The organism is Hydrogenophaga sp. GW101-3F08, from assembly GCF_059424585.1.
Window position 1 is genome coordinate 1 of the sequence record NZ_JBWKZP010000006.1, and the last position, 55,991, is coordinate 55,991.

A 55,991-nucleotide genomic window follows, 5' to 3' on the forward strand; every position below is an offset into this window, starting at 1 on the left:
ACCACCGTCAGGCTGTCGCCGTCCAGGTCGGTGTCGTTGGCGTCCAGATCCACCACCGAGGTGAACGGCGTGTCTTCGGCAACGGTGATCGCGTCATCGACGGCCACCGGCGGGTCGTTCGCTGGGTTGACCGTGATCGACACCGTGGCGGTGCTGGTGCCGCCGTCGGCATCGGTGATGGTGTAGGTAAAGCTGTCCGTGCCGTTGAAGTTGACGTTGGGCGTGTAGGTGAAGCCGCCGTTGGCATTGACCACCACTGTGCCGTTGGCCGGATCGGTGTTGGCCGTCACCGTGAAGCTGTCACCATCGGGGTCGCTGTCAGTTCCATTGCCGTTGTTGGCAAACAGGTTACCGTTGACGGCCGTGTCTTCCCCCGTCGTGAAGGCGTCGTTCTGCGCTTCGGGCGGACGCATGAGGACGAAGTCAACCCGGTTGACCAGGTAGTCGTCAGCGACGCCGGCGTTGTTGGTGGGCACCGTGAAGACCATTCGGTCAAACGGAACCCCTCCAGCGTCCATCGTGAACGGTCCTTCTGTTGCGTCGTTGCCTGCGCCTACGCCCCGCGTCCAGGTTCCAACCAAAGTCCCACCCTGGTACAGATTCACCACCGCAGATTCGGTGGAGTTCTGCCAGGCAAGCCAGACATCCGCGCTGGTCACCTGCCCGTCGAAACTGATTTCCAGACGTTCAGCGAGTCCGCCCTGCTCACCGATCTCCCCTGGGTCCCCATTGACTTGAGCACCAGCCACCCCGAATCCTGGGGGCGTCCCCGTCAGCACGGCAACCGTTCCCGGCGTGCCGTCGAGGTTGTAGGCCGTCACCGTAAAACCCGAGCCGGTGCTTGTGACGTTGCTGCCCGTGATGGAGATCGTCGTGCCAAGCAAGCCCTGCCAGGCGCCAATGTCCAGGGCCTCCGTCTCGATCTGGCCGTCCTGGGCCTCGAGCACCCAATCGCCCCCCATCTCGGTCGCCCCGGTCGCATCGGTGGAAGCGGCCACATCGGCACCAGTCGCGTCGGACAAGCCCTGCATCAGCTCAACGCCGGCCTCCGTGGACGCCACGTCACAACCGTAGATCAGGATGTCCGCGTCTTCGCTCAGGGCCGCGGCGATCACATCCATTTCATCGCCGTAGTTGTTCGAGAGGGTGTCCGTGTTCAGCGTGCTGGACCCCAGAAAAACCTGCCCATCGCTCCCGTGGCTGACGATGTGGATGGCGTCGATGCCGGTACGGCCATCCAGAATCTCGGCGATCTGCTCAACACCGTCACGATCCGGGTCGAGCACATGGACCTCGCCAGGGTGCGTGTCCAGGTATTCCGTGATGTCCCCGGCCGCCGGATCCACAAAAATGACCTCCGTGCGCTCGGTCTCAACCGCCTCGACCATTTCGGTCTCGCCGGCCGCGGTCTCCACCCCATCGTCTGAAGGCTCGGCCTGCGTGGGGTCGTCCGACCCGGCATCGGCCGAATCGTCGGCTTCGACAGAAGCGCCCTCCACCTCGGTGGCGGTTTCGGTTTCGCCCGTGTCGGCATCCGCCTCGTCTGCAGCGGCCTCGGTCTCATCGGTCCCGGACACAGGCGCGGTCGCAGCCTCCACCTCGGGCAAGGGGGCCGCCTCATCAACACCCTGCTCTTCGGACACCACGACGGGTTCTGGCGCTGTGTCATCGGCTTCGAGCTGGTCCAGATCCTCATACAAGGGGTCGCTCTGACCTGCGCTGGACTCGCTTTGCGTCTCAACCAGGGTCGCGGGCAAGGCCGCGTCGAACACGATGCGCTGCTCCAGCGCCAGCTGCCCCGCATGGGCTCTGGCCGGCACCCGCCGGGCTTTGCGTCCCGGGGAGGTCTTGCGTCCGGTGGCGGCTGCGGTTTCCGCAGCGGCCACATAGGTTCCGAGGGTTTCGTTCCAGATCGACTTGTAAGTTTTGTTCATGCTCGCCTACAAACAGTTGCACCATGTAACTCTCGCTACATTTACAAGGTGTAACCAAAGTTCTATTGGCGAGCCTATCAAAAAAGAAACGCACTACAACATCTGGAGTTCGGCAAATCAGGAAATACAACCGTTTTTTCGTGATTTTCTACCAGTGATCGCCCTGTTTGTTGTGTTTTTGAGGCCTAAACAACTCAAGCCTGTAGCGCATCCTGCCTCACAGGAATGCCCCTGGTTCAGGTTTCATCTGGTGTCAACGAAAGCATTCCAGCCAGGAAATGGCCTCGGCATTTGATGCGGAAAAACAACGGTCAGCCGCTTCGATCCAGGGCAACCAGACTTGGGCCCGGTGCTCACGCGGGTTCAACAACACCGGCACCGGCCGCGGAATGCACAGGCCGAACAGGTGCTCGGTGTTGTGCGTCACCCCCGGCGCGTAGCGGTGCAGCCACTGCGGGTAGATCTCATAGACGTTCTCCAGCGCCCAGTCGGTGAGCGCGTGGCCCGGCGCACACGCATCCAGACCGGTTTCTTCCCGCACCTCCCGCACGGCCGTGGCCTCGAACGGCTCGTCCAGCGCGTCCTTGGAACCGGTCACCGACTGCCAGAACCCCGGCGCGTCGGCGCGTTCGATCAACAAAACCTCCAACGCCGGGGTGTGGATCACCACCAGCACGGACTGCGGAATCTTGAAAAAACGGGCTTCAACCATGGCGGCTTGGCATAAAAAAAGGGCGCTGAACCAGCGCCCTCATTCTGCGGCCTCCTCCGCGATCAGGCGGTCTTGGCCAGGTCCACGTTGCGCAGGCGGATGTGCAACTCGCGCAGCTGCTTCTCGTCCACAAGGCTGGGCGCCTGCGTCAGCAGACACTGGGCACGCTGGGTCTTGGGGAAGGCGATCACGTCGCGGATCGACTCGGCACCGGTCATCAGCGTGACGATGCGGTCCAGGCCGAAGGCCAGGCCGCCGTGCGGGGGCGCACCGTACTGCAGCGCGTCCAGCAGGAAGCCGAACTTCAGCTGGGCTTCTTCGGGTGTGATCTTGAGCGCGTCGAACACCTTCTGCTGCACCGCGGCGGTGTGGATACGCACCGAGCCACCACCAATTTCCCAGCCGTTGAGCACCATGTCGTAGCCCTTGGCGATGCACTTCTCTGGCGCGGTGACCATCCAATCCTCGTGGCCATCCTTCGGAGCGGTGAACGGGTGGTGCACGGCGGTCCAGCGGTCGGCCTCTTCGTCGTGCTCGAACATCGGGAAGTCCACCACCCACATCGGCGCCCAGCGGTCTTCGAACAGGCCGTTTTTCTTGCCCAGGGCGCTGTGGCCGATCTTCAGGCGCAGCGCGCCGATGGCGTCGTTCACCACCTTGGCCTTGTCGGCACCAAAGAAGATGATGTCGCCGTCCTGCGCGCCGGTGCGCTTGAGGATTTCGGCCACGGCCGCGTCGTGCAGGTTCTTCACGATCGGGCTCTGCAGGCCGTCGCGGCCCTTGGCCACTTCGTTGACCTTGATCCAGGCCAGGCCCTTGGCGCCGTAGATCTTGACGAACTCGGTGTAGGCGTCGATCTCGCTGCGGCTGATCTCGGCACCGCCACGCACGCACAGGGCGACCACACGGCCGTTCTTCATCGTGGCCGGAGCGCTGAAGACCTTGAAGTCCACATCGGCCATCACGTCGGTGAGCTCGGTGAATTCGAGCTTGACGCGCAGGTCGGGCTTGTCGGAGCCAAAGCGGTGCATGGCTTCGCTGTAGGCCATGACCGGGAACTCGCCCAGATCCACACCCAGCGTGTTCTGGAACACCGTCTTGATCATGCCCTGGAACATGTCGCGGATGTCTTCCTCGGTCAGGAACGAGGTTTCGATATCGATCTGCGTGAACTCGGGCTGGCGGTCGGCGCGCAGGTCCTCGTCGCGGAAGCACTTGGTGATCTGGTAGTAGCGGTCGAAGCCGGCCACCATCAGCAGCTGTTTGAACAGCTGGGGCGACTGCGGCAGCGCAAAGAAATGGCCGTCGTGCACGCGGCTGGGCACGAGGTAGTCGCGCGCGCCTTCGGGCGTGCTCTTGGTCAGCATCGGCGTTTCGATGTCGATGAACCCGTTGGCGTCCAGGAACTTGCGCACTTCCATGGCCACGCGGTAGCGCAGCATCAGGTTGTTCTGCATGTAGGGGCGGCGCAGATCGAGCACGCGGTGCGTGAGGCGCGTGGTTTCGCTCAGGTTGTCGTCGTCGAGCTGGAACGGCGGCGTGACCGAGGCATTGAGCACCTTGAGCTCGTGGCACAGGATTTCGATCTTGCCGCTTTTCAGGTTGTCGTTGGTCGTGCCCTCGGGGCGCGCGCGCACCAGACCAGTCACCTGCACGCAGAACTCGTTGCGCACGTCTTCGGCGGTCTTGAACATCTCGGCGCGGTCGGGGTCACAGACCACCTGCACAGAACCTTCGCGGTCGCGCAGGTCGATGAAGATCACGCCACCGTGGTCGCGGCGGCGGTTGACCCAGCCGCACAGCTGCACGGTCTGGCCCAGCAGGGCTTCGGTCACCAGACCGCAATAGTGGGAACGCATGGCCATGTCGGTACTTCTTTCAACAACAATTTCGCCGTCGTCGACGGCGGGAAAACATCAGGTGGGGTTCGGGGTGGCACCCGGGGTGGCCGCCTTGAACTGGGCGTTTCTCGGACCACCGGGCACGATCACCCCCATGGACACGATGTAGGTCAGGGCTTCGTCCACGCTCATCTGCAGCTCCACGCAGGCGCTCTTGCGCACCATCACGAAGTAGCCGCCGGTCGGGTTGGGCGTGGTGGGCACGAACACACTGTGGAACTCATCGCTTCCGGTGGCGCCACCGGGCTGGCTCTGCAACTGGCGCAGCACATCGCCAGCCGGCGTGCCGGTCAGGAAGGCGATGGTCCACATGCCCTCGTGCGGCCACTGCACCAGCAGCGCCTTGCGAAAGGCATTGCCCTTTTCGGAAAACAGGGTGTCGGAAATCTGCTTCACACCCGAGTAGATGGAGCGCACCACCGGAATGCGGTGCAGCAGCGCATGCCACCAGTTGATGAGCCGGTTGCCGATGATGTTCGAGGCCAGCGCGCCAATGGAGAGCACCACCACCACGGCGAAGATCACGCCCAGACCGGGGATGTGAAAGCCCAGCCACTGGTCGGGCTGCCAGGAGGCGGGCAGGATGTGCAGGGTCTGGTCGAGCGTGCTGACGACCCAGTCCAGCACCCACAGGGTGATGATCAGGGGCACCAGGACCAGCAGGCCGGCCAGGAGCCATTTGCGCAGGGACAACATGGCGCGCGGGGTTTCAGGTGGAGGTCGTCGGGGACGAACTGGCCACTGGCACCGCCGCGGCCGGTGCCGCCGGGCTGGCCGCTGCAGGGCTGGCGGTGGACTCGCTGGCGGGTTTGGCGGCGCCATCGGCCGCACCGGCGCCGTTTTCGGTACCGGCCACCGCGGGCGCGGTCGTTCCACCGTTGCCCCCCCGGAAGTCGGTCACGTACCAGCCCGAACCCTTGAGTTGGAAACCGGCCGCGGTGAGCTGTTTCTGGAAGCTGGCCTGGCCACAGGCCGGGCAGACGCTCAACGGATCGTCGGACATCTTCTGCAACACGTCCTTGGCATGGCCGCAGGACGCGCACTTGTAGGCATAAATCGGCATGGCGGAACCTGTTGGAAAACCGGGCCCGGACCGGCAATGGTCGTATCGCCGGCGGGTATCGGGCCCGACCCGGCGGGTGCTGGCCCGCAGGGGTTAATGAACAAAACCCGTCATTATAAATTGGGGGCTGTTCTCCCAGGCGCAAGCCCCGGGCGGAACCGGCGCCCGCCGACCACCGGCCGGCCCTACCAGAGCCGCACGCGCAGCAGCACCTGCATCACGATCAGGCCGATCAGGAAACCGATGCCGCCCCACATGATCGCCTGCAGCAGCCGGTTGGTGCGGCGCTGCTCGGTCAGCAAGGTGTCGAGTTCGCGCCGCAGCTCGTGCGGGCGGTGCTGCAGGAAGTCGTGCACCAGGCGGGGCAAGGCGGGCAGCAGCTTGGCGTAATGCGGCGCCTCGGCCTTGAGCTGCTCCAGCAGCTTTTTCGGGCCGACCTGCTCAATCATCCACTTTTCAAGGAAGGGCTTGGCGGTGTTCCACAGATCCAGCTCCGGGTCCAGGTCGCGGCCCAGACCTTCGATGTTGAGCAGGGTCTTCTGCAGCAGCACCAGCTGCGGCTGGATCTCCACATGGAAGCGCCGCGAGGTCTGGAACAGCCGCATCAGCACCATGCCCAGCGAAATCTCCTTCAACGGGCGGTCAAAATACGGTTCGCAGACCGCACGGATCGCGGATTCGAGCTCGTCCACCCGGGTTTCTGGGGGCACCCAGCCACTTTCGATGTGCAGCTCGGCCACCCGTTTGTAGTCGCGCCGGAAGAAGGCCGTGAAGTTCTGCGCCAGGTATTCCTTGTCGAACTCGGTCAGCGTGCCGACGATGCCAAAGTCGAGCGAGATGTAGCGCCCGAAGGTGGCCGGATCGACACTGACCTGGATATTGCCCGGGTGCATGTCGGCATGGAAAAAGCCGTCGCGAAACACCTGGGTGAAAAAGATCGTGACGCCGTCGCGCGCCAGCTTCGGGATGTCCACACCCCGGCGGCGCAGCTCGTCCACCTTGTTGATCGGCAGGCCGTGCATGCGCTCCATCACCATCACGTCGGTGTGGCAGTAGTCCCAGAGCATTTCGGGGATCAGCACCAGGTCCAGCCCCTGCATGTTGCGGCGCAACTGGGCCGCGTTGGAGGCTTCGCGCAACAGGTCCAGCTCGTCGTGCAGGTACTTGTCGAACTCGGCCACCACTTCGCGGGGCTTCAGGCGTTTGCCGTCGGCCGACAGCTTCTCGACCCAGCCCGCCATCATGCGCATCAGGCTGAGGTCTTTTTCGATCACCGCCAACATGTTCGGGCGCAGCACCTTCACCGCCACCTCGCGGCCACCGTGACGGCCGTCCCGCAGCGTGGCGAAGTGCACCTGGGCGATGGACGCGCTGGCCACCGGCGCCTGCTCGAAGTGTGTGAACACCGCGTCCAGCGGCTTGCCGAACGCGCGCTCGATGGCCGCGACCGCCACCGCGCTGGGAAAAGGCGGCACGCGGTCCTGCAGGCGGGCCAGTTCGTCGGCAATGTCGGGCGGCAGCAGATCGCGCCGCGTGGAGAGCACCTGACCGAACTTGACGAAGATGGGGCCCAGGCGCTCCAGCGCCTCTCGCAGACGCTGACCGGGCGGCGCGTTCAGATTGCGGCCGATGGAGACCAGGCGCGTCAGCAGACGCAGGCCAGGGTGCCGGAAGCTGGACAACACGAGCTCATCGAGCCCGTAGCGCAAGACCACCCAGACGATGAAGGCGCCGCGAAACAGGCGCGTCATGCCTGGTTTCCGCCACCACCCGGGGGGTTGCCGCCGCCGGCCGATGGCGCCGCCGTGGACGGCACCGCTGGCGTTTGCGCCGAGGACGATCGGGGCGGGAAGCCCACAGGCCAACGCGCCACAAAGGCCTTGACCGCCTGCGACGCGGCGCGTGCGAAGCGGCTGATCGTGTGCGCGGTGGCATCACCCACCACCCGCGAGAGGTCTTCTTCCACGTCCCAGCGCACGTTGTCCACCAGCCAGGCCACTTCAGCGGCGAGCTGCACGTCGCCCTGGATGTCCACGCCCGGCTTGTCGCCCGCTATCACACTCTGCGCCAGCGCAAATGGCGAGGTCTGGGTCAGGGTCACCGTGAGCTCGGCCTGCGCATCGGCAGCCGGGCGTTCCAGCAGGCCGGCGGGCGTGGCCGCGATCGTGAGGTGGAAGTCGCCCCATTGCATGCGCACCGGTTTGCCCTTCTGGCGCTTGAGGCGCTCCTGAGCCTGCGGCTCCTGCATCAACACATGGTTGAGGAACAGCACCAGCCGGTTCTGCAGCTCATCGACCACCCAGTCGGGAGGACGGATGCTGCCCAGCAGGGATTGCAGAAAGCCCATGGGAGATCGGCTGCCCGAGGCGGGGCCGGACGAAAAAACGGGGGGTGCATTTTTCATGACCCCCCGATTTTGACGGATAACGCGGGCCTCTCCCGCCACGGCCCCGTTATTGAAGGGCCTGCACCCCGGCCACCAGCCAGCCGCCCGGACCGCTCTTGGGCCGGGTGATGTTCCAGACCTCCCGGAAGGGGTTGGGGCCGGCGGAGACGTCTTCGCGAATCAGGCCGGAGAACTCCACGCTGGCCATGTATTCGTCGTCCAGCTCCTCGATGCCCAGCAACTGGGCGTCGAGCATGACCACTTCGGTCTTGTTCACGACGCTGCCACCGGCGCGCTCGCGCTCGGCGAGCTGGCCCTTGATCTGCTCCAGCATGCCGTCGGTCATCATGGCGCGCAGGCTGGGGATGTCCGAACGGTCCCAGGCGTCCTGCAGGCTGATGAAGTTGGCCTTGGAAGCCTTGAGGAAACCCTCGGCGTCAAACCCGGCCGGCACACCCCAGGACTGCGAGCCGGCAAGGGCCGATCCGATCATGGAGCCACCGTTGGAAGCCGGCGAGCCGACATCGGCCGGAGCGGAATGGCGCTCCCAGGGCCGGGCCGAAGCGTCATTGCCCACGTTTTTCGGGCTGTAACCACGTGGGGTGGTGGCCTGCCCCGATCCCCCCCCAGCCACCTGGTAGGCCATGCCCGAGGCGGAAGCCGCCGGCGCATGGCGGCGCATGAACAGGCGGACCACGGCAATCCCCAGCCCCACCACCAGGACCAGCAACAGCACCTGGGCGAAGCCTTCGCCCAGGCCCAGGGAGGATGCCAGCCAGGCCAGGCCGAGACCCGCCGCCAGCCCCCCCAGCATGGCCCCCCAGGGGCGCTTGGGCGTCGTGGCCGCGGCCGGACTGGTGGCCGGACGGGTGGTGGCGTTCTGAGCCGGTGCCTGCTGCGGGGTGCTCGTGGGTGCGGTGCTGCGCTGCGTCACATTGCCCGACTGTTTGCCAAACGACAAACCGCCGCCCATGCGTTTGGCCGAGGCGTCCTGCGCCCCGATCACCATGGCGCACACCAGAAGAATCGCCCACAACCTGCTCATTGTCCTGTCCCTTTATTGACGTCTAAAACACCGAATCAACACTTGATGCCCATGTGCAGGGCCACCACACCGGCGCTCAGGTTGTGCACGTCCACGTGCCCGAACCCCGCCGTCTTCATCATCTGTCGCAACTCTTCTTGCCCCGGGTGCATGCGGATGGACTCGGCAAGGTAGCGGTAGCTCTCCTCATCGTTGGCCACCAGCTTGCCCAGTTTGGGCAGGATGTTGAACGAATACCAGTCATAGGCCTTTTCCAGCGGCTTGGCCACCCGGGAAAACTCCAGCACCAGCAACTTGCCGCCCGGCTTCAAGGTGCGATGCATCTCGGCCAGCGCAAGTTCCTTGTGCGTCATGTTGCGCAGACCAAACGCCACCGACACGAAATCAAAGGAATTGCTGGCAAACGGCAATTGCTCGGCGTCGCACACCAGCGTGGGCAACACCACCCCCAGGTCGAGCAGGCGGTTGCGCCCCTCGCTCAACATCGCCTCGTTGATGTCGGTGTGCACCACGCGCCCCGTGGGGCCTACCTTTTTGGCGAACGCCAGCGACAGGTCGCCCGTGCCGCCAGCGATGTCGAGCACCTGATCGCCCGGCTGGGGGTTGGCCACGGTGAGCGTGTAGCGTTTCCAGACGCGGTGCAGGCCGGCCGACATGAGATCGTTCATCACGTCGTACTTGGGGGCCACCGAGTCGAACACGCTGCGCACGCGCTGCGCTTTTTCAGTTTCGTCGACCGACTTGAATCCGAAATGTGTGGTTGCCATGGTGTCCTCTTGTCCGCTCAGTGGCTGCCGCAGGCGTGCCCGGCCTTCTCGGGCATCGGGGCATCGCGGTCCACGCCGGCCGCCTGCAGGCGGGCGTTGTAGTCGGCCCAGAGCTCGTCCTGCTTCACCCCCAGGAAATACAGGTAATCCCAGGAAAAGATGCCGCTGTCGTGACCATCGGAAAAGGTGGGTTGCACCGCGTAGTTGCCCACCGGCTCCAGCGCCACGATGCCCACCTCGCGTTTGCCGGTCTGCAGCACCTCCTGGCCCGGGCCGTGGCCCTGCACCTCGGCCGACGGGGAATACACCCGCATCAGCTCGAAGGGAATGCGGAACTGGCTGCCGTCGGAAAAGCCGATCTCGAGCACGCGGGACTGGCTGTGCACCGTGATGTCCTGCGGGGTCGGGGTGTTCTTGTCGAGTCCTGCCATGGCTGTCTCCGGTTGGTTGGCGATGTTCAGACCAGCACGCGTTCGATGCCGCCCTGGTTGGCCTGGGCCACATAGTCGGGCAGCCAGTCCTTGCCCAGAATCTGGTTGGCCATCTCGACCACGATGTAGTCGGCCTCCAGCAGGCCGTTGTTCAGGTCGTCGGTGTAGCGACTGAGGCCCTGCAGGCAGCTCGGGCAGGAGGTCAGCATCTTGATGTTGTCCTTGGCACCCACGGTGCCGGCGGCGCGCAGCGCGGCTTCGCCCTTCTGGATCTCTTCTTCCTTGCGGAAGCGGATCTGGGTCGAGATGTCGGGCCGCGTCACGCCCAGCGTGCCGCTCTCGCCGCAGCAGCGTTTGCTTTCAACCACGTTGTCGCCCATCAGGCCCTTGACGGTCTTCATCGGGTCCTGCAGCTTCATGGGCGTGTGGCAGGGGTCGTGGTACAGGTAACCGCCCCCACCCTGTCCATTCGCGGCCGGCAGCGTGATGCCCTTCTCGAGCAGGTATTCGTGGATGTCGATGATGCGGCAGCCAGGGAAGATCTTCTCGAACTCGTAACCCTGCAACTGGTCGTAGCAGGTGCCGCAGCTCACCACCACGGTCTTGATGTCCAGGTAGTTCAGCGTGTTGGCCACGCGGTGGAACAGCACCCGGTTGTCGGTGATGATTTTTTCGGCCTTGTCGAACTGGCCCGAGCCGCGCTGCGGGTAACCACAGCACAAATAGCCCGGTGGCAGCACGGTCTGCACGCCCGCGTGCCAGAGCATGGCCTGCGTGGCCAGCCCCACTTGGCTGAACAGGCGCTCGGAGCCGCAGCCCGGGAAATAGAACACCGCTTCGGTCTCGGCCGTGGTGCCCACCGGGTTGCGGATGATGGGCACGTAGTCCTTGTCCTCGATGTCCAGCAAGGCGCGCGCGGTCTTCTTCGGCAGGCCGCCCGGCATCTTCTTGTTGATGAAGTGGATCACCTGCTCTTTGACCGGCGCCGGGCCGAGCGTGGCCGGCGGCGCGCTGGTCTGCTTGCGCGCGGCGAGCTTCAACACGTTGTTGGCCAGGCGCTGGGCCTTGAAGCCCACACCCACCATGGCCGAGCGCATGAACTTGATGGTCTCGGGGTTGGTCGCGTTCAGGAAGAACATGGCCGCGGCGTTGCCCGGGCGGAAGCTCTTCTGCCCCATCTTGCGCAACAGGTTGCGCATGTTCATGGTCACGTCGCCGAAGTCGATCTTCACCGGGCACGGCGAGAGGCATTTGTGGCAGACCGTGCAGTGGTCGGCCACGTCTTCAAACTCTTCCCAGTGTTTGATGCTGATGCCGCGGCGCGTCTGCTCTTCGTACAGGAAGGCCTCGACCAGCAGCGAGGTGGCCAGGATCTTGTTGCGCGGGCTGTAGAGCAGGTTGGCGCGCGGCACATGCGTGGCACACACGGGCTTGCACTTGCCGCAGCGCAGGCAGTCCTTGACCGAATCGGCGATGGCGCCAATGTCGCTCTGCTGCATGATCAGCGACTCGTGGCCCATCAGGCCGAAGCTGGGGGTGTAGGCGTTGGAAAGGTCGGCGCTGCGCAGGCTGGTGTCGGCGGCGAGGCCCTTCACGCCCGACAGGTCGCGAATCAGCTTGCCCTTGTTGAAGCGGCCTTCCGGGTCCACCTTGGCCTTGTACTCGGCGAAGGGGCGCAGCTCGTCGTCGGTCAAAAACTCCAGCTTGGTGATGCCGATGCCGTGTTCGCCCGAGATCACGCCGTCCAAGCTGCGCGCCAGCACCATGATGCGGCCCACCGCTTCGTGCGCGGTCTGCAGCATCTCGTAGTCATCGCTGTTGACCGGAATGTTGGTGTGCACGTTGCCATCACCCGCGTGCATGTGCAGCGCCACCCAGACCCGGCCCTTGAGCACGCGTTGGTGGATCGCCGTGCATTCGGCCAGGATCGGGCCGAACGCCGCACCGGTGAAGATGCCCTGCAAGGGCGCGCGGATCTGCGTCTTCCAGCTCGCGCGCAACGAATGGTCCTGCAGTCGCGGAAACAGCGTGTCCACGTCGCGCAGCCAGCCGGCCCAGAGCGAGCGCACTTCGCGCACCAGCGCCAGCGCCTGCTGCACGCGGTCTTCCAGCAGCTCGGCGCTGGGGATGTCGTTGGCGTCGTCGGTCTTGCCCAGCGGCAATTGGCCGCGGGTGAAGAAGGCCTCCAGCGCTTCGCACAGCTTGAGCTTGTTGCGCAGCGAGAGCTCGATGTTGATGCGCTCGATGCCCTCGGTGTACTCACCCATGCGCGGCAGCGGAATCACCACGTCTTCGTTCACCTTGAAGGCGTTGGTGTGTTTGCTGATGGCCGCGGTGCGCTTGCGGTCGAGCCAGAACTTCTTGCGCGCTTCGGCGCTGATGGCCACAAAGCCTTCACCGCTGCGGCCGTTGGCCAGGCGGATCACCTCGCTGGTGGCGCGGGCCACGGCGTCGGCGTCGTCGCCCACGATGTCGCCCACCAGCACCATCTTGGGCAAGGTGCCACGCTTGCTCTTGGTGGCGTAGCCCACGGCCTTCAGGTAGCGGTCGTCCAGGTGTTCCAGACCCGCCAAAATGGCGCCGCCGGGACGCTTCATCTCGGCGAACATGAAGTCCTTGATGTCCACGATGGACGGCACGCAGTCCTTGGGGTTGCCGAAGAACTCCAGGCACACGGTGCGCACGTGCTCGGGCATGCGGTGCACCAGCCAGCGCGCGCTGGTGATCAGGCCATCGCAGCCTTCTTTCTGGATGCCCGGCAGGCCGGCGAGGAACTTGTCGGTCACGTCCTTGCCCAGGCCTTCCTTGCGGAAGGTCGAGCCGGGGATCACCAGCTGTTCGGTGCGCACCGGCGTCTTGCCGTTGGCCTCGAAGTATTTGAGCTCGAAGGTGGCCACTTCGGCGTCGTGGATCTTGCCGCGGTTGTGGTCCAGGCGCGTGACTTCGAGCCACTGCGCCTGCGGCGTCACCATGCGCCAGCTCACCAGGTTGTCCAGCGCCGTGCCCCAGAGCACAGCCTTTTTGCCGCCGGCGTTCATGGCGATGTTGCCGCCCACGCACGAGGCTTCGGCCGAGGTCGGGTCCACCGCGAACACATGGCCGGCGCGCTCGGCCGCGTCGGCCACACGCTGGGTCACCACGCCCGCTTCGGTCCAGATCGTGGGCAGCGGTTCGGCGTGGCCAGGCACCGCCACGAACTCCACCTCGGTCATGGCTTCGAGCTTTTCGGTGTTGATCACCGCGCTCTTCCAGGTCAGCGGGATCGCGCCACCGGTGTAGCCGGTACCGCCGCCGCGCGGCACGATGGTCAGGCCGAGTTCGAAGCAGCCGCGCACCAGTTCGGCCATCTCGGCCTCGGTGTCGGGGGTCAGCACCACAAACGGGTATTCCACGCGCCAGTCGGTCGCATCGGTCACATGCGAGACACGCGAAAGACCGTCGAACTTGATGTTGTCCTTGGCCGTCAGCCGGCGCAACGCCTTGGTGGCGCGCTGACGCAAGGCGGCCATGTCCTCGAACGAACGGGCGAAGCTGTCGACCGCGGCCCGGGCGGCGGTGAGCAGTTCGGCCACCAGGGTGTCGCGCGCGGCATCGTCCTGTGGTGTGCGCCGCTTCTGCACCTCGCCCAGGCGGTGGTGCAAGGCATCCACCAGCGCGGCGCGGCGCTTGGGGTTGTCCAGCAGATCGTCCTGCAGATAGGGGTTGCGCTGCACCACCCAGATGTCGCCCAGCACCTCGTACAGCATGCGCGCGGAACGCCCGGTGCGGCGCTCGGTGCGCAACTCGTCCAGCAGTCCCCAGGCCCGCTCGCCCAACAACCGCAGCACGATTTCCCGGTCCGAAAAGGAGGTGTAGTTGTACGGAATCTCGCGCAGGCGTGGCGCGTCGTCGGCGGCGGTAACGAGGAGCGAAAGCGGCGTGGGAGCGTTCATTGTGTGGCAGTCGCCAGCATGACAGTACAGAACCTTAGATGGTACCGCAGCGCAACAAACACCCACCCTCCTCGTGGAAACCCCTGTTGTCATGCTCTGGAAACGCATGTGCAATGGTTTTGTCACACGGGACCGATACCCTGCGGCCTTCTGTACGTCCCAAAAGGAGCACTTGATGCACAAGCGATTCATTCCTCTCTCCGGCCTGCTGGCCCTCGCCACCCTTATGAGCGGTCCGGCCCACGCACAGACCGAAATCCAGTGGTGGCATTCCATGACCGGCGGCCTCAACGACTGGGTGATTGACCTCGCCAATGGCTTCAACGCCAGCCAGAAGGAATACAAGGTCGTGCCCACCTACAAGGGCACCTACGACGAAACCATGCCGGCCGCCGTGGCGGCCTTCCGCGCGGGCAATGCGCCGCACATCCTGCAGGTGTTTGAAGTGGGCACCGCCACGATGATGGCCGCCAAGGGCGCTGTGGTGCCTGTGGGCAAGGTGCTCACCGACGCGGGCTACAAGTTTGACCCCAAGGCCTATATCCCGGCCGTGGTGGGCTACTACACGGCTCCCAACGGCCAGATGCTGAGCTTCCCGTTCAACAGCTCGACCACCGTCTTCAACTACAACAAGGACCTTTTCAAGAAGGCTGGGCTGGACCCCAACCAGCCGCCCAAGACCTGGCCGGAGGTGGTACTCGCCGCCGCCAAGCTCAAGGCTTCGGGCGTGAGCTGCCCCTTCACAACCAGCTGGCAGGGCTGGACCCAGCTGGAGAGCTTCTCCACCTGGCACAACACCGAGTTCGCCTCCAAGGGCAACGGCTTTGGCGGCACCAGCGCCCGCCTGACCGTGAACAGCCCGCTGCATGTGCGCCACGTCGAGAACCTCTCCAACATGGCCAAGCAGGGCCTGTTCGTCTACCGTGGCCGCGGCAACAAGGCCGACGCGTCTTTCTACTCCGGCGAATGTGCGATGGCCACGGCCTCGTCGTCGACCTACGCGAGCATCAAGAAGAACGCCAAGTTCGACTTCGGCATCGCGCCCCTGCCCTACTACCCGGACGTGGCCGGTGCACCGCAAAACACCGTAATTGGCGGCGCGTCGCTGTGGGTGATGGGCGGCAAGAAGCCTGCGGAATACAAGGGCGTGGCGACCTTCTTCAACTACCTGACGAATGCCGAGATCCAGGCCAAGAGCCACCAGCGCACGGGTTACCTGCCCATCACCCTGGCGTCGTTCGCGCTGTCCGAGCAGTCGGGTTTCTACAAGCAGAATCCCGGGACCGACGTCGCCGTCAACCAGATGATCCGCAAGACCACGGACAAGTCGCGCGGCATCCGCCTGGGCAACTTCATCCAGGTGCGCGCCATCGAGGATGAAGAACTGGAGCAGGTCTGGGCTGGCAAGAAGTCGGCCAAGGAAGCCCTGGACGCCATCGTCAGCCGCGGCAACGAACAACTGGAACGCTTCGAGAAAGCCAACTGAGTTCGATCCGGGAGGTCTCGGCCGCTCTTGTCTTCGTCTTCTCGCCTCCCTCGCCCAGTTACCTGGGCGGGGGATTTTTGATGAAAAACCGTGGCTTCTGAAAAACGCGTCGTCTTCCGCTCGACCTGGCTGCCCTGGGTCCTGTTGGCTCCCCAGGTGGCGGTGATCGCCGTCTTCTTTTTCTGGCCGGCCGCCCAGGCGCTGCTGCAATCGTTTCAGCAATCCGACGCGTTCGGTCTGTCCACCGAGTGGGTGGGTCTGCAGAATTTCGCCAACCTGCTGGACGACCCCACCTACCTGGCTTCGTTCAAGATCACCGCCGTCTTCTCGGTGCTGGTCGCCAGTCTGGGCATCGGTATCTCGCTGCTGCTCGCGGTGTTCGCCGACCGGGTGGTCAAGGCCACGCTGATCTACCGCACGCTGCTGATCTGGCCCTACGCCGTGGCACCCGCCGTGGCCGGTGTGCTGTGGTTGTTCATGTTCGCGCCGTCCATCGGCATCGTCTCCCACGCGTTGCGCGGCCTGGGCTTCGAGTGGAATCACCTGCTCGACAGCGACCACGCCATGGCTTTGATCGTGATCGCCGCGGTCTGGAAACAGATTTCCTACAACTTTCTCTTCTTCCTGGCCGGTCTGCAAAGCATTCCCAAGTCGCTGATTGAAGCAGCGGCCATCGATGGCGCGCGGCCGTGGCGCCGCTTCTGGACCATCCAGTTCCCATTGCTGTCGCCCACCACCTTCTTCCTGTTCGTGATCAACGTGGTCTACGCCTTCTTCGACACCTTCGCCATCGTGGACGCGGCCACCGAGGGCGGGCCAGGGCGGGACACCGCCATCCTGGTCTACAAGGTCTACTACGACGGCTTCAAGGCCCTCGACCTCGGTGGCTCGGCCGCCCAGTCCGTGGTGCTGATGGTGATCGTCATCGTCTTGACGATCATCCAGTTCCGTTTCGTCGAGAAGAAAGTGCAGTACTGATGATGTGGTGTCACACGTCCCGACCCCGGCGCATGCGCTGTCAGCCGAACAGAGGCCACTGAATGGTCGAACGCAATCCCCTGCTGCGCGTGCTCTCGCACACGGTCCTGATCCTGGGCGTGTTCTTGGTCGCCTTCCCCCTGTACGTGACCTTTGTCGCTTCCACGCAGACCGCCTCCGAAATCCTGCAGGCACCGATGTCGATGTGGCCAGGAAGCCATCTGATCGAGAACTACACAGCGGCGCTGAAAGGCACCGGCATGGGTGCGGCGTCGAACGCCCCGGTGGGCCGGATGATGATGGTCAGCCTGATCACCGCGCTGGTCATCGCCATCGGCAAGATCGCCATCTCGCTGCTGTCGGCCTTTGCCATCGTGTATTTCCGCTTCCCGTTCCGCATGCTGTTCTTCTGGGCGATCTTCGTTACCCTGATGCTGCCGGTGGAGGTGCGCATCGGGCCGACCTACGCGGTGGTGGCCAGCCTCGGCATGCTCAACACCTACGCCGGCCTCACCGTGCCGCTGATCGCCTCGGCCACCGCCACCTTCCTGTTCCGCCAGTTCTTCCTGACCGTGCCCGACGAGCTGGTGGAGGCCGCGCGCATGGACGGCGCGGGCCCGATGCGCTTCTTCAAGGACGTGCTGCTGCCGCTGTCCACCACCTCGATCGCCGCGTTGTTCGTGATCCAGTTCATCTACGGCTGGAACCAGTACCTCTGGCCGCTGTTGGTGACGACCGAAGAGAGCATGTACCCGGTGGTGATCGGCATCAAACGCATGATCAGCGGCGGCGACGCGGCCACCGACTGGAACATCGTCATGGCCACCGCCGTGCTGGCCATGATCCCGCCCGCGCTGGTCGTCATGCTTATGCAGCGCTGGTTCGTCAAGGGCCTGGTGGACACCGAGAAATAAGCCCCGCTTCAACGAACAACAACAGAGATTCCCATGGCATCCATTTCCCTGCGCGACGTGGTCAAACGCTACCGCACCGGCAAGACCGAGTTGCAAGTGATTCACGGCGTGAACGCCGAGATCGCGGACCGCGAGTTCATCGTCATCGTCGGCCCTTCGGGCTGCGGCAAATCCACGCTGCTGCGCATGGTGGCCGGTCTGGAAGAGATCAGCGGCGGCGACATCCGCATTGGCGAGCGCGTGGTCAACACGCTAGAGCCGGCCGAGCGCGACATCGCCATGGTGTTCCAGAACTACGCGCTCTACCCGCACATGACGGTGTTCGACAACATGGCCTATGGCCTGAAGATCAAGAAGGTGCCGATCGCCGAGATCAAGCAGCGCGTGGACAAGGCCGCCGGCATCCTGGAGCTGGGCCATCTGCTGACGCGCAAGCCGCGCGAGCTCTCGGGTGGGCAGCGCCAGCGCGTGGCCATGGGCCGTGCCATCGTGCGCCAGCCTCAGGTGTTCCTGTTCGACGAACCGCTGTCCAACCTGGACGCCAAGCTGCGCGCCCAGACCCGGCTGGAGATCCAGAAACTGCACCGGGAACTCGGCATCACCTCGCTGTTCGTCACACACGACCAGGTGGAGGCCATGACGCTGGCGCAGCGCATGATCGTGATGAACGCCGGCAAGATGGAACAGTTCGGGACCCCCGAAGAGGTCTACACACGCCCGGCCACCACCTTCGTGGCCAGTTTCATCGGGTCCCCGCCCATGAACCTGCTTCAGCACGCGCCGGGCGGGCGACCCGGCAGCCTGCTGGGCATCCGCCCCGAACACATCGACATCGGCGACAACGGTTGGGCGCTCCAGGTGGAAACGGTGGAGCTGCTGGGGGCCGAACGCCTGGTGCACGCGCGCCTGGGCGACGAAATGCTCATCATCCGCACCCACGAAGACCAGGGTGCGCCGGCCATCGGCAGCACCATCCACGCCCGGCCGCGCGAAGACCGCATGCACTGGTTCGACGCACAGACCGGCCAGCGACAATCCGGGGCATGACGACACCCCACACACCGCCCCCCGACGCGAGCCGCCCCACGGCCCGGTCGCCCTGGCCCTACCCGCGCTGGATCGCCCACCGTGGCGCGGGCAAACACGCCCCCGAAAACACGCTCGCCGCCTTTCGCCTCGGTGCCTCCCACGGCTACCGCATGTTCGAATGCGATGCCAAGCTCAGCGCCGACGGCGTGGTGTTCCTGCTGCACGACGACACGCTGGACCGCACCACCAACGGTCACGGCATCGGCGGCGAGTTGCCCTGGGCCGCCCTCAGCCAGCTCGACGCCGGCAGCTGGCATTCGCGCCAGTTCGCGGGCGAGCCACTGGCAACGCTCGAAGCGGTGGCGCGCTTTTGCCAGGCCAACCACGCCTTGCTGAACATCGAGATCAAGCCCACCACCGGCCTGGAGTTCGACACCGGCCGCGCCGTGGCCCAGGCTGCGGCGCGGCTCTGGGGCCGGCCTGTGGGCGATGGCGCCACCGCTGCGCCCGCGCCTGGCGCGGTGCCACCGCTGCTCACCTCGTTCCAGCCCGAATCGCTCAAGGCGGCCCTGGAGGCCGCACCCGAGTTGCCACGGGGTCTGTTGCTGGAAACGCTGTGGAGCGGGTGGCTGGAGGCCGCGCTCGCACTGCGCTGCGAAGCCATCGTCTGCGACCAGGATCTGTGGGACGCCACCAGCGTGGCCCAGGCGCGCCGCGAGGGCCTGCGCACCCTGGCCTACACGGTCAACGACGAAGCTTCGGTTCAGCGACTGCTGGCGCTGGGGATCGACGGCATCATCACCGACCGGGTCGATCTGTTTTCACCCGCGGCCTGAGCCCCCGGACCGCCGCCACAGGCTCAGCGGCGGCGCAGCCACCAGGCCATGGAGCCTTGCGCCAGCACCAGCGCGGTGTAGGTGGCCATCTTGCCGTCGCGGCCAAAGTACAACAGCCCGGCCAGCAGCACCAGCGCACCCACCCCCATCAGCGCCCACAGACCCGCCCGGGCACCCCAGCCCGAAGTGCGCGCACCTCGCCTGAGCATCAAGATCCAGAGCATCACGGCCACGGCAAAGGCCGGCGCCAGCAGGCCGGCAATGTGCCCCAGCAGAGCGAGAAATGTCATGAAATGTCCGATGGGCCGTCAATAAGGGATCAATTTTATAATCGGACCATGTCTGTCTGGACGCTCGGCATCAACCACCACACGGCTCCGCTCGATTTGCGGGGCCGCTTTGCGTTCGCCCTCGACCAGATCCAGCCCGCGCTGCACGGCTACCGCCAGAGCCTGGCGCGCCAACCCGAAGCCACCCTGCTCTCCACCTGCAACCGCACCGAGCTGTACGGCGCGGGCGATCAGGCCGCGGTGGAACCCACCCTGGAGTGGCTGGCTCACACCGGCGGCGTGAGCACCGAGGTGCTGCGCGACCACGCCTACGTGCTGCGTGAAGACCAGGCGGCGCGCCACGCGTTTCGCGTGGCCAGTGGGCTCGACAGCATGGTGCTGGGCGAGCCCCAGATCCTGGGTCAGATGAAAGACGCGGTGCGCGCCGCCAACGACGCCGGCGCCCTGGGCACCACGCTGCACCAGCTGTTCCAGCGCTCGTTCGCGGTCGCCAAGCAGGTGCGAACCTCCACCGAGATCGGTGCGCACTCCATCAGCATGACCGCCGCCGCCGTGCGGCTGGCCTCCCAGCTGTTCGAGGACATCAAGGACATCCGCGTGCTGTTCGTCGGCGCCGGGGAAATGATCGAACTGGCGGCCACCCACTTCGCCGCCAAGACCCCGCGCAGCATGTCCATCGCCAACCGCACGCTGGAGCGCGGCGAAAAACTCGCGAGCCGCTTCGGTGCCGAGGTGATGCGCCTGGCCGAGGTGCCCGAGCGCCTGCACGAGTTCGATGCCGTCATCAGTTGCACCGCCAGCACCCTGCCCATCATCGGTCTGGGCGCGGTCGAGCGGGCGCTCAAAAAGCGCAAACACCGCCCCATGTTCATGGTCGATCTGGCCGTGCCGCGCGACATCGAGATCGAAGTCAAGGCCCTGGACGACGTCTACCTCTACACGGTGGACGATCTCGCCGCCGTGGTGCAGACCGGCAAGGACAACCGCCAGGCGGCCGTGGCCCAGGCCGAGGCCATCATCGACGCGGGTGTGTTGAGTTTCATGCACTGGATGGAGCAGCGTGACCCCGCTGGCGGCATGGTGCCCCTGATCCAGCAGATCCACGCCCAGGCCGATCAATGGCGCAGCGCCGAGATGGCGCGCGCGCGCAAGCTTCTGGCCCGGGGAGAACCGGTGGAAGCCGTGCTCGAAGCCCTCTCACGTGGCCTGACGCAAAAGATGCTGCACGGCACCCTGGCCGAGTTGCGATCGGGCGACGCCCACACGCGCGCAGCCACCGCGCAGACCGTCTCGCGCCTGTTCCTGCGCGAGGAAGCGCCGAAACCCACCCGGGATTCCTAGGGCCGCTGGCCCGCCCGCCGCGGTCGCGCGCCCCTGCCAGCCGCCGGCCCCCACCCTTTCCGCTGTCCGCGCCGGCAGCCCGCTCCGTTCCCCCTGCTCTCCTCCACGCATGAAACCTTTTGTCCGCGACACCCTGATGCGACAGCGCGCCCGACTGCACGAGCTCGACGCGCTGCTGGCCGCGCCCGACGTGGTGGACAACATGGAGCGCTTTCGCGCCCTGAGCCGTGAACACGCCGAGGTGGGCGCCATCGTGGCGGTGTTCAACCACTACCTGCAGCGTGAGGCCGATCGCGCCTCGGCCGAGGATCTGCTGCGCGACCCCGAGATGGCCGAGATGGCCCAGGAAGAAATCGCCGGTGCCAAGATCGAACTGGAACAACTCAACGCCGAGCTGCAGCAGTTGCTGGTGCCCAAAGACCCGGACGACGAACGCAACGCCTTTGTCGAAATCCGCGCTGGCACCGGTGGCGACGAGTCGGCCCTGTTCGCGGGCGATCTGGCGCGCCTGTACACCCGCTACGCCGATACCCAGGGCTGGAAAACCGAGATCGTGAGCGAGTCGCCCAGCGAACTGGGGGGCTACAAGGAAGTGGTGCTGCGTATCGCCGGCCACGGTGTCTACGGGCAGCTGCGCTTCGAGTCGGGTGGCCACCGCGTGCAACGCGTGCCGGTCACCGAAACGCAGGGACGCATCCACACCAGCGCTGCCACCGTGGCCGTGATGCCCGAACCCGACGAGACCGAGGCCGTCAAGCTCAACCCCAGCGAGCTGCGCATCGACACCTACCGCGCCAGCGGTGCGGGCGGACAGCACATCAACAAGACCGACTCGGCCGTGCGCGTCACCCACCTGCCCACCGGCATCACCGCCGAATGCCAGGACGGCCGCAGCCAGCACAGCAACAAGGCCAAGGCCCTGCAGGTGCTGACCGCGCGGCTGCAGGAAAAGGACCGCAGCGAACGCGCCGCCAAGGAAGCCGCCACGCGCAAAGGCCTGGTGGGCACGGGCGACCGCAGCGACCGCATCCGCACCTACAACTTCCCGCAGGGTCGCCTCACCGACCACCGCATCAACCTTACGCTCTACAAACTGCTGCAGGTGATGGAGGGCGACCTGGGCGACGTGATCCATGCCCTGCAGGTCGCGCGCGGCACCGAGCTGCTGGCCGAGCTGGAAGGGAAGGCATGACCCCCTGCGCCGCTTCGCGTCTTCCCCCCACAGGGAGGACGCACCCTGTGGCCCGGCGAAGCCGGTTCCACGGGTGCCCTGGAGGGCGCTTCCTCATTCCAGCACCATGGGCGCTCTTCGGCGACGATTGAAATGACGTTGACCGACGCCCTTCGACAGGCTGCGGCCGCCGGCCTGGACCGGCTGGACGCCCAGATGCTGCTGCTGTTGGCGCTGGGCCGTGACCTGAATCACCGCGCCTGGCTGCTGGCGCACGACACCGACCCCCTGCCCGCCGAAGCCGCCACGCGATACGCCGACCTGGTGCACCGGCGCCTGGCCGGCGAACCGGTGGCCTACCTGGCGGGTATCAAGGCGTTTTTCGGTCTCCATCTGCGGGTGGACCCGCGCGTGCTCGTCCCCAGGCCCGACACCGAAACCCTGGTGCAGTGGGCGCTGGACGCGTTGGCGCCACCGCCCGTCCAGGCCCGCTTTCTGGATCTCGGCACCGGCAGCGGCGCCATCGCGCTGGCGGTGAAAGCCCAGCGGCCCGACGTGGCCGTGACCGCCACCGACGCCAGCGCCGACGCCCTGGCCGTGGCCCGCGCCAACGCCGAACGCCTGGGGCTGGCGGTGGACTTTCACCAGGGCTCGTGGCTGGCAGCGGTGCCTGGGCAACGCTTCGACGTGATCACGAGCAACCCGCCCTACATCGCCGAGGGCGACCCGCACCTGCCCGCGCTGCGGCACGAACCCCTCAGCGCCCTGACCGCCGGTGCCGACGGACTCGACGACATGCGCACCATCATCGCGCACGCCCACCACGCCCTGCGCCCGGGGGGCTGGCTGCTGCTGGAACACGGCCACGACCAGGCGCAAGCCGTGCGCGGCCTGCTCGATCAGCAGGGCTTTGAGGCCGCGGTCAGTCGCACCGACCTTGCGGGCATTGAGCGCTGCAGCGGCGCCCGCTGGCCACAGCAGCGATAATTGGCGCTGTTTCCGGGTCGCAACGACCCGTCCCGATCAGGAGTATTTGCCATGAGCGACGCCCAGACCCGTATCGACCAACTGGTCAAGTCCAACGACATCGTGCTGTTCATGAAGGGCAACGCGAGCTTCCCCATGTGCGGCTTCTCAGGCCGCGCGATCCAGATCCTCAAGGCCTGCGGTGTCGACCCCAAAACGGTGAAAACCGTCAATGTGCTCGACGACGACGAGATCCGCCAGGGCATCAAGGAATACAGCAACTGGCCCACCATCCCGCAGCTGTACGTCAAGGGTGAGTTCATCGGCGGCTCCGACATCATGATGGAGATGTACGAGTCGGGTGAGCTGCAGCAGACCATCAACGGCCAGGCCTGAAGCCTCCCTCGGCCCAATCCGAGCCGCCTGCGGGCGGCTTGTCTTTTCCGGCACATGGCCCCGTGCCGGTGCGTCTTTTCGCACACCCCCAGCCGTTGCAAGCAACTGTGGGCTTTTTGCCGGGCTTTTCGGCATTGAGGTCGGGCACGTCTTGTGCTTGAATGAAAACGCCGCCGAACCCCCACAAGGAGAACCGCATGAGCTCACGCAGCCTGGTCGCTTCACCCTCCCTCGGACTGCCCATCGCCCGGATGCGCAGCGTGTTCAGCGCCGACGAGGTCGAGCGCAAGCTGGCCCACCTGCAGGCCAGCGGCAACGAACGCGAGTACGAAACCTTGCGCAACACCTACCAGCGCATGCTCGAGCGCGGCCCGCAGCGCTTCGCCGTCAAACCCTCGGGCGTGCCCGACATGGCTCCGCTGTACGACCTGCTGCCCAATTTTGGTGAGGTGCTCGACGACGTGAAGCGCCACGTCGCGCTCAGCCAGGACAGCCGCGACAGCCTGGAAGTCACCCCCATCCTGCTGCTCGGCCCGCCCGGCGTGGGCAAAACCCATTTCGCCAAACAGATCGCCGACCTGCTGGGCACGAGCATGAGCCTGGTCCCGATGAGCTCGATGACGGCCGGCTGGCTGCTCTCGGGCTCCTCGTCGCAATGGAAGGGCGCCAAGCCCGGCAAGGTGTTCGAGGCGCTGGTGGACGGCCAGTACGCCAACCCGGTGATCGTGGTCGACGAGATCGACAAGGCCAGCGCCGACGCGCAGTACGACCCGCTGGGCGCGCTCTACAGCCTGCTGGAGCACGACACCGCGCAGAACTTCGTGGACGAGTTCGCCGACGTGCCGATCGACGCCAGCCAGGTGATCTGGATCACCACCGCCAACGACGAGCGCGCGATTCCCGAGCCCATCCTCAACCGCATGAACGTGTTCGAGATTGCGGCGCCCTCACCCGAGGCGGCCCGCCGGATCGCTCACCACCTGTACCAGTCGATCCGTGGCGAACACGACTGGGGCCAGCGCTTCGAGCCCGAACCCGCCGACGATGTGCTGGACGCGCTGGCGACCCTGGCCCCGCGCGAAATGCGCCGGGCCCTCGTCACGGCGTTCGGCAATGCCCGGCTGGACGACCGCTACCGCGTTGAGGCGGACGACCTCCCCAGAGCGGGTGCTGGAAAGGCGCGCATCGGGTTTCTGCAGTAGACCCGTTTGCGCAGTGCGAACGGTTTTTCACACTTTCGGGAGCGGGCCTGGCGCAAGCTCCGGGAGGATCCAGTTGCGGGCCGCAGCGTACACCGCATTGGGGTATTCGGGCCGCCCCCGGCTGCCGTTGTAGCGCCCCAGCGCCATATAGGTGTCCCCGCGTTCGCGGTCCAGGTAGTGACGCAGGATCACACAGCCAAAACGCAGATTGGTCTGCATATTGAACAGGCGTGAGGCATCCCCATCGCCGATCAGCCGCGCCCAGAACGGCATGATCTGCATGTAGCCCCGCGCGCCCACACGGGAAATGGCGAATTTGCGGAACGCGCTCTCGACCTGGATCAGGCCGAGCACCAGGGTGGTGTCCAGCCCGGCGCGGCGCGTTTCGTACCAGACGGTCTGCAGGAATTCGATGCGGGTCTGGAAGTCCGGTTTGCGCTTCTTCAAGCGCTCGCTCATGACACCAAGCCAGCGCAGGTGGGCCAGGCGCTTTTCGGTGTCGGCAAACTCGGGCACCGGCGGCGCACTGCTGGCGATGGCGGCACTGAGCACCGAACGCACGGAGTCGGCCAGAGGCTCTTCCGCCTGGCGACCGGCCCATGCACTGCCCGGTGCCACCACCAGACCCAGGCTGCCCAGCCCCAGCGCGCCGGCGCTGGTCAACCAGTCGCGGCGTCGCAAGGTACCGTGGTCGAACCTGTTCACCGGACGCATCTCCCCACGGTCATGCGCCGATCCGGCCCTTCAGGAACCCCAGAATCTCGGCCACGGCCACCTTGGTCGCCGCGGCATCGCGGCGGTGCTGGTACTCGACCTGGCCTTCCTTGATGCCACGGTCGCCAATCGTCACGCGGTGTGGCACACCAATGAGTTCCCAGTCGGCAAACATAGCGCCCGGACGCTCGCCGCGATCATCCAGCAGCACGTCCACGCCGGCGGCCACCAGTTGTTCGTGCAGCTGTTCGGCGGCGGCCTTCACCTCGGGACTGCGGTCCATGCCGATGGGGCAGATCACCACCGTGAACGGCGCAATCGCGTCGGGCCAGATGATGCCGCGCTCGTCGTGGTTCTGTTCAATGGCGGCGGCCGGCAGTCGCGTGATGCCGATGCCGTAGCAGCCCATTTCGAAATGCGCGGGTTTGCCGTCTTCGCCAAGGAAGGTGGCGTTCATGGCCTGGCTGTATTTGCTGCCAAGGTAGAACACATGGCCCACCTCGATGCCACGTTCAATCGCCAACGCACCCTGTCCGTCGGGCGAGGCATCGCCTTCAACCACATTGCGCAGGTCGGCCACCTGATCGGGCTCGGGCAGGTCACGCCCCCAGTTCACGCCCGTCATGTGGAAATCGGGCTCGTTGGCACCGCAGATCCAGTCGGCCATCACCGCCACCTCGCGGTCCACCACCAGCTTCACCGGCAGCTTCAAGCCGATGGGCCCCAGGTAGCCCGGCTTGCAGCCGAAGTGGGCGTCGATCTCGGACACCGTGGCAAAGCGGAAACCGGCGCCCAACCCGGGCACCTTGCTCACCTTGACCTCGTTCATGTCGTGGTCGCCGCGCAGCAGCAGCAGCCACACCTGGCTCTTCACGATCTCGCCCGCCTCGTTGAGCGAGTCGGTGGCCAGCACGAGCGACTTCACGGTCGTGGCCAGCGGCACACCCAGCAGTTCGGCCACGCCGGCGCAGGTGCTCTTGCCCGGCGTGGGCGTCTTGGCCATGGCGTTGGCCGCCGCCGGGCGCGGGCCCGCGGGCGCCAGTGCTTCGGCCTTTTCCATGTTGGCCGCGTAGGCGCTGCCCGGGCAGTAGACGATGGCGTCCTCCCCGGTGGCGGCGATCACCTGGAACTCTTCGCTCAGGTCGCCACCGATGGCGCCGCTGTCGGCCGCCACGGCGCGGTAGCGCAAGCCGAAACGGTCAAAGATGCGGCGGTAAGCGGCGGCCATGACCTGGTAGCTGGCCTTGGCGGCGGCCTCGTCGCGGTCGAAGCTGTAGGCGTCTTTCATGATGAACTCGCGCCCGCGCATCAATCCAAACCGTGGACGGCGCTCGTCGCGGAACTTGGTCTGGATCTGGTAAAAATTCTTCGGCAGCTGCTTGTAGCTGCGCAACTCCTGGCGAGCGATGTCGGTCACCACCTCTTCGCTGGTGGGCTGCACCACGAAGTCGCGGTCGTGCCGGTCCTTGATGCGCAGCAACTCGGGCCCCATTTTCTCGAAGCGCCCGGTTTCCTGCCAGAGTTCGGCCGGCTGCACCACCGGCATGGTGAGTTCGACCGCGCCGGCGCGACTCATCTCCTCGCGCACGATGGCCTCCACTTTCTGGATCACCCGCAACCCCATGGGCATGTAGCTGTAGATGCCGGCGCCCAGTTTCTTGATCATGCCGGCACGCGTCATGAGTTGGTGGCTGACCACCTCGGCATCGGCCGGGGCTTCCTTGAGGGTGGAGATGAAAAACTGGGAGGCTTTCATGGAAACGGCTGCCTGAGGCAGGATGGGTCGGATCAAAAAAGGGGAATCGGCTGAACGTCCGGTCGATGCCAGGTTGTGCCCCGACATCGGGATTTACCCCTCCCTGCGCGTCAACAGGTGGGCAATCACTTCGCAAGCCGCAGAGGGCGATGCATAATCCAGACAGTTCAAAAAATTGGGGTTGATTATGCTTGACAGAGAAGGCTTCAGGCCCAATGTCGGCATCATTCTGCTCAACCAGAGAAACCAGGTGTTTTGGGGCAAGCGGATTCGCTCGCACTCCTGGCAGTTTCCGCAAGGTGGCATCGACCGGGGCGAAACGCCCGAACAGGCGATGTACCGCGAGCTGCACGAGGAAGTGGGCCTTCAGCCCGAACACGTGTGCATCGTTGCCCGGACACGGGACTGGTTGCGCTACGAGGTGCCGGACCGTTTCATTCGCCGCGACGCGCGCGGTCATTACAAAGGCCAGAAGCAGATCTGGTACCTGTTGCGCCTGGTGGCACAGGACTGGCATCTGAACCTGCGCGCCACCAGCCATCCCGAGTTTGACGCCTGGCGCTGGCATGACTACTGGGTGCCGCTGGACGTGGTGGTGGAGTTCAAACGGGGCGTGTACGAAATGGCACTGACCGAACTGGCCCGCTACCTGCCCAAGAACGACAACCGCAACCGCTATCTGCGGGGGGGCGTGCGCCACCGCACGATCGAAGAAATGTCTGCGTCGATGCCTTGTACCGGCGTACCCGCTGGGCTGGAGTTGCCCCCCGGCGCATGCTTCGACCCCGACCCACAGACCGACATGCGCCCACAGGGCGTCACACACAAATGAATCCGCTACCCAAGCCAGCGCGCCGCGGCGCGCTGGGCATCGTTCGCGCCTGTTGCATGGTGTTTGCCGCCTTGGCCTGCCCGGCCATGGCACAAAAGCCGTTCGCAGAAGCTCCGCAGGCCCTGACGGCGACCCCACCATCGTTCAATGTGCAACGCCTGCAGACCTTTGAGGCCTCACCCGGCTCGGCTTTGGTCTATGGCATCGACCCGGCCACCCTCGTCGTGGACAACCAGGGCGTGGTGCGGTATGTGCTGGTGGCCCGCAGCGCCAGCGGTGCGCTCAACGTCCTGTACGAAGGCATCCGGTGCCAGACGGCCGAGTTGATCACCTACGCGCGCTGGGACAACCGTTCGGCCTGGAACATTGACGAAGCCGCCGAGTGGCGCCCCCTGTCATCCTCCGGTTCGACCCGTCACGCGATGAGCCTGGCGCGCGCGGCGGTGTGCGACGGCCCCACCCCCAACGGTGATGCATCCAACATCCTTCGAACCTTGAAGCGCGGCAGCGCGCCTGAACGTTGAGATACAACGGCGCGCGCTCAACCGCGTGCCAGCACCAGGTTGTCGCGGTGGATCATTTCCGGTTCGGCGACATAGCCGAGCAGGCGCTCGAAGTCGCTGGAGGATTTGCGGCACAGGAGCCGTGCCTCTGAACTTGCGTAGTTCGCCAACCCGCGGGCGATTTCTGCCCCGGCCGGATCACGCACAGCGATCACATCCCCGCGCGAAAACTCGCCCTCCACGGCGGTCATGCCGATCGGCAGCAGGCTCTTGCCTTCCCCCATGATCTTGCCCGCCGCACCCGCGTCGACCGTGACGGCCCCCCGCAGTTGCAGGTGGTCGGCCATCCAGCGCTTTCTTGCCTGGTTCTTCGGTGTCTGAGCCAGCAGGCAGGTGCCAATGGCTTCACCCTCGCACAGGCGCTGCAGGACCTGAGGCTCACGCCCCCAGGCAATGACGGTGGAGGCGCCCGAACCCGCCGCCCGTTTGGCCGCCAGAATCTTGGTAATCATGCCGCCCTTGCCGATGCCCGAGCCCGCGCCGCCAGCCATGGCTTCGAGCTGGGCATCTCCCGCACGCGCGACATGCACAAACGTCGCGCTCGGATCACGACGCGGATCGGCGGTGTACAGCCCCCGTTGATCGGTCAGGATCACCAGCACATCGGCTTCCACCAGATTGGCCACCAGCGCGCCCAGCGTGTCGTTGTCGCCAAACTTGATTTCGTCGTTGACAACCGTATCGTTTTCGTTGATCACCGGCACCACGCCCAGCTGCAACAGCGTGAGCAGGGTCGAGCGGGCATTGAGGTAGCGCTCGCGGTCGGCCAGGTCGGCATGGGTGAGCAACACCTGCGCACTGCCCACGCCACATCCGCGCAACTTGGTCTCGTACATCTGCACCAGACCCATCTGCCCCACAGCCGCCGCCGCCTGCAGCTCATTGATTTCCTTGGGCCGCACCGTCCAGCCCAGGCGTTTCATGCCCTCGGCCACCGCGCCGCTGCTGACCATGATCAGCTCGCGCCCCTGCTGGACCAGCGAGGCGAGTTGTTCGCACCAGTGCCCAATCGCCTCTTCGTCCAGGCCCCGGCCTTCGTTGGTCACCAGGCTCGACCCGACCTTGACCACAATGCGGCGCGCGGTCTTCAGCACGCCGGCCTGGTCCACCACGCCATTTGGATTCGTCACCACATCGCCCATGGGATTGTTTGTCTTGTACAGAGGGTTTCTGCCCTGCGCGCAGCGCTCATCAGACGCCGCGCGGGTCGTCCACGAAACGCGGGTCCACATCCACCGGTTGCTGATGCGACTGGAATTCCTTGGACAGGTATTCGTAGACCGACTGCACCAGCCGCTCACAGCCTTCGCGGGTCAGGGCAGATATCTCGAACACCGGCCCTTTGTACTTCAGTCGCTTGACGATGTCCTTGACACGGGTTTCGCGCTCATCGGCGCTCACCATATCCAGCTTGTTGAGCACCAGCCAGCGCGGCTTGTCGTACAGCTTCTGGTCAAACTTCTTGAGCTCCGCCACGATGGCCTTGGCTTGCACCACGGGGTCCACACCTTCGTCGAACGGCGCCACATCGAGCATATGCAGCAGCAACCGGGTGCGCTGCAGGTGACGCAGAAACTGGTGCCCCAGCCCCGCGCCCTCCGAAGCACCTTCGATCAACCCCGGCACATCGGCCACCACAAAACTCTTCTCAGGCGCGACCCGCACCACGCCAAGATTGGGATACAGCGTGGTGAATGGGTAGTCGGCAATCTTCGGTCGGGCATTGGAAATGGCGGCGATCAGCGTGGACTTGCCCGCGTTGGGCATGCCCAGCAGGCCCACATCGGCCAACACCTTCAGCTCCAGCTTGAGCGTGCGCTTTTCCCCCGCCCAGCCAGGCGTCTTCTGACGCGGCGCGCGGTTGGTCGAGCTCTTGTAGTGCATGTTGCCGAAGCCGCCATCGCCACCCTTGGCGATGGTGATCTGCTCGCCAGGCTGCAGCAGCTCGTGCAGCACCTCGCCGGTTTCGGCATCCGCGATGATAGTGCCCACGGGCATCTTCAACACGATGTCGTCGCCCTTGACACCGAACATGTCTGAGCCTTTGCCATGCTCGCCACGATGAGCCTCGAAACGCCGCGTGTAGCGAAAGTCCACCAAAGTATTCAGGCTGGCATCCGCCACCGCGTACACGTGGCCGCCACGGCCACCGTCTCCACCATCGGGGCCGCCAAATTCTTTGTATTTCTCATGCCTGAACGAGGCGCAGCCATTGCCACCATCGCCCGCAGCGACTTCGATCGTGGCTTCGTCTACAAATTTCATGACATGTATTCTCAGGAAAAACCAACACAAAAGGCCCGCATAGGCGGGCCTTTTGCAATCAAGACATCACCCGTGCGTTGCTGCGCCGATTCAAGGAATCCGGCAGCGGCACAGCGCCCCGTCTCAGACGGGCGTGATGCTCACCACGTGGCGGTTCAGTTCGCCTTTGACGGCGAAAGTGACATGCCCGTCAGCCGTGGCAAACAGGGTGTGGTCCTTGCCCAGACCCACGTTCACCCCGGGGTGAAACTTCGTGCCCCGCTGACGAACGATGATCGAGCCTGCGCTGACCAGCTCACCACCGAACGCTTTCACGCCGAGCATCTTGGGCTTGGAATCGCGCCCGTTTCGCGTAGAGCCGCCGCCTTTTTTCTGTGCCATGTTGACTTACTCCTCAGGCTGCGATCGACGAAATCTGCAGTTCGGTGAAATTCTGACGGTGACCTTGACGCTTCTGGTAGTGCTTGCGACGGCGCATCTTGAAGATGCTGACCTTGTCGTGCCTGCCATGCGCCAACACCGTGACCGTGACCGTTGCGCCGGAAACCAAGGGAGTGCCAACCTTGATTTCGGTGCCGTTGCCGACAGCCAGAACCTGGTCAAACACGATCTCTTGGCCCACATCCGCAGCAATCTGTTCTACTTTAATTTTTTCGCCAGCAGCAACACGATACTGTTTGCCACCGGTTTTTATGACCGCGTACATATGAACCTCTTGTAAAAAATCCACGAATGGATATTCAGCAGACCAAATTCCGCTGAACCTCTAATTTTAGCACGACCAGAATACCGCATCAAGTCGCAGCAGTCCGCCGCCAGCTTCATGGAGTGCGCGCACCCTGAGCCGCCCACACCGGCTTTCTATAATCGCGGCCTGCGCCCCAGACACCCCTCCTCAGACCGCTCGCATCTTGACCTCCACCTCACACCCCACATCCTCCCCTCTGGATTTGATCCATCCAGACATGCAACGGGTCGATCAGGTGATCGGCGAACGACTGACCACCGAGGTTCCTCTGGTCCGCGAAGTGGCCCAATACATCATTTCAGCGGGCGGCAAACGTCTGCGCCCTGCGCTGCTCCTGCTGGTCAGCGGCGCATTGGGCAGTCAGAGCCCACACCGCCACGCCTTGGCGGCGGTTGTTGAATTCATCCACACCGCCACCCTGCTGCACGACGATGTGGTGGACGAGTCGACCTTGCGCCGCGGCCGGGAGACGGCCAATGAACGGTTCGGAAACGCCGCCAGCGTGCTGGTGGGCGACTTTTTGTATTCACGCGCCTTTCAGATGATGGTGGATGTCAACGACATGCGGGTGATGCAGGTGCTGTCCGACGCCACCAATGTGATCGCGGAAGGCGAGGTGCTGCAACTCATGAACATGCACGACACCTCGCTGGACGAAGCCGCCTACCTGCGTGTGATCCGCTCAAAAACCGCCAAGCTGTTCGAGGCCAGCGCCCGACTGGCCCCCATATTGATGGGCTCCGACCCGCACATTGAGGCCATCTGTGCTACCTACGGCCAAGCGCTGGGCACAGCCTTTCAGGTGATCGACGACGTGTTGGACTATGAAGGCAGCGCCGGCGAACTGGGCAAGAATCTGGGGGACGACCTGCGTGAAGGCAAGGTCACCCTGCCGATCATCTGCGCGCTGCGCACCGCCACTGAAGCAGAACGCGCCTTGATTCAACAGGCCATTCAGCATGGAGATCTCACCCATCTGGACGACATCCTCTCCATCATTGTGCGAACCGGGGCTCTCACATCGGCCCGCAACAGCGCCATGACCGAGGCGCAAAGGGCCATTGATGCAGCCCGTCAGCTTCCCGCCAATGCCTACACCGAGGCTTTGCTACAATTGGCGGCTGGACTGCTGGAGCGACGCTCCTAAAGAGTTCTTGGAGACCTTCACGGCCTCCAAAAAAGATTGGCCACCAAGGCCCATCGGGGTGTAGCTTAGCCTGGTAGAGCGCTACGTTCGGGACGTAGAGGCCGGAGGTTCGAATCCTCTCACCCCGACCAGATTTTTCCCATTTCGCGAAACCGCGGGCCCTGGGCGCCCCAAGGAGGGCATGCCCTACCGTTCCGCAACCTCCATACAACGCCAAATGCGCGCGGATGCGCATTTTCGACACAAGTTGCCTGAATAGTGGCGGCCAAGTCGTTGATTTACGTTAGATTACAGGTTTATGGCATCTGTCGACACGGTGATCCAAGAGACCCCTTCCATGGCCCTGCCCGGCCTTGGTCGTGCGCTGGTGTCGGCGGGAAAACTGGGGCAGAAGGCCGCCGAAGACCTGTACAAGAAAGCACAGAGCAGCCGTAGCAGTTTTATCGCAGAACTGATCGGCTCAGGCTCGGTTTCCGCAGCGGACTTGGCCCACACCATGTCCACGGCTTTCGCCGCCCCGCTGCTGGATATGGATGCCATTGACGTCGAGCGATTGCCCAAAGGTTTGCTGGATGCGCGAATCTGCGCTGACTACCGTATCGTCGTCCTGAGCAAGCGGAACAACCGCCTGATGGTGGCCACGGCCGACCCTGCAGACCAGCAAGCGGCCGAAAAGATCAAGTTCGCGACCCAGATGGGTGTGGACTGGGTGATCGCAGAGTACGACAAGCTCAGCAAACTGGTGGAAGTCCAGACCACCACCGCCAACGAAGCGATGGACAACATCATCGGAGGCAGCGATTTCGAGTTCGACGACATGGTCACCGATACGGTGGTGGCCGACGCAAACGACAAGGCTTCAGAGGTCGACGACGCGCCAGTCGTCAAATTTCTGCACAAAATGCTGCTCGACGCGTTCAACATGCGCGCCTCCGATCTGCATTTCGAGCCGTACGAACACAACTACCGGGTACGTTTTCGTGTCGATGGTGAGTTGCGGGAGATTGCCTCCCCTCCGATTGCGATCAAGGACAAGCTGGCTTCCCGTATCAAGGTGATCTCCCGCATGGACATCTCCGAAAAGCGGGTGCCCCAGGACGGGCGCATGAAGCTCAAGGTGGGGCCTGATCGGGTGATCGATTTTCGGGTCAGCACATTGCCGACGCTGTTCGGCGAGAAGATCGTGATCCGTATTCTGGACCCGAGCAGCGCCAAGGTAGGCATCGACGCGCTGGGCTATGAACCGGAGGAGAAGGCGCGGTTGATGAACGCCATCAGCCGGCCCTACGGCATGGTGCTCGTGACCGGACCCACCGGCTCGGGCAAGACGGTGTCGCTTTACACCTGCCTGAACATACTCAACAAACCGGGCATCAATATCTCGACGGCCGAGGACCCCTCCGAAATCAACCTGCCGGGCGTCAATCAGGTCAACGTCAACGAAAAGGCAGGGTTGACCTTTGCGGCGGCCCTCAAGGCATTCCTGCGCCAAGATCCCGACGTGATCATGGTTGGTGAGATTCGCGATCTGGAGACCGCTGACATCTCCATCAAGGCGGCTCAGACGGGCCACATGGTGCTCTCGACCCTCCACACCAACGATGCGCCGACCACGCTCACACGGATGATGAACATGGGCATTCCCACGTTCAACATCGCTTCCAGCGTGATCCTGATCACGGCACAACGTCTGGCGCGCAGGCTGTGCGCCACTTGCAAGGCACCGTTGGACGTTCCTCGCAAGGCTCTGATGGATGCCGGGTTCAAAAGCGAAGACTTGGACGGTACCTGGACGCCCTACAAACCGGTGGGTTGCTCAGCATGCAACAACGGCTACAAGGGGCGCGTCGGTATCTATCAGGTCATGCCAATTTCCGAAGAAATCCAGCGCATCATTTTGCGGGGCGGAAGCGCGCTGGACATTGCCAAGCAGGCCAGCGCCGAAGGTGTGCGCACCCTGCGCGAATCGGGACTGCTTAAGGTCAGACAAGGCATGACCTCGCTGGAAGAAGTTCTGAGCGTTACCAACGAATGAGTTCACGCTAGACACAGGAATCCGAAAACACCATGGCAACTGCTGCATCCAAAGGTATCAAGGACTTCGTCTTCGAGTGGGAAGGCAAGGACCGCAATGGCAAGACGGTTCGGGGCGAGACCCGGGCGGCCGGCGAGAACCAGGTGTTGGCGGCGCTGCGCCGGCAGGGGATCGTGCCAGGCAAGGTGAAAAAGCGGCGCACGTCTTCCGGCAAGAGAATCAAACCCAAGGACATCGCGATTTTCACGCGCCAGCTGGCCACCATGATGAAGGCCGGTGTACCCCTGCTGCAGGCCTTCGACATTGTCGGTCGCGGCAACCCCAACCCCAGCGTGACCAAGCTGCTCAACGACATCCGCAGCGACGTGGAAACGGGCACGTCGCTCAGCGCGGCCTTCCGCAAGAACCCGCTTTACTTCGACAGTCTCTATTGCAACCTCGTGGAAGCGGGTGAAGCGGCCGGTATTCTGGAAGAGTTGCTCGACCGTCTCGCGGTCTACATGGAGAAGACCGAGGCCATCAAGTCCAAGATCAAGTCGGCGTTGATGTACCCCATCTCGGTGATCATCGTGGCCTTTGTCGTGGTGGCGGTGATCATGATTTTCGTGATTCCGTCGTTCAAGCAAGTGTTCACCTCTTTCGGTGCCGACTTGCCCGGGCCCACCTTGTTTGTGATCGCCATGAGCGAGTTCTTCACCGAGTACTGGTGGCTGATTTTTGGCGGCCTCGGTGGCGGTTTCTACTTTTTCATGCAGGCGTGGCGCCGCAATGAAAAGGTCCAGATGTTCATGGACCGCCTCATGCTAAAGATGCCGATCTTTGGCGCGCTGGTGGAGAAAGCGGTCATTGCCCGCTGGACCCGCACGCTCGCAACGATGTTCGCGGCGGGCGTGCCTCTGGTCGAAGCCTTGGACTCGGTGGGAGGAGCTTCCGGCAACTCGGTCTATGCCATTGCAACCGAGAGAATCCAGCAGGAAGTTTCAACCGGCACCAGCCTGACCAACGCCATGACCAATGCCAACCTCTTCCCGTCCATGGTGCTGCAGATGTGTGCCATTGGCGAAGAGTCGGGCTCCATTGACCACATGCTGGGCAAGGCTGCCGACTTTTACGAAGCGGAAGTGGATGACATGGTGGCCGGTCTGTCCAGCCTGATGGAGCCCATCATCATCGTGATTCTGGGCACCATCATTGGTGGCATCGTGGTTTCCATGTACTTGCCCATCTTCAAGCTGGGCCAGGTGGTTTGATGCCGGATGCGGGCGTGCTGGACGCAGCGCTTCTGGGTGTGCTGGGTTTGTTGGTGGGCAGTTTTCTCAATGTGGTCATCCACCGTCTGCCCAAGATGATGGAGCTGCGTTGGACGGCCGAATGCGCGGAGCTGCATCCCTCATCTGCGGACCCGGTGCAGCAGGCCCAGAGCGCTGACCCCGAGCCATTCAACCTGCTTGTTCCGCGCTCCCGTTGCCCGCACTGCGGTCACACGATCCGCTGGTTTGAGAACATCCCGGTGCTCAGCTACCTGGCATTGCGGGGCAAATGCCGCAGCTGTGCGGCCCCTATCAGCCTGCGGTATCCGATGGTGGAGCTGGTCGGCGCGGCATTGTTTGCATGGTGCGGCTGGAATTGGGGCCTGACCGCGGAGGCCCTGGCCTGGTGCGGCTTTTCGGCTGCCGTCCTCGCACTCGCCTGTATCGATTGGGACACCACCCTGCTGCCCGATGACATCACCCTGCCCCTGCTCTGGGCGGGCCTGTGCGCAGCAGGCCTGCGTCTGACCGACACCGCCCTGCCCGATGCCCTCTGGGGCGCAGTCGCTGGTTATCTCTCGCTGTGGCTGGTGTACTGGGCCTTCAAGCTGGTGACCGGCAAAGAAGGCATGGGCTATGGCGACTTCAAACTGTTCGCAGCCTTTGGCGCCTGGTTTGGCTGGCAAGCGCTGATCCCGGTCATTCTCATGGCGTCTGTCGTTGGTGCTGCGGTTGGCATAACCATCAAACTCCTGGGCCAATTGCGTGAAGGCGGCTATGTCCCTTTCGGTCCCTTCCTGGCAGTGGCGGGCCTGACTTCAATGATCTTTGGTCCATCGGCCATCGTGTCCTTCATCGGCCTCTGACCGAGCCATGACCGCGCGCACCATCCTGCGCCTGGGACTCACGGGAGGCATCGGCAGCGGCAAGAGCACCGTGGCCCGCTTGCTGCAGGACCGGGGAGCCACCGTGATCGATGCCGATGCCATTTCCCGTGCCTGCACGCTTGAAAATGGCTCGGCCATCCCCGCCATCGCTCAGACCTTTGGTCAGGATTTCATCACCCCGGATGGGGCGCTGGATCGCCCACGCATGCGCGACCATGTGTTCACCCATCCCGAGGCCAGACAGGCCCTTGAGGCCATCGTCCACCCCCTGGTGCGCGCCGAAATCCGGCGACTGGCGGCCGCATCCAGCTCACCATGCCTGGTATTTGACGTGCCGTTGCTGGTCGAATCGGCGGAGTGGCGCCAGCAGCTAGACCGTGTGCTGGTGGTGGACTGTTCAGAGGAAACGCAAGTCCGCCGCGTGACCGAGCGCAATGGCTGGGACCGCGACACCATAGAAGCCGTCTTGCGCAGCCAGTGTCCGCGCGCACAGCGACTGCTCGCCGCCGACATGGTGATCTTCAACGATGGTTACCAGATCGAACCCTTGCGGCGTCTGGTTGGTCTGCTCGCCGATGAGTTCGGGCTATGATGAAAGCCCCGCCCGACGCCTTTCCCTGCGAAGCTCCGCCGCTGTGATCCTGTACGAATACCCTCTCAACGAACGCATACGAACCTACCTGCGGCTGGAGCAGTTGTTCCGCCGCCTGGCCGAGTTGGTACCACGCAGCCACGCGCTGGATCATCACTACGCCATCCAGACCATTTTCGAAATCATGGACGTCGCCTCACGCGCCGACATGAAGTCCGACGTGCTCAAGGACATCGAGCGGCAGAAACAGCAGCTCAACAGCTACCGGGGCAACCCGGCAATTGCGGAGCAGGTGCTGGACGGTGTCATTGCCCAGCTGGATGGCTGCTTCACCCGGCTCAACCAGCTCGCAGGCAAAACGGGCCAGTCTCTGACCGAGAACGACTGGCTCATGAGCATCCGCAGTCGCATCGGCATCCCCGGGGGCACCTGCGAGTTCGATTTGCCGGCCTACTTTGACTGGCAGCACCACGGCACGGAACAGCGCCAAGCCGATCTACAGCGCTGGTCCGAGCCGCTGGCACCGTTGGCCGAATCCATTGTGCTGCTCCTGAAGATGCTCAGAGACTCTGGATCACCGCAAAAAGTGGTGGCGCCGGCTGGTCAGTTCCAGCAGAACCTGCCGCAAGGTCGCAGCTTCCAATTGCTGCGTTTGCGCATCGATCCCTCGCAGGGTTTGATACCCGAAATCAGCGGCAACCGCTTGATGCTTTCAGTGCGGCTGATGCGCCAAGGGGATGACGACCGACTGCACCCGGCGCAGGAAGATGCCGCCTTCGAACTGACCCTCTGCGCTTGAGGCGGCCCATGGTGAACACGGCCCACGAGGCCCCGATCAAGACCGTGCGTTGCCCTGGCTGTGGAGGACCCAGCGTGTACGGTCCGAGCAACCGGTTCCGCCCGTTCTGTTGTGAACGCTGCAGGAACATGGATCTGGGCGCCTGGGCCAGCGAACGCTTCAAACTGCCTGAGCAGCTGCCCAACACCGATCCGGATTTCGAACAGAGCTGAAAGATTTTTTGCGGGACCGTGCTCAAACGGCCTGTTCGGCGGCCAGCCATTCGAGAACCGGCACCGTTCCGGCCAGCACCGGACGACAGCGAACCGGCAGACGCTCCCAGCTGAACTGCTGCCCCTCATGCATGTGCAGTGTGCCTGTCCAGTCGAACACCTTGCAGAAATGCAACCGCACCAAAGCATGCGGATAGTCCACGAGCGATTCCCTCCAGGCGTGCACGATGCCTATCGTCACCCCGATTTCTTCCTGCAACTCGCGCCGCAGGGCCTGCTCCACATTCTCGCCGGCTTCGAGCTTGCCTCCCGGAAACTCCCAATAGCCCGCATAGACCTTGCCTTCGGGCCTGGACGTCAGCAGAAATTCACCGGTCAGGCTGATCAAGATCCCCACCGCCACCTCCACCACCAGCCGGCCCTCGGGATCGCTGCGCTGGCGGTCGGCATCGACCACCAGAACCCCATCACCCATGGCAATTGCCCCGAACCAACCCCTTGCCAGGAAGGCAATGGTGGTCCATTGGCGCCACAAGGGCCAACATGTCAGCCTCGCGCCGCATGTGTCCCTGCGTAGTCACGCGCGAACTGGTAGGCCACCCGGCCACTGCGCGATCCCCGCTCCAAGGCCCAGACCAGGGCCAGCGGACGGGCCGCTTCGATTTCGTCCGCAGGCACGCCAAAGGACGACAACCACTGAGCCACGATAACCAGATACTCGTCTTGGCTGAAAGGATAAAAACTCACCCACAAGCCAAAGCGCTCGGACAACGAAATCTTCTCCTCCACCACCTCGCCAGGATGCACTTCGCCATCGGTGGTGTGGGTGTAGCTGAGGTTTTCCTTCATGTACTCCGGCAGCAGATGGCGCCGGTTGCTGGTGGCATAAATCAGCACATTCGGGCCGGCGGCCGACACCGAACCGTCCAGGATGGATTTCAGGGCCTTGTAGCCCGGCTCACCGTCCTCGAAGCTCAGATCGTCGCAGAACACGATGAAGCGTTCGGGACGCTCCGCCACCACGTCCACGATATCGGGCAAATCCACCAGATCGGCCTTGTCCACCTCGATCAATCGCAGCCCTTGCGCAGCGAACTCGTGAAGACAGGCCTTGACCAGTGACGACTTGCCGGTGCCACGCGCGCCGGTCAGCAGCACGTTGTTGGCCGGCCGCCCCTGCACGAATTGATCGGTGTTGCGCCGGATCTTGTCCTTCTGACCATCGATCTCCTGCAGATCGGTCAGACGCATCGCACCCACATGGCGCACCGGCTCCAGCACCCCATGGCCGCTGCTGCGTTTGCGGTAGCGAAACGCGACCGAAGCCGACCAGTCAGGGGCCCCCAACGGCTGCGGCAACACGGACTCGATGCGCGAGATCAGTTGCTCCGCCCGCTCCAGCAAACGTTCGAAATTCGGATTCATGTCAGGTCCCGCAACTCAGCCCAGCCAGGAAAGCCACAGCCTTGGGTATGCAACGGCCCGCTTGCGGAAGACATGCGCCCTCATGACCGGTAGTCGGCGTTGATCGTCACGTAGTCGTGGCTGAAATCACAGGTCCACACCGTTTCGGTGGCGGTTCCACGACCCAACCCGATGCGCACCAGTATCTCGGCTTCCTTCATCACGCGTTGGCCGTCTTCCTCGCGATAGGCCGGATGGCGGCCACCAGCGGTGACCACGTGCACATCGCCCAAATGCAGATCGATCTTTGTCACATCCAAGTCGGCAATGCCAGCGTAGCCCACAGCGGCGAGGATACGCCCCAGGTTCGGATCGCTGGCGAAGAAGGCCGTCTTCACCAGGGGTGAATGCGCCACCGCATAGGCCACCTGCAGACACTCCGCCGCCGTGCCTCCCCCTTCGACCTGCACCGTGATGAACTTGGTGGCCCCCTCGCCATCACGGACGATGGCATGTGCCAGATGCTGCGCCACCGGCGTGAGTGCTGCCAGCAAGGCCAGCCCGTCCGGGCCGTCCAGATCGGTCACGGCGGCGTTGCCCGCCTGACCGGTGGCCACGACCACGAACGAGTCGTTGGTGGAAGTGTCGCCATCCACGGTCACACGGTTGAACGACACATCGGCCAGACGGCGTGCCAGGGCATTCATGAGCCCGGGATCGACACAGGCATCTGTGGCCACGAAACCGAGCATGGTGGCCATGTTGGGCCGGATCATGCCGGCCCCCTTGGCGATACCGGTGACACTGACTGTGCGCCCACCCACCGTGGCCTGACGGCTGACCGCCTTGGGCAGAGTGTCGGTGGTCATGATGCCTTCCGCGGCCGACAGCCACTGCTCGCCGCCCGTCACGGCAGCCTGTGCAGCGCTTTCAAGCGCCGCGGGCAGGCCGGACAGCAGCCGCTCCAGCGGCAGCGGCTCCATGATCACACCGGTCGAAAACGGCAGCACCTGCTCGTGCTGCACACCCAGCGCCAGCGCCAGCGCGGAACAAGTCTGGCGGGCATGGGCGAGCCCAGACTCGCCGGTGCCGGCATTGGCGTTGCCGGTGTTGATGACCATGACCCGGATCGCGCTGCCAGATCCCAGATGCTCACGGCACACCTGCACAGGCGCTGCGGCGTAGCGATTCTGGGTGAACACCGCACCCACGGCGCTGCCCTCATCGAGCAGGAAGACCGTCAGATCCTTGCGGTTGGCTTTGCGGATGCCGGCCTGAGCGACACCGATGCGCACACCGGGGATGGCCAGCAGATCCCCGGCCTGGGGAGGATTGAGAAGAACAGGCATGAGACTCCTTGGATGGTCCGACCACCCGGCGGCGACCGCTGGTCACCACCGGAAGGGTTCAGTCCAGCTTGCCGTGACAGTGTTTGTACTTTTTACCGCTGCCGCAGGGGCAGGGATCGTTGCGACCGACCCGGGGCATGGTAGCCACCGCCGTGTCCAGGTCGGTGGTACTCTGGGCCTCACCCGTTTCGGTGGGTGCGGTATAGGTCACGTTGGTGATGCGCTCGGCACGATCTTCCAGCTGTTCCGCGACTTCCGACATCTGTTCGGCCGACTGCACGCGCACGTTCATCAGAATGCGGCTGACGTCGTTCTTGACGCTGTCGAGCAGCTGACCGAAAAGCATGAAGGCTTCGCGCTTGTATTCCTGTTTGGGTTGTTTCTGTGCGTAGCCGCGCAGGTGAATCCCCTGGCGCAGGTAATCAAGCGCCGACAGATGCTCGCGCCATTGGCTGTCGATGGTCTGCAACAGCACCACGCGCTCGAACTGGGTGAAGTTCTCTTCGCCCACGGTCTGCACCTTGCCGTCAAACACCGCCTTGGCCGCGGCCAGCACGCGCTCGACGATTTCCTCCCCGTCGATCGCCTCGGCATCCGACACCCAGGAGGCCACCGGCGCATCCACCGACCACTCCTCACGCAGCACACGCTCCAGCGCCGGCAGGTCCCACTGCTCTTCGACACTGCCTTCCGGCACATACTGATGCACAAGATCGGTGAAGCAGCCATCGCGCAAGGAATCGATCTGGGCACGCAGGCTCTGCGCATCGAGGATGTCGTTGCGCTGCTGGTAGATCACCTTGCGCTGATCATTGGAAACGTCGTCGTATTCGAGCAGCTGTTTGCGGATGTCGAAGTTGCGCGCCTCCACCTTGCGTTGCGCACTTTCGATGCTGCGCGTGACAATGCCCGCCTCGATGGCTTCGCCTTCGGGCATCTTCAGCCGGTCCATGATGGCGCGCACGCGGTCCCCCGCGAAGATGCGCATCAGGGAGTCGTCCAGACTCAGATAGAAGCGAGACGAACCCGGGTCGCCCTGGCGGCCCGAACGGCCGCGCAACTGGTTGTCGATGCGCCGCGATTCGTGGCGTTCGGTGGCGATGATGCGCAAACCACCCAAGGCCTTGACCTTCTCATGGTCCAGCTGCCACTGCTGGCGCAGGGTTTCGAGTCGTGCTGCCTTGGTCGCTGCGTCCAGGGACTCGTCGGCCTCAATGGCGGCACTCATCTTCTCCAGGTTGCCACCAAGCACAATGTCGGTCCCACGACCGGCCATGTTCGTCGCGATGGTGATGGCGCCGGGGCGGCCCGCCTGCACGATGATGTCGGCCTCGCGGGCGTGCTGTTTGGCGTTGAGCACCTCGTGCGGCAGATTCTCTTTCGTCAGCAGGCCGGCAATGATTTCCGAGTTCTCGATCGACGAGGTGCCCACCAGCACCGGCTGTCCACGCTCATGGCATTCGCGGATGTCTTCGATCGCGGCCACGTACTTTTCGTTGGTGGTCTTGTACACGCGGTCGAGCTGGTCCTCGCGCTTGCTGGGCCGGTTGGGCGGAATCACCACGGTTTCCAGACCGTAGATCTCCTGGAACTCGTAGGCCTCGGTATCGGCCGTGCCGGTCATGCCAGAGAGCTTGCCGTAGAGACGGAAATAGTTCTGGAACGTGATCGATGCCAGGGTCTGGTTTTCCGGCTGGATCGCCACGCCTTCCTTGGCCTCGACGGCCTGGTGCAGGCCATCGCTCCAGCGGCGCCCGGACATCAGACGACCTGTGAACTCGTCGACGATGACGATCTCGCCGTTCTGGTTCACATAGTGCTGGTCGCGGTGGTAAAGATGGTGGGCCTTGAGCGACGTCACCAGGTGGTGCAGCAGGGCGATGTTGGCCGGGTCGTACAACGAAGCGCCATCGGGCAGCAAACCGGCCTGGCTCAGCAGGCGCTCGGCATTTTCATGCCCCTGCTCGGTCATGTGGATGGAGTGCGCCTTCTCATCCAAGGTGAAGTCGCCGGGCTTGATGACGCCCTCACCCGTGCGGGGATCGGCCTCGCCTTCCTGTCGCACCAGATGGGGCACCAGCTGCTTGATCGCCAGGTACACCTCGGTCTGATCGTCGGCCTGACCGCTGATGATCAACGGCGTGCGCGCCTCGTCGATCAGAATGGAGTCCACCTCATCGACGATGGCGTAGTTCAGGCCCCGCTGCACGCGGTCACCCGACTCATAGACCATGTTGTCGCGCAGATAGTCAAAACCGTATTCGTTGTTGGTGCCGTAGGTGATGTCGGCCCGGTAGGCAGCCTGCTTCTCTTCGCGCGGCGCTTGTGGCAGGTTGATGCCCACCGTGAGACCGAGAAAGTTGTACAGCCGACCCATCCACTGCGCGTCACGGCTCGCCAGGTAGTCGTTCACCGTCACCACGTGCACACCTTTGCCGGTGAGCGCGTTCAGGTACACGGGCAACGTGGCGGTCAGCGTCTTGCCCTCGCCAGTGCGCATTTCGGCCACCTTGCCATGGTGCAGCGCCAGGCCACCGACGAGCTGTACGTCGAAGTGGCGCATCTTCATGACGCGCTTGCTGGCCTCGCGAACCACCGCAAATGCCTCGGGCAGGATGGCCTCAAGGGCTTCGCCGTCGGCAATGCGGCGCTTGAAGACGTCGGTCAGCGCCTTCAACTCGTCGTCGCTGAGCTTTTCAAACTGGGGTTCAAGGCCGTTGATGCGCTCCACCGTTTTGCGGTAGGTCTTGAGCAAGCGGTCGTTGCGGCTACCAAATATTTTGGTGAGGAAGTTTGTGGCCATACGTGCAGGCCTGTACCGTACATGCGACTAGCGCGTGCCGGCCGGGCTAAATGGAATCGGTGGGCTCTCAGCCAACGGATCGAGGCAAAACGCCGGGAAGGAACCCGTGATCTGCCGACGAACGCTGTGCTTTCAAGAGCAAAGTGCTGATTTTACCCGGCGCTCGAAGCCGGGTCAGCGCAGGCGGGTCTTGCCAGTCTGCAGGTTGGCAGTCGCCATGGACTCGCCTGCGGCAAGGAACCGCTGGGGATCCTGAGGCACCCCGGACACCCAGACTTCAAAATGCAGATGAGGACCGGTCGAACGACCCGTTGAGCCCACTTCGGCAATCTTCTGCCCGCGTTTGACGATGTCCCCCTTCTTCACGAGCACCTTTGATGAGTGCGCGTATCGGGTGATCAGATCGTTGCCGTGATCGACTTCAACCATGTTGCCGTACGCGGGGTGAAATTCCTGCACCACCACGATGCCGCCGGCCGCCGCCAGGATGGGCGTTCCAGGGTCGGCCGGAAAGTCGAGTCCGGTGTGCAAAGCAGAGCGCCCATTGATCGGATCAATGCGAAAACCGAATGGTGACCCCACACGCCCACCGGTCACCGGTTGTTCGGTCGGCACCATGGTGCGCTGGATTTTCTGATCAAAGAGACGAGACTCCACCACCGTCAGCCAGTCGACCCGCGAACCACTGGCCGTATCCAGCTGATCCAACGCCTGTGTCAACTCTTCCAGCGTCAGATCGCGTCCCGAAATCAGTGCCCCACCCGCCCCTTGGTGGGTTCTGAACTCCTGCGGATTGAGCCCGGCCAGACCGGCTACGCGCTCACCCAGGGACTCGATCTGCAGCATGCGCGCCTGCATTTCTCCGAGTTTGCGCGCCATGGCGTCCAGGTTCTCGCGCATGTAGACATCTTTCGAATCCACCTCACCCTGGCTGACCAACCGGGCCACCGGTCCAAAACCCGGCCACCCCTGGCGCACACCTTCGAGAAACACCCAGTGGTAGGCGGCCACGGACCCCAGCATCAGCAACACCGACGCCACCACCCCTGCCGCCAGCAGTTTCAGGCTGTCCAGGTGCAGCGCCCGACTCTTGGCCAACCAGGCATCCGTGATAATGATGTGCACAATTCAACCTTTCGTGATGGCACCGGCTTCAAACCCGAAGCCCCAACATCGCATGAGCACCGCCCCACGATTTCACACCATGCTCAGCCTGGAGCAGGCGGTCGGAGCAGCACCCTCGCTCGCCGCACTGCAGGAACGGATTCGAGCATCCCAGCAGTGCATGGAACAGGTGCAACACCTGATCCCGATCAGTCTGCGTCGGCATGTCAAAGCTGGCCCCATTCAGGACACCGAATGGTGCCTTCTGGTTGGCAGCGCGGCCGCATCGACCAAGCTCCGCCAGCTGCTGCCCAGCCTGCAACAAACCCTGACCCAAAATGGGGCGCAGGTTAACTCAATTCGCATCAAAGTCCAAATCCCGGGGCAGTGAAGCCAGGCTTGGGGAGCTCCGCCCACACGGAGCAGACGATGGTGCCGCTTGTCTGACTCGAACAGACGACCTATCGCTTACAAGGCGATTGCTCTACCAACTGAGCTAAAGCGGCACTGAAACCGGGAGCCGGATTTTACTTGACGCGCTTGAGCTGGGGTCGCCCACTTCCGCGCGATGGACCGTCTGGTGGCGGCTCAAGGGGATCGGTCGACTCGGTGGGAGCACCCTCGTTCGGAACGGCACGCAGCGTCCCACGGTCTTGCACATTCGGGGAGCGGGTTGAATCCAGCGTGACAGCGTCGCTCTTCAGTGCTTCGCTCTCCAGCTCGGCAGGGCTTGCAGCCAACGATGGCGGAGGAAAGGCCATGCCTTGCCCGTTCTCGCGCGCATAGATCGCCACCACATGGCTCACGGGCACCACGATCTCTCTGGCAACGCCACCAAACCGCGCCTTGAACTCGATGAAGTCGTTGCCCAGCCGCAAGGAGCTGGTGGCATCAAAGCTCACATTGAGCACAATTTCCCCATGCTGGACAAACTCCATCGGCACCTGCACCGAAGCATCCACCTGCACGGCGATATAGGGCGAAAACCCGTGATCAACACACCACTCATGCAGTGCGCGGATCAGGTACGGACGGGTGGAGGGTGTCTCCTGCTCGATGGAACTCATCTGAAACCCCGTCAATGCCCCGTCACCCAGCCGGGCTCGAACTGCGACGTCCTCACTTGCGCATCACTTTTTCAGATGGCGTCAGCGCCTCGATATAGGCCGGGCGCGAGAAAATGCGCTCGGCGTACTTGAGCAATGGGGCCGCATTCTTGCTCAGCTCAATGCCGTAAAAGTCCAGACGCCACAACAGCGGTGCAATGGCGACATCCAGCATGGAGAAGTTGTCTCCCAGCATGAACTTGTTCTTGAGGAACACCGGGGCCAGCTGTGTCAGACGGTCGCGGATGTGAGCGCGGGCCTTTTCCAGGGCCTTCTCATTGCCCTTGGTGCTGCGCGATTCCAGCATGGACACATGCGTGAACAATTCCTTTTCGAAGTTCAGCAGAAACAGGCGCACGCGAGCGCGGTCCACCGGGTCGCCCGGCATGAGCTGAGGATGGGGGAAGCGCTCATCAATGTATTCGTTGATGATGTTCGACTCGTACAGGATCAGATCGCGTTCGACCAGGATCGGCACCTGGCCATACGGGTTCATGACACTGATGTCTTCGGGCTTGTTGTACAGGTCCACGTCCCGGATTTCAAAGTCCATGCCCTTCTCGAACAGGACGAAACGGCAACGGTGGGAATAGGGGCAGGTGGTGCCCGAGTACAAGACCATCATGAGGGAGTCTCCTTAAAGCAAAAAACAGTGGATTGCAAAACACCATGCCGGCGCTGCAATCCACTGTGGGACGGATGGGTACGCCAGCAACGCTGGCACACCTCAACCCGAATCGAATTATTTGACGTCTTTCCAGTAAGACGCGTTCAGGCGCCAGGCGACCAACGTGAAGACGGAGAGGAACAACAACACCCACACGCCAATGCGCACGCGGCTGTTCTGGGCCGGTTCGCTCATCCACTGCAGATAAGCCACCAGATCGCCGACATTCTGGTCGTATTCAGCCTCGCTGAGCGTGCCCGGCTTGACTTGTTCCCAGCCTTTGAGCAGCTCCACCTCATGGCCGTGGCTTTCCACTTTTTCGTGAACCGGTTTGCGTTCACCCTGCAGTTGCCACAAAGGGTTGGGCATGCCGATGTTCGGGAACACCATGTTGTTCCAGCCGGTGGGCTTGGATTCATCGCGGTAATAAGTGCGCAGCAGCGTGTAGATGTAATCAGCGCCGGTCCCGGCGTGGCTGGAGCGCGAACGGGCGATCACCGTCAGATCGGGAGGATTGGCGCCAAACCAGGCTTTCGCCTGACGCGGATCGATCGCCGACTTCATCGTGTCACCGATCTTGTCGGTGGCAAAAGTCAGGTTTTCCGCGATCTGCTTGTCGTTCAAACCGATGTCACGCAGGCGGTTGTAGCGCATGAAGGCCGCCGAATGGCAGCTCAGGCAGTAGTTGACAAACAGCTTGGCGCCGTTTTGAAGAGCGGCCATGTCGTTGGTGCGATTGGGCGCCTTGTCCAGCGGGAACCCACCGCCAGCGGCCAGGACCGAACCCGACAGGCCCAGGGCCAGCGCAAAGCCCATAAGGATTTTTTTCATTTGCTTGACTCTCCGGAATGGCTCGTATGGGCTCAATGGGGGTGGAAGGTGACACGGCTGGGTACCGGCTTGAATTCGCCCAGGCGGCTCCACCAGGGCATCAGCAGGAAAAAGCCGAAATAGAACAGCGTGCCCACTTGCGAGACACGTTCGCCGACGGGCGACGGCGGCTGCACGCCCAAGTAGCCCAGGATCAGGAAGTTGATCACGAACACCAGGTAGAGCCACTTGTTCCAGCTTGGGCGGTAGCGAATCGACTTGACAGGGCTGTTGTCCAGCCAGGGCAGGAAAAACAGAATCACGACGGCGCCACCCATGGCGACCACACCCCAAAACTTGGCATCGATGGCCAGCATCAGGGCCACCAGCACCACCGCACTCCCCACAACCGCGCCCTTCATGACCATGTTGAGCCGGGCCTTGACCACGCCCAGCAGAGCACCCAGCAACACGCAGGCGATCAGGGCGTACATCATCTCGCTGGTGATGGCACGCAGCATGGAGTAGAACGGCGTGAAGTACCAGACTGGCGCGATGTGCAGCGGCGTGACCAGCGGGTCGGCCGGAATGAAGTTGTTGTACTCCAGGAAGTAGCCACCAAACTCGGGAGCAAAGAACACGATGGCGGAGAACACCATCAGGAACAGAGACACGCCAAAGATGTCGTGCACGCTGTAGTACGGATGGAACGGAATGCCGTCCAGCGGAATGCCCTTGTCATCCTTGGTGGCCTTGATTTCGACACCATCAGGGTTGTTGGAGCCCACTTCGTGCAGCGCAATGATGTGAGCCACCACGAGGCCCAGCAAGACCAACGGCACGGCAATCACGTGGAAGCTGAAGAAGCGGTTGAGGGTGGCGTCGCCCACCACGAAATCGCCACGGATCAACAACGCCAGATCGGGGCCAACGAAGGGAATGGCCGAGAACAGGTTGACGATCACCTGGGCGCCCCAGTACGACATCTGACCCCACGGCAGCAGATAGCCCATGAAAGCCTCCGCCATCAATACCAGGAAGATGGCACAACCGAAGACCCAAACCAGTTCGCGCGGCTTGCGATACGAGCCGTAGATCAGGCCACGGTACATGTGGAGGTACACCACCACAAAAAAGGCCGAAGCCCCGGTGGAGTGCATGTAGCGGATCAGCCAGCCCCACGGCACATCGCGCATGATGTACTCGACCGAAGCGAACGCCGTGGTCGCGTCGGGCTTGTAGTGCATCACAAGGAAGATGCCCGTCACGATCTGGATCACCAGCACCAGCAGCGCCAGCGAACCGAAGATGTACCACCAGTTGAAGTTTTTCGGCGCGTAGTACTCGGCCATGTGCTCATTGAAGAGCTTGGAGAGCGGGAACCGGTTGTCAACCCAATTCAGTGCCTTTTGGCCCAGGGGTGCGTCGGGGGAGATTTCTTTGAATTCAGCCATGGAATGCCTCTGTGGTCAGTAGACTGCGTGCACTGTGCGGTGCAGCGGGTCAGGCTTTTTTCTCTTCGCCGACCAACAGGGTGGTGTCGGACAGGTAGTAGTGCGGGGGAACTTCGAGGTTGTCCGGCGCTGGCTTGTTCTTGAAAACACGCCCGGCCACATCGAACGTGGAACCGTGGCAGGCACAAAGGAAACCGCCCTGCCAGTTATCCGGCAGAGAAGGCTGGGGACCGGGGGTGAACTTGTCACCAGGGGAACAGCCCAGGTGGGTGCAGATGCCCACGGCAACCAGCACTTCGGGTTTGATGGAGCGATGGCGGTTTTTCGCGTACTCAGGCGTGGGGTAGGTCTTGCGATCCGAGTTCGGATCAGCCAATTGATCTTCCTGCTTTTCCAGTGCCGCCAGTTGCTCGGGGGTACGCCGCATGATCCACACCGGCTTGCCGCGCCACTCGACCACCCGCTTTTCACCAGGCTGCAGAGTGGAGATATCCACCTCGATCGCGGCGCCGGCCGCTTTGGCCCGCTCGGACGGCTGAAAACTGCTCACGAAGGGAACGGCGACCGCGGCTGCACCCACGCCACCCATGGCGCAGGATGTGATCAGCCAGGTTCGGCGGCTGCTATCGACGGTCGCATCGACGGTTGCTTCACTCATGGGGATCTTTCAATCAGTTTCGAGGGGGATACTAGGGACAACCCGGCATTGTACTGGAGCTCATGGCCCCCACTTTGGCTTGCCGAGGCGGCCCACCAGACATTGTCACAAGCCATGCCGCGCGCGCATTTGACTTTCGTCAGCCAACCAAAATACTCCGGTCGCGTGCGTGAGAATCGCTGTTGGCACCGGCAATACAGGCCTTTGCGCTCAGGCCGACTTCATGACAACCAACCCAATACGATCCGGAGGACCCCCATGGGCATGATGCAAGAGTTCAAGGAGTTTGCCGTCAAGGGCAATGTGATCGACCTGGCGGTCGGTGTGATCATCGGTGGCGCCTTCGGCAAGATCGTGGGATCGCTGGTCGATGATGTGATCATGCCCATCGTCGGATCGATCTTCGGCAGCCTCGATTTCTCCAACCTGTACCTGGCTCTCGGCAAGGTTCCCGAGGGCACGGCACCGACGCTGGCCGCCATGAAAGCCGCCGGCATCCCTACGCTGGCCTATGGCAGCTTTATCAGCGTTGCGCTCAACTTCCTCATCCTGGCGTTCATCATCTTCATGATGGTCAAACAGATCAATCGCCTGAAGAAGACCGAAGCGCCCGCACCGGCGGCCCCCGCAGCACCGCCCGAAGATGTGTTGCTGCTGCGTGAAATCCGCGACAGCCTGAAAAAGTAGCTCGGCCGCCGTCCGAACGGCCGCATCCACTTTTGCGAATCGGGGGCGCCGTTGAGCGCAGATTCAGCGCCGCGTGGCCGACAGCGCCGCGTCGACAGCGGCCAGCAGACTCGCGGCGCTGGCTCGGCCCGTGCCGGCCAGGTCGAACGCGGTGCCGTGATCGGGGCTGGTGCGCACGAAAGGCAGCCCCAGCGTGGTGTTCACACCATGCTCCAGCCCCAGCAGCTTGACGGGAATCAGACCCTGGTCGTGGTACATCGCCAGCACCACATCGAATGCGCCCTGGCGTGCGCGCATGAAGACCGTGTCGGGCGCATATGGGCCACTCGCATCGATGCCCTCTTCCCGCGCCTGGCGCACCGCCGGCTCGATCACCTCGATTTCTTCAAGGCCAAACAAACCGCCCTCGCCGGCATGCGGGTTCAACCCCGCGACGGCGATCCGTGGATGGGGCCAGCCCACCGCGTTGAAATGACGATGGGTGATCCGAAGCGTTTGCAACACCTGATCCAGTGTCACGGCCTGCAGCGCCTGCCGCAGCGACACATGGATGCTGACCAGCACCGTGCGCAGGCCCGGGCAACTCAACATCATGCGAACGGGAAGCTCCGTCACACCCAGCCCCAGGTGCTCAGCCGCCAAGGCCTGCAGCATCTCGGTATGCCCAGGATGTGTCACACCGGCCGCGGCCAGCGCCTCCTTGTGAATCGGCGCGGTCACCAAGGCGCGGGCTCGGCCATCCAGCGCGGCTTGAGCGCCATAAAGAATGCAATCTGCCGCCGCCCGCCCAGCGGCTGCGCTGATGCATCCCAGCGGCACCGGCAGCGGCAGATCACATGCCTGCACCACCGCCATGCAACCCGGTGGCAGCTGGCCAAAGTCAGACACCTCGGCGAGTTGCGCCACCATCAACCGCCCGGCAACCGACTCCGAATCCGCCTGCACCAGACGGGCTGCGCGCCTGAGCGTCGCAACGTCACCCGCCACCACGACCTGCCGCAGCAACTCGGGACGCTCGTGAAATGCTTTGACGACGATTTCCGGACCGATGCCCGCCGGGTCGCCCATGGTCAGAATCACCGGTGATTCGACAGTGGTTGGCGCGCCGACCAAGGCGGCCGATGTGGGAAACGTGCTCATGGAACCGTTCAGGCAGGGTTGTCAATGTCGATGAATTCATGCGCCAGTCCCAGCTGGGCCGCCACATGGGCACCGACCGCGGGTGCGCCGTAACGTTCGGACGCGTGGTGTCCACAGGCCAGGTAAGCCACGCCGCATTCGCGAGCGTAGTGCGCCTGGGGTTCGGATATTTCGCCGGTGATGAACACATCAGCACCCGCCGCAATGGCGCTTTCGAAATAGCCTTGTGCGCCACCCGTGCACAAAGCCACATGTTCGATGGGGCGATCAGGCTCGGCCACCAACGTCACGGACCGCCCCAGCACGCGCCCGACATGGGCCGCCAAGGCGCCCGCAGAGGGTGCGGACCACCGCCCGATGAAGCCCAGCGACTGCTCACCGAAACGGCCACGCTCCCCCTCATACAAGTCAATGCCCAGCTGCCGCGCCAGCTGCGCGTTGTTGCCCAACGCCGCATGGCCGTCCAGCGGCAGGTGATAAGCATACAGGTTGATGTCATTCGCCAGCAGGCGCGATAGACGTTGCTTCATCCAGCCTGTCACCCGGCCATCTTGCCCACGCCAGAACAGCCCGTGGTGCACCAGGATGGCATCGGCCCCCGAACTCACGGCCGCGTCGATCAGCGCCCGACTGGCGGTCACACCAGTGACCAACTTGCGGATGTGGCCACGCCCTTCCACCTGCAGCCCGTTGGGGCCGTAATCGCGGTACAGCGCTGGTTGCAGCAGTGCGTCCAGCGCACCCAGCAACATTTCCCGCGTGACGGCGGGCGGTGGCAGCGGGCTCTGAGGGTCTTTGGGTGCGGAAAAACTCATGGGGAAAAACAGCCTTTGGAGGCAAATGGCATCGAACCCATAGGCCCGACGTGGCTCTGGCACAGAACCCCATTTTGACACCCGCCCCCTTGGGCCGCCCCCAGCCTCCCCCCACACAGCCGGTGGTGGTTGTCCACCGGACTATGGGGTCGTCGCACCCTCAGTGTTGGGCGCGCTCGCCTTCGTCCATCTTGCGCATGAAAAACCGGTAGAACCAGATCACCATGCCAATCATGAAGACGATGCCTGCAATGCTGAACAATCCATAGTCGGTTGAAAACAGGTCCACCAAGGCTTTCATCGCTTGCTCCATTTCTTCATTGAGGAGCGCCCATTGCACTGCGGCGGCATCACCGGTGCATTGACCTGCGTCAATTCACTTGAACTCCGCAGATCCGGAGGTATATGGGAGGCATATGCGGGACAATGACGAGGAATCTTCCGCTGTGAGCCCGGCATCCCGAGCACTCAAGAACCCTCAACCTCTATCTGACATGAAACGACTCTGGCTGGTTTTTGCCCAATCCGTGACCGTGCTGCTGGCCGCATTTTTCGTGATCGCCACGCTCAAACCCGACTGGCTGGATCGGCGCGCGCTCACCACGTCGGTGGTCCCGGTGCTGGAGTCCGCCACCCCGGCCACGGCCAACGAGAACATCGCAGCGAACGGCTTCAGAGCGGCCGCGCGCGCCGCGTCGCCCGCGGTGGTCAGCATCAACACCAGCAAGGCGCCTGAGAACAACCCGCAAGCCGCCGATCCATGGTTCCGCTTTTTCTTTGGTGACCAGAATCCATCACAGCCCCAGGCGGGGCTGGGCTCGGGGGTGATCGTCAGCCCCGCTGGCTACATCCTCACCAACAACCATGTGATCGAAGAAGCCGATGAAATCGAGGTGATTCTCAACGACGGTCGCAAGAGCGCGGCACAGGTCATTGGCACCGACCCCGAAACCGACCTGGCCATTCTCAAGGTCGACCTGAAGGACCTGCCCGTCATCACGCTGGGCGACTCGGACGCGCTGTCCATCGGCGACCAGGTGTTGGCCATCGGCAACCCCTTCGGGGTGGGCCAGACGGTGACCAGCGGCATCGTCAGCGCCCTGGGACGCACCCAGTTGGGCATCAACACCTTCGAGAACTTCATCCAGACCGATGCGGCCATCAACCCCGGCAATTCGGGTGGGGCGCTGGTGGACGTGAATGGGCATCTGATGGGGATCAACACCGCCATCTACTCGCGCTCGGGGGGGTCCATGGGCATCGGCTTCGCGATCCCCACCTCCACCGCGCGCAGCGTGCTGGACGCCATCGTGAAGGACGGTCAGGTCACTCGCGGCTGGATCGGCGTGGAACCCCAGGACCTCACCGCCGAATTGGCCGAAAGCTTTGGCATCGAGTCGGGCGTTGGCGTCATCATCACCGGCGTGCTGCAAAACGGTCCGGCCGCCAAGGCCGGCATCCGCCCGGGAGACGTGATCACCAGCGTGGCCGGACGCAGCGTGGGGAACGTGGCACAGCTGTTGTCCGCCGTGGCCGCCCTGACACCGGGGCAGGCCGCGACACTGGATGTGGTGCGCAAGGATGGCAAGACCCGGATCGACGTCATACCAGGCAAGCGAACGCAACAACCCACCGTGCAGGAACAGCGCTGAAATTCACGTGCGCCGCGATTGGACAAGACCCGCCGAGCCTTGTGCGCGGCGGGTTCGCCTTATTTGGCGGCGTCCTCGGCCGTCTGCTCAGGGGCCGCTGTGCTCTTGATGAACCATTGCGCCCCCCAGATGCCCACCTCATACAGCAGGCACATGGGGCCGGCCAGGGCGAGTTGAGAGATCACATCGGGCGGCGTGACCACAGCCGCGATGATGAACGCCACGACGATGAAATAGCCCCGGAATTCCTTGAGCTGCTTCACCGAGACCATGTTCATCTTGACCAGCAGCACCACCACGATAGGCACCTGGAACGCCAGACCGAACGCCAGGTAAAGCGAAAGAATGGCTTCGACATACGACGCAATGTCGGGGGTCGCGGCCACACTGGCGGGCGTGAACTGCTGGATGAAGCCAAACATCTTGTCGAGCACGAAAAACTGCACGAACGCAATACCGACATAGGCCAGCAAGCTGCCCAGAACGATCAGCGGCACGGCAAACCGCTTCTCATGGCTGTATAGGCCAGGCGCCACAAAGGCCCAGATCTGGTACATCCACCATGGCAGCGACAGCAGCAGGGCGGCCATGGCCAAGACCTTGATGGGCACGAAAAAAGGAGAGAAAACACCCACTGCGATCAACTTGGCATCGGGGGGCATGTGTGCCCGGATGGGCACCGCGATCAGATCGATCAAACCGCTGGGGCCGGGCCAGATCGCCAGCAAGGCCATGCAGATACCCAGCCCCGCCATCCCGTAGAGCAGGCGATCTCGCAACTCCATGAGATGCTGGACAAACGGCTGCTCGGTACCGGCGAGTTCGTCGGTGGAATCTTTGGGATCGGACATCAGCGGGGAGCGGAGGAAGAGCGGGGCCGGAAACGGGCCACGCGGGCCGCACCGGACTGGGTTCGGGTACGCACGCCGGTGCGCGCCTTGAACCATTGGGGCATGGCGTTCTGTTTGATGCGCCAGTTCTTTTTCGGATGTTTGTAAACCGGGTACAGCGAAGACCCGATGGAGCCCATGGCGTCATGACTGTCCGAACCGTAGGACGTGCCGTCCAGGCCGGCGGTGGCTTCGGACCAGGATTTTTCGAAGTCGCTGGCGCCGCTCTGCACCGAAGTTTCCACATCGCGGGCGGCGCTCTCCACCGAGTCCTTCATTTTCTTGAGCTCTTCGAGCTCCATGGACCGGCTGACCTCGGCCTTCACGTCGGACACGTAGCGCTGCGCCTTGCCCAGCAAGGCGCCCACGGTGCGCGCCACGCGCGGCAATTTTTCCGGGCCGATGACGATCAACGCCACCGCCCCAATCAGAGCGAGTTTCGAAATGCCCAGATCAATCATGTATCAGCCATCCTGCGGGCAAGGTCGGGCATTGGAATCAAGCCCAGTGGTCGCCGGGGCAATGCGCACGGGCTGCGCCGGCGGGCTCAGAAGCTCAGCTTTTCTGCTTGGCTTCAACGTCGATGGTGTTTTTGTCGGTGCGGGTGTCCTGCGTCACCTGACCGGCAGGCGCGGACGTGGCATCCGCCGCGCTTTGACCACCTTCCTTCATGCCATCCTTGAAGCCCTTGACGGCGCCGCCCAGATCCGAACCGATGTTTTTGAGCTTTTTGGTGCCAAAAACCATCACAACGATCAGCAGCACGATCAACCAGTGCCAAATCGAGAAAGAACCCATGATTTTCTCCAAACATATAGAAGTGGTGCGCCTGACGCTGTGGGTGGGATTCTAAGCCCGGGCAAGAGTTCAGC

At 63.6% G+C, this 55,991-nt stretch carries 56 protein-coding genes and 2 tRNA genes; 23 read left to right on the forward strand and 35 right to left on the reverse strand.

The window, feature by feature from the left end:
* The 11 genes from AC07YZ_RS15665 to AC07YZ_RS15715 form a co-directional block, all read right to left on the reverse strand.
* Nucleotides 1–1,934: DUF4347 domain-containing protein (locus AC07YZ_RS15665; RefSeq protein ID WP_494795412.1), on the reverse strand; the 1,934-nt coding region annotated here is incomplete at its 3' end.
* A gap of 253 nt (nt 1,935–2,187) precedes the next feature.
* On the reverse strand, nt 2,188–2,646 hold the full coding sequence (gene nudB / locus AC07YZ_RS15670; protein WP_494795413.1) for a dihydroneopterin triphosphate diphosphatase: 459 nt from the start codon (nt 2,644–2,646) through the stop codon (nt 2,188–2,190).
* A gap of 62 nt (nt 2,647–2,708) precedes the next feature.
* Complete coding sequence (gene aspS, locus AC07YZ_RS15675) at nt 2,709–4,511, reverse strand: aspartate--tRNA ligase (RefSeq protein WP_226491865.1); 1,803 nt, start codon at nt 4,509–4,511, stop codon at nt 2,709–2,711.
* Between the two features lie 51 nt (nt 4,512–4,562).
* Nucleotides 4,563–5,243 carry a DUF502 domain-containing protein gene (locus AC07YZ_RS15680; protein WP_068176579.1) on the reverse strand — a complete coding sequence of 227 codons (681 nt, stop codon included), beginning with the start codon at nt 5,241–5,243 and terminating at the stop codon, nt 4,563–4,565.
* Nucleotides 5,244–5,256: 13 nt separating this feature from the next.
* Nucleotides 5,257–5,610, reverse strand: a complete 354-nt coding sequence (locus tag AC07YZ_RS15685) for an FmdB family zinc ribbon protein (RefSeq protein WP_494795414.1) — start codon at nt 5,608–5,610, stop codon at nt 5,257–5,259.
* A gap of 185 nt (nt 5,611–5,795) precedes the next feature.
* Complete coding sequence (gene ubiB, locus AC07YZ_RS15690) at nt 5,796–7,361, reverse strand: ubiquinone biosynthesis regulatory protein kinase UbiB (protein WP_226491863.1); 1,566 nt, start codon at nt 7,359–7,361, stop codon at nt 5,796–5,798.
* Nucleotides 7,358–7,957: a ubiquinone biosynthesis accessory factor UbiJ gene (locus tag AC07YZ_RS15695; protein ID WP_226491862.1), complete on the reverse strand. Its 600-nt coding sequence runs from the start codon at nt 7,955–7,957 to the stop codon at nt 7,358–7,360. Before AC07YZ_RS15695 ends, ubiB begins: the two co-directional genes overlap by 4 nt.
* A gap of 106 nt (nt 7,958–8,063) precedes the next feature.
* Nucleotides 8,064–9,041 carry a Tim44 domain-containing protein gene (locus AC07YZ_RS15700; RefSeq protein ID WP_226491861.1) on the reverse strand — a complete coding sequence of 326 codons (978 nt, stop codon included), beginning with the start codon at nt 9,039–9,041 and terminating at the stop codon, nt 8,064–8,066.
* A gap of 35 nt (nt 9,042–9,076) precedes the next feature.
* Nucleotides 9,077–9,808 (reverse strand): bifunctional demethylmenaquinone methyltransferase/2-methoxy-6-polyprenyl-1,4-benzoquinol methylase UbiE, encoded by a 732-nt coding sequence (ubiE, locus tag AC07YZ_RS15705; protein WP_494795415.1) that lies wholly within the window; start codon nt 9,806–9,808, stop codon nt 9,077–9,079.
* Nucleotides 9,809–9,825: 17 nt separating this feature from the next.
* The gene (locus tag AC07YZ_RS15710) at nt 9,826–10,239 is read right to left on the reverse strand and encodes a gamma-butyrobetaine hydroxylase family protein (protein ID WP_226491859.1); all 414 of its coding nucleotides are present in this window, start codon (nt 10,237–10,239) and stop codon (nt 9,826–9,828) included.
* A gap of 26 nt (nt 10,240–10,265) precedes the next feature.
* Nucleotides 10,266–14,171, reverse strand: coding sequence for a DUF3683 domain-containing protein (locus AC07YZ_RS15715; RefSeq protein ID WP_494795416.1), 3,906 nt, complete (start codon nt 14,169–14,171; stop codon nt 10,266–10,268).
* Nucleotides 14,172–14,346: 175 nt separating this feature from the next.
* Between AC07YZ_RS15715 and ugpB the strand changes: the two genes are divergently transcribed.
* The 5 genes from ugpB (at nt 14,347) to ugpQ (ending at nt 19,414) form a co-directional block, all read left to right on the forward strand.
* Nucleotides 14,347–15,657, forward strand: coding sequence for a sn-glycerol-3-phosphate ABC transporter substrate-binding protein UgpB (gene ugpB / locus AC07YZ_RS15720; RefSeq protein WP_226491857.1), 1,311 nt, complete (start codon nt 14,347–14,349; stop codon nt 15,655–15,657).
* 90 nt (nt 15,658–15,747) lie between these two features.
* Entirely contained in the window at nt 15,748–16,635 is an 888-nt protein-coding gene (gene ugpA, locus AC07YZ_RS15725; RefSeq protein WP_226491856.1) for a sn-glycerol-3-phosphate ABC transporter permease UgpA, read from the forward strand.
* A gap of 62 nt (nt 16,636–16,697) precedes the next feature.
* A complete protein-coding gene (gene ugpE, locus AC07YZ_RS15730) occupies nt 16,698–17,549 on the forward strand; it encodes a sn-glycerol-3-phosphate ABC transporter permease UgpE (protein WP_226491855.1) in 852 nt (283 codons plus the stop codon).
* A gap of 33 nt (nt 17,550–17,582) precedes the next feature.
* Complete coding sequence (gene ugpC, locus AC07YZ_RS15735) at nt 17,583–18,596, forward strand: sn-glycerol-3-phosphate ABC transporter ATP-binding protein UgpC (RefSeq protein ID WP_494795417.1); 1,014 nt, start codon at nt 17,583–17,585, stop codon at nt 18,594–18,596.
* Nucleotides 18,593–19,414, forward strand: coding sequence for a glycerophosphodiester phosphodiesterase (gene ugpQ / locus AC07YZ_RS15740; protein WP_494795418.1), 822 nt, complete (start codon nt 18,593–18,595; stop codon nt 19,412–19,414). The genes ugpC and ugpQ overlap by 4 nt, the downstream gene beginning before the upstream one ends.
* A gap of 23 nt (nt 19,415–19,437) precedes the next feature.
* Here ugpQ and AC07YZ_RS15745 read toward each other — a convergent pair whose 3' ends face one another.
* A complete protein-coding gene (locus AC07YZ_RS15745; protein ID WP_226491852.1) occupies nt 19,438–19,704 on the reverse strand; it encodes a hypothetical protein in 267 nt (88 codons plus the stop codon).
* A 48-nt stretch (nt 19,705–19,752) separates the two neighbouring features.
* Here AC07YZ_RS15745 and hemA point away from each other — a divergent pair, with 48 nt between their 5' ends.
* The 5 genes from hemA to AC07YZ_RS15770 all read left to right on the forward strand — a co-directional run bounded on the left by hemA (nt 19,753) and on the right by AC07YZ_RS15770 (nt 24,780).
* Nucleotides 19,753–21,045 carry a glutamyl-tRNA reductase gene (gene hemA / locus AC07YZ_RS15750; protein WP_226491851.1) on the forward strand — a complete coding sequence of 431 codons (1,293 nt, stop codon included), beginning with the start codon at nt 19,753–19,755 and terminating at the stop codon, nt 21,043–21,045.
* 109 nt (nt 21,046–21,154) lie between these two features.
* The gene (prfA, locus tag AC07YZ_RS15755; protein ID WP_494795419.1) at nt 21,155–22,237 is read left to right on the forward strand and encodes a peptide chain release factor 1; all 1,083 of its coding nucleotides are present in this window, start codon (nt 21,155–21,157) and stop codon (nt 22,235–22,237) included.
* A 132-nt stretch (nt 22,238–22,369) separates the two neighbouring features.
* Nucleotides 22,370–23,203 (forward strand): peptide chain release factor N(5)-glutamine methyltransferase, encoded by an 834-nt coding sequence (gene prmC / locus AC07YZ_RS15760; RefSeq protein WP_494795420.1) that lies wholly within the window; start codon nt 22,370–22,372, stop codon nt 23,201–23,203.
* Nucleotides 23,204–23,254: 51 nt separating this feature from the next.
* On the forward strand, nt 23,255–23,578 hold the full coding sequence (grxD, locus tag AC07YZ_RS15765) for a Grx4 family monothiol glutaredoxin (protein WP_226491848.1): 324 nt from the start codon (nt 23,255–23,257) through the stop codon (nt 23,576–23,578).
* A 197-nt stretch (nt 23,579–23,775) separates the two neighbouring features.
* Entirely contained in the window at nt 23,776–24,780 is a 1,005-nt protein-coding gene (locus AC07YZ_RS15770) for an AAA family ATPase (RefSeq protein ID WP_226491847.1), read from the forward strand.
* A 27-nt stretch (nt 24,781–24,807) separates the two neighbouring features.
* On the opposite strand, the gene AC07YZ_RS15775 is transcribed toward AC07YZ_RS15770, so the two are convergent.
* Together AC07YZ_RS15775 and AC07YZ_RS15780 are read right to left on the reverse strand one after the other, a co-directional pair.
* A complete protein-coding gene (locus AC07YZ_RS15775; RefSeq protein WP_413465729.1) occupies nt 24,808–25,485 on the reverse strand; it encodes a lytic transglycosylase domain-containing protein in 678 nt (225 codons plus the stop codon).
* Nucleotides 25,486–25,504: 19 nt separating this feature from the next.
* A complete protein-coding gene (locus AC07YZ_RS15780) occupies nt 25,505–27,250 on the reverse strand; it encodes a proline--tRNA ligase (protein ID WP_494795421.1) in 1,746 nt (581 codons plus the stop codon).
* A 187-nt stretch (nt 27,251–27,437) separates the two neighbouring features.
* On the opposite strand from AC07YZ_RS15780, the gene AC07YZ_RS15785 reads away from it, so the two are divergent.
* A complete protein-coding gene (locus AC07YZ_RS15785; RefSeq protein ID WP_226491845.1) occupies nt 27,438–28,082 on the forward strand; it encodes an RNA pyrophosphohydrolase in 645 nt (214 codons plus the stop codon).
* Nucleotides 28,079–28,606: a CNP1-like family protein gene (locus AC07YZ_RS15790; protein ID WP_494795422.1), complete on the forward strand. Its 528-nt coding sequence runs from the start codon at nt 28,079–28,081 to the stop codon at nt 28,604–28,606. The genes AC07YZ_RS15785 and AC07YZ_RS15790 overlap by 4 nt, the downstream gene beginning before the upstream one ends.
* Before the next feature lie 17 nt (nt 28,607–28,623).
* Here the strand turns inward: AC07YZ_RS15790 and proB are convergent, their stop codons facing one another.
* The 4 genes from proB to rplU form a co-directional block, all read right to left on the reverse strand.
* Nucleotides 28,624–29,787: a glutamate 5-kinase gene (gene proB, locus AC07YZ_RS15795; RefSeq protein WP_494795423.1), complete on the reverse strand. Its 1,164-nt coding sequence runs from the start codon at nt 29,785–29,787 to the stop codon at nt 28,624–28,626.
* A gap of 49 nt (nt 29,788–29,836) precedes the next feature.
* On the reverse strand, nt 29,837–30,910 hold the full coding sequence (cgtA, locus tag AC07YZ_RS15800; protein ID WP_226491842.1) for an Obg family GTPase CgtA: 1,074 nt from the start codon (nt 30,908–30,910) through the stop codon (nt 29,837–29,839).
* Between the two features lie 123 nt (nt 30,911–31,033).
* On the reverse strand, nt 31,034–31,291 hold the full coding sequence (gene rpmA, locus AC07YZ_RS15805; protein WP_068174371.1) for a 50S ribosomal protein L27: 258 nt from the start codon (nt 31,289–31,291) through the stop codon (nt 31,034–31,036).
* Between the two features lie 13 nt (nt 31,292–31,304).
* Nucleotides 31,305–31,616 carry a 50S ribosomal protein L21 gene (gene rplU / locus AC07YZ_RS15810; RefSeq protein WP_068174372.1) on the reverse strand — a complete coding sequence of 104 codons (312 nt, stop codon included), beginning with the start codon at nt 31,614–31,616 and terminating at the stop codon, nt 31,305–31,307.
* Between the two features lie 259 nt (nt 31,617–31,875).
* Here rplU and AC07YZ_RS15815 point away from each other — a divergent pair, with 259 nt between their 5' ends.
* The 8 genes from AC07YZ_RS15815 (at nt 31,876) to AC07YZ_RS15850 (ending at nt 38,580) form a co-directional block, all read left to right on the forward strand.
* On the forward strand, nt 31,876–32,805 hold the full coding sequence (locus tag AC07YZ_RS15815) for a polyprenyl synthetase family protein (RefSeq protein WP_494795424.1): 930 nt from the start codon (nt 31,876–31,878) through the stop codon (nt 32,803–32,805).
* A gap of 54 nt (nt 32,806–32,859) precedes the next feature.
* Nucleotides 32,860–32,936, forward strand: a tRNA-Pro gene (locus AC07YZ_RS15820).
* Nucleotides 32,937–33,103: 167 nt separating this feature from the next.
* The gene (gene pilB / locus AC07YZ_RS15825; protein WP_226491840.1) at nt 33,104–34,840 is read left to right on the forward strand and encodes a type IV-A pilus assembly ATPase PilB; all 1,737 of its coding nucleotides are present in this window, start codon (nt 33,104–33,106) and stop codon (nt 34,838–34,840) included.
* 32 nt (nt 34,841–34,872) lie between these two features.
* Complete coding sequence (locus AC07YZ_RS15830) at nt 34,873–36,090, forward strand: type II secretion system F family protein (RefSeq protein WP_226491839.1); 1,218 nt, start codon at nt 34,873–34,875, stop codon at nt 36,088–36,090.
* A complete protein-coding gene (locus AC07YZ_RS15835; RefSeq protein ID WP_226491838.1) occupies nt 36,090–36,956 on the forward strand; it encodes a prepilin peptidase in 867 nt (288 codons plus the stop codon). The genes AC07YZ_RS15830 and AC07YZ_RS15835 overlap by 1 nt, the downstream gene beginning before the upstream one ends.
* Before the next feature lie 7 nt (nt 36,957–36,963).
* Entirely contained in the window at nt 36,964–37,569 is a 606-nt protein-coding gene (gene coaE, locus AC07YZ_RS15840; protein ID WP_494795425.1) for a dephospho-CoA kinase, read from the forward strand.
* Between the two features lie 43 nt (nt 37,570–37,612).
* Nucleotides 37,613–38,368 carry a cell division protein ZapD gene (gene zapD, locus AC07YZ_RS15845; protein ID WP_226491836.1) on the forward strand — a complete coding sequence of 252 codons (756 nt, stop codon included), beginning with the start codon at nt 37,613–37,615 and terminating at the stop codon, nt 38,366–38,368.
* An 8-nt stretch (nt 38,369–38,376) separates the two neighbouring features.
* Nucleotides 38,377–38,580: a DNA gyrase inhibitor YacG gene (locus tag AC07YZ_RS15850; RefSeq protein WP_226491835.1), complete on the forward strand. Its 204-nt coding sequence runs from the start codon at nt 38,377–38,379 to the stop codon at nt 38,578–38,580.
* A gap of 22 nt (nt 38,581–38,602) precedes the next feature.
* Here AC07YZ_RS15850 and AC07YZ_RS15855 read toward each other — a convergent pair whose 3' ends face one another.
* From AC07YZ_RS15855 to AC07YZ_RS15875, 5 genes are all read right to left on the reverse strand, one after another.
* On the reverse strand, nt 38,603–39,055 hold the full coding sequence (locus AC07YZ_RS15855) for an NUDIX domain-containing protein (RefSeq protein ID WP_494795618.1): 453 nt from the start codon (nt 39,053–39,055) through the stop codon (nt 38,603–38,605).
* A 71-nt stretch (nt 39,056–39,126) separates the two neighbouring features.
* Nucleotides 39,127–40,005: an ATP-binding protein gene (locus AC07YZ_RS15860; RefSeq protein WP_494795426.1), complete on the reverse strand. Its 879-nt coding sequence runs from the start codon at nt 40,003–40,005 to the stop codon at nt 39,127–39,129.
* Between the two features lie 80 nt (nt 40,006–40,085).
* Entirely contained in the window at nt 40,086–41,333 is a 1,248-nt protein-coding gene (gene argJ / locus AC07YZ_RS15865) for a bifunctional glutamate N-acetyltransferase/amino-acid acetyltransferase ArgJ (RefSeq protein WP_494795427.1), read from the reverse strand.
* Nucleotides 41,334–41,391: 58 nt separating this feature from the next.
* A complete protein-coding gene (secA, locus tag AC07YZ_RS15870) occupies nt 41,392–44,136 on the reverse strand; it encodes a preprotein translocase subunit SecA (protein WP_494795428.1) in 2,745 nt (914 codons plus the stop codon).
* A gap of 174 nt (nt 44,137–44,310) precedes the next feature.
* Nucleotides 44,311–45,261 (reverse strand): M23 family metallopeptidase, encoded by a 951-nt coding sequence (locus AC07YZ_RS15875; protein ID WP_226491831.1) that lies wholly within the window; start codon nt 45,259–45,261, stop codon nt 44,311–44,313.
* 52 nt (nt 45,262–45,313) lie between these two features.
* Between AC07YZ_RS15875 and AC07YZ_RS15880 the strand changes: the two genes are divergently transcribed.
* Nucleotides 45,314–45,631: a DciA family protein gene (locus AC07YZ_RS15880; RefSeq protein ID WP_226491830.1), complete on the forward strand. Its 318-nt coding sequence runs from the start codon at nt 45,314–45,316 to the stop codon at nt 45,629–45,631.
* 39 nt (nt 45,632–45,670) lie between these two features.
* Here the strand turns inward: AC07YZ_RS15880 and AC07YZ_RS15885 are convergent.
* The 6 genes from AC07YZ_RS15885 to petA form a co-directional block, all read right to left on the reverse strand.
* Nucleotides 45,671–45,746 (reverse strand) — tRNA-Thr (locus AC07YZ_RS15885).
* Nucleotides 45,747–45,767: 21 nt separating this feature from the next.
* On the reverse strand, nt 45,768–46,307 hold the full coding sequence (locus tag AC07YZ_RS15890; RefSeq protein WP_494795429.1) for a ClpXP protease specificity-enhancing factor: 540 nt from the start codon (nt 46,305–46,307) through the stop codon (nt 45,768–45,770).
* Nucleotides 46,308–46,359: 52 nt separating this feature from the next.
* Nucleotides 46,360–46,971: a glutathione S-transferase N-terminal domain-containing protein gene (locus AC07YZ_RS15895; protein WP_159607845.1), complete on the reverse strand. Its 612-nt coding sequence runs from the start codon at nt 46,969–46,971 to the stop codon at nt 46,360–46,362.
* A 117-nt stretch (nt 46,972–47,088) separates the two neighbouring features.
* A complete protein-coding gene (locus AC07YZ_RS15900) occupies nt 47,089–47,844 on the reverse strand; it encodes a cytochrome c1 (protein ID WP_226491828.1) in 756 nt (251 codons plus the stop codon).
* A 32-nt stretch (nt 47,845–47,876) separates the two neighbouring features.
* Nucleotides 47,877–49,277, reverse strand: coding sequence for a cytochrome b (locus AC07YZ_RS15905; protein ID WP_226491827.1), 1,401 nt, complete (start codon nt 49,275–49,277; stop codon nt 47,877–47,879).
* Nucleotides 49,278–49,326: 49 nt separating this feature from the next.
* Nucleotides 49,327–49,935 (reverse strand): ubiquinol-cytochrome c reductase iron-sulfur subunit, encoded by a 609-nt coding sequence (petA, locus tag AC07YZ_RS15910; protein WP_226491826.1) that lies wholly within the window; start codon nt 49,933–49,935, stop codon nt 49,327–49,329.
* A 258-nt stretch (nt 49,936–50,193) separates the two neighbouring features.
* Between petA and mscL the strand changes: the two genes are divergently transcribed.
* Nucleotides 50,194–50,622, forward strand: a complete 429-nt coding sequence (gene mscL / locus AC07YZ_RS15915; RefSeq protein WP_226491825.1) for a large conductance mechanosensitive channel protein MscL — start codon at nt 50,194–50,196, stop codon at nt 50,620–50,622.
* 63 nt (nt 50,623–50,685) lie between these two features.
* On the opposite strand, the gene pdxA is transcribed toward mscL, so the two are convergent.
* The 3 genes from pdxA to AC07YZ_RS15930 form a co-directional block, all read right to left on the reverse strand.
* Complete coding sequence (gene pdxA, locus AC07YZ_RS15920; RefSeq protein WP_494795430.1) at nt 50,686–51,762, reverse strand: 4-hydroxythreonine-4-phosphate dehydrogenase PdxA; 1,077 nt, start codon at nt 51,760–51,762, stop codon at nt 50,686–50,688.
* An 8-nt stretch (nt 51,763–51,770) separates the two neighbouring features.
* On the reverse strand, nt 51,771–52,577 hold the full coding sequence (locus tag AC07YZ_RS15925) for a Nif3-like dinuclear metal center hexameric protein (protein ID WP_494795431.1): 807 nt from the start codon (nt 52,575–52,577) through the stop codon (nt 51,771–51,773).
* Between the two features lie 160 nt (nt 52,578–52,737).
* A complete protein-coding gene (locus AC07YZ_RS15930; RefSeq protein ID WP_226491822.1) occupies nt 52,738–52,878 on the reverse strand; it encodes a DUF3149 domain-containing protein in 141 nt (46 codons plus the stop codon).
* 193 nt (nt 52,879–53,071) lie between these two features.
* Here AC07YZ_RS15930 and AC07YZ_RS15935 point away from each other — a divergent pair, with 193 nt between their 5' ends.
* On the forward strand, nt 53,072–54,229 hold the full coding sequence (locus AC07YZ_RS15935; RefSeq protein ID WP_226491821.1) for a Do family serine endopeptidase: 1,158 nt from the start codon (nt 53,072–53,074) through the stop codon (nt 54,227–54,229).
* Between the two features lie 59 nt (nt 54,230–54,288).
* Here AC07YZ_RS15935 and tatC read toward each other — a convergent pair whose 3' ends face one another.
* From tatC to tatA, 3 genes are all read right to left on the reverse strand, one after another.
* The gene (gene tatC, locus AC07YZ_RS15940) at nt 54,289–55,080 is read right to left on the reverse strand and encodes a twin-arginine translocase subunit TatC (RefSeq protein WP_226491820.1); all 792 of its coding nucleotides are present in this window, start codon (nt 55,078–55,080) and stop codon (nt 54,289–54,291) included.
* Nucleotides 55,080–55,580: a Sec-independent protein translocase protein TatB gene (gene tatB, locus AC07YZ_RS15945; protein ID WP_226491819.1), complete on the reverse strand. Its 501-nt coding sequence runs from the start codon at nt 55,578–55,580 to the stop codon at nt 55,080–55,082. The genes tatC and tatB overlap by 1 nt, the downstream gene beginning before the upstream one ends.
* 94 nt (nt 55,581–55,674) lie before the next feature.
* Nucleotides 55,675–55,917, reverse strand: a complete 243-nt coding sequence (gene tatA / locus AC07YZ_RS15950; protein WP_226491818.1) for a Sec-independent protein translocase subunit TatA — start codon at nt 55,915–55,917, stop codon at nt 55,675–55,677.
* Nucleotides 55,918–55,991 lie beyond the last annotated feature (74 nt).

Coding starts and splice junctions, on each gene's coding strand:
- nudB (WP_494795413.1), bottom strand. CDS start 2,646: ATGGTTGAAGCCCGTTTTTTCAAGATTCCGCAGTCCGTGCTGGTGGTG.
- aspS (WP_226491865.1), bottom strand. CDS start 4,511: ATGGCCATGCGTTCCCACTATTGCGGTCTGGTGACCGAAGCCCTGCTG.
- AC07YZ_RS15680 (WP_068176579.1), bottom strand. CDS start 5,243: ATGTTGTCCCTGCGCAAATGGCTCCTGGCCGGCCTGCTGGTCCTGGTG.
- AC07YZ_RS15685 (WP_494795414.1), bottom strand. CDS start 5,610: ATGCCGATTTATGCCTACAAGTGCGCGTCCTGCGGCCATGCCAAGGAC.
- ubiB (WP_226491863.1), bottom strand. CDS start 7,361: ATGACGCGCCTGTTTCGCGGCGCCTTCATCGTCTGGGTGGTCTTGCGC.
- AC07YZ_RS15695 (WP_226491862.1), bottom strand. CDS start 7,957: ATGGGCTTTCTGCAATCCCTGCTGGGCAGCATCCGTCCTCCCGACTGG.
- AC07YZ_RS15700 (WP_226491861.1), bottom strand. CDS start 9,041: ATGAGCAGGTTGTGGGCGATTCTTCTGGTGTGCGCCATGGTGATCGGG.
- ubiE (WP_494795415.1), bottom strand. CDS start 9,808: ATGGCAACCACACATTTCGGATTCAAGTCGGTCGACGAAACTGAAAAA.
- AC07YZ_RS15710 (WP_226491859.1), bottom strand. CDS start 10,239: ATGGCAGGACTCGACAAGAACACCCCGACCCCGCAGGACATCACGGTG.
- AC07YZ_RS15715 (WP_494795416.1), bottom strand. CDS start 14,171: ATGAACGCTCCCACGCCGCTTTCGCTCCTCGTTACCGCCGCCGACGAC.
- ugpB (WP_226491857.1), top strand. CDS start 14,347: ATGCACAAGCGATTCATTCCTCTCTCCGGCCTGCTGGCCCTCGCCACC.
- ugpE (WP_226491855.1), top strand. CDS start 16,698: ATGGTCGAACGCAATCCCCTGCTGCGCGTGCTCTCGCACACGGTCCTG.
- ugpC (WP_494795417.1), top strand. CDS start 17,583: ATGGCATCCATTTCCCTGCGCGACGTGGTCAAACGCTACCGCACCGGC.
- ugpQ (WP_494795418.1), top strand. CDS start 18,593: ATGACGACACCCCACACACCGCCCCCCGACGCGAGCCGCCCCACGGCC.
- AC07YZ_RS15745 (WP_226491852.1), bottom strand. CDS start 19,704: ATGACATTTCTCGCTCTGCTGGGGCACATTGCCGGCCTGCTGGCGCCG.
- hemA (WP_226491851.1), top strand. CDS start 19,753: ATGTCTGTCTGGACGCTCGGCATCAACCACCACACGGCTCCGCTCGAT.
- prfA (WP_494795419.1), top strand. CDS start 21,155: ATGAAACCTTTTGTCCGCGACACCCTGATGCGACAGCGCGCCCGACTG.
- prmC (WP_494795420.1), top strand. CDS start 22,370: ATGACGTTGACCGACGCCCTTCGACAGGCTGCGGCCGCCGGCCTGGAC.
- grxD (WP_226491848.1), top strand. CDS start 23,255: ATGAGCGACGCCCAGACCCGTATCGACCAACTGGTCAAGTCCAACGAC.
- AC07YZ_RS15770 (WP_226491847.1), top strand. CDS start 23,776: ATGAGCTCACGCAGCCTGGTCGCTTCACCCTCCCTCGGACTGCCCATC.
- AC07YZ_RS15780 (WP_494795421.1), bottom strand. CDS start 27,250: ATGAAAGCCTCCCAGTTTTTCATCTCCACCCTCAAGGAAGCCCCGGCC.
- AC07YZ_RS15785 (WP_226491845.1), top strand. CDS start 27,438: ATGCTTGACAGAGAAGGCTTCAGGCCCAATGTCGGCATCATTCTGCTC.
- AC07YZ_RS15790 (WP_494795422.1), top strand. CDS start 28,079: ATGAATCCGCTACCCAAGCCAGCGCGCCGCGGCGCGCTGGGCATCGTT.
- proB (WP_494795423.1), bottom strand. CDS start 29,787: ATGGGCGATGTGGTGACGAATCCAAATGGCGTGGTGGACCAGGCCGGC.
- cgtA (WP_226491842.1), bottom strand. CDS start 30,910: ATGAAATTTGTAGACGAAGCCACGATCGAAGTCGCTGCGGGCGATGGT.
- rpmA (WP_068174371.1), bottom strand. CDS start 31,291: ATGGCACAGAAAAAAGGCGGCGGCTCTACGCGAAACGGGCGCGATTCC.
- rplU (WP_068174372.1), bottom strand. CDS start 31,616: ATGTACGCGGTCATAAAAACCGGTGGCAAACAGTATCGTGTTGCTGCT.
- AC07YZ_RS15815 (WP_494795424.1), top strand. CDS start 31,876: ATGCAACGGGTCGATCAGGTGATCGGCGAACGACTGACCACCGAGGTT.
- pilB (WP_226491840.1), top strand. CDS start 33,104: ATGGCATCTGTCGACACGGTGATCCAAGAGACCCCTTCCATGGCCCTG.
- AC07YZ_RS15830 (WP_226491839.1), top strand. CDS start 34,873: ATGGCAACTGCTGCATCCAAAGGTATCAAGGACTTCGTCTTCGAGTGG.
- AC07YZ_RS15835 (WP_226491838.1), top strand. CDS start 36,090: ATGCCGGATGCGGGCGTGCTGGACGCAGCGCTTCTGGGTGTGCTGGGT.
- coaE (WP_494795425.1), top strand. CDS start 36,964: ATGACCGCGCGCACCATCCTGCGCCTGGGACTCACGGGAGGCATCGGC.
- AC07YZ_RS15850 (WP_226491835.1), top strand. CDS start 38,377: ATGGTGAACACGGCCCACGAGGCCCCGATCAAGACCGTGCGTTGCCCT.
- AC07YZ_RS15855 (WP_494795618.1), bottom strand. CDS start 39,055: ATGGGTGATGGGGTTCTGGTGGTCGATGCCGACCGCCAGCGCAGCGAT.
- AC07YZ_RS15860 (WP_494795426.1), bottom strand. CDS start 40,005: ATGAATCCGAATTTCGAACGTTTGCTGGAGCGGGCGGAGCAACTGATC.
- argJ (WP_494795427.1), bottom strand. CDS start 41,333: ATGCCTGTTCTTCTCAATCCTCCCCAGGCCGGGGATCTGCTGGCCATC.
- secA (WP_494795428.1), bottom strand. CDS start 44,136: ATGGCCACAAACTTCCTCACCAAAATATTTGGTAGCCGCAACGACCGC.
- AC07YZ_RS15880 (WP_226491830.1), top strand. CDS start 45,314: ATGAGCACCGCCCCACGATTTCACACCATGCTCAGCCTGGAGCAGGCG.
- AC07YZ_RS15890 (WP_494795429.1), bottom strand. CDS start 46,307: ATGAGTTCCATCGAGCAGGAGACACCCTCCACCCGTCCGTACCTGATC.
- AC07YZ_RS15895 (WP_159607845.1), bottom strand. CDS start 46,971: ATGATGGTCTTGTACTCGGGCACCACCTGCCCCTATTCCCACCGTTGC.
- AC07YZ_RS15900 (WP_226491828.1), bottom strand. CDS start 47,844: ATGAAAAAAATCCTTATGGGCTTTGCGCTGGCCCTGGGCCTGTCGGGT.
- AC07YZ_RS15905 (WP_226491827.1), bottom strand. CDS start 49,277: ATGGCTGAATTCAAAGAAATCTCCCCCGACGCACCCCTGGGCCAAAAG.
- petA (WP_226491826.1), bottom strand. CDS start 49,935: ATGAGTGAAGCAACCGTCGATGCGACCGTCGATAGCAGCCGCCGAACC.
- mscL (WP_226491825.1), top strand. CDS start 50,194: ATGGGCATGATGCAAGAGTTCAAGGAGTTTGCCGTCAAGGGCAATGTG.
- pdxA (WP_494795430.1), bottom strand. CDS start 51,762: ATGAGCACGTTTCCCACATCGGCCGCCTTGGTCGGCGCGCCAACCACT.
- AC07YZ_RS15925 (WP_494795431.1), bottom strand. CDS start 52,577: ATGAGTTTTTCCGCACCCAAAGACCCTCAGAGCCCGCTGCCACCGCCC.
- AC07YZ_RS15930 (WP_226491822.1), bottom strand. CDS start 52,878: ATGAAAGCCTTGGTGGACCTGTTTTCAACCGACTATGGATTGTTCAGC.
- AC07YZ_RS15935 (WP_226491821.1), top strand. CDS start 53,072: ATGAAACGACTCTGGCTGGTTTTTGCCCAATCCGTGACCGTGCTGCTG.
- tatC (WP_226491820.1), bottom strand. CDS start 55,080: ATGTCCGATCCCAAAGATTCCACCGACGAACTCGCCGGTACCGAGCAG.
- tatB (WP_226491819.1), bottom strand. CDS start 55,580: ATGATTGATCTGGGCATTTCGAAACTCGCTCTGATTGGGGCGGTGGCG.
- tatA (WP_226491818.1), bottom strand. CDS start 55,917: ATGGGTTCTTTCTCGATTTGGCACTGGTTGATCGTGCTGCTGATCGTT.